This is a genomic window from Microcoleus sp. A006_D1, assembly GCF_036702805.1.
GTDB lineage: Bacteria > Cyanobacteriota > Cyanobacteriia > Cyanobacteriales > Microcoleaceae > Microcoleus.
The window spans coordinates 173,015-229,360 of the sequence record NZ_JAUBVZ010000009.1; the positions used below are offsets into that span (position 1 = coordinate 173,015).

Sequence of the window (56,346 nt, forward strand, 5' to 3'; positions counted from 1 at the left end):
AAAGGAGCAGGTCGCCGTCTAGTTGAATGGGCAGTAGAGTACGTTGCAGCGGAGATTTCACCTACAGTTGGTGTGCGCTTTATGACCGTTGACGCACTTTACGACCCGGATACTACTCCTCCCTATGACGCATCTGGCTTTTACGAGAAGTTTGGTTTTCAATTTGTCGCTCCTAATGAGTCTTTACCATCATCAGTGCCTTATCGTACAATGTATCTCGATCTCAAGCCATTGATCGATCTATTGAGTATCCAAGATAACGACTAACAACTCCCAAAAAAACTAAAGCCCTTTTCCGTCGTTGCGGGAAAAGAGCCTTAATTTATTATTAACCTGGCACTGAGCTATTTTACCGGGCAGTGACCCGCCGAGTATCTTCGCCATAGCAACGTTTAACAACCGAGTTCGGGATGGATCGGAGTGGTTCCATTACATCATAAGCACCAGGAAAGCTTTGAAAACTTTAAATCCTGTGTCTGCGTTAAGTTTGATGCGCTGCATCTCTTTCGCTCGACTTAATTACATTACCAAACTCCCCTAAGTTTGTCAACCCCTTTGTCAAAAGTTTTTTTTCGATGAAGTCATGGAGTCGCATGAGGGGCGAGAAACCGGGTTTTTATGAAAATATTTCGTTGCAGGCGACAGATTCCGAAAAAACCCGGTTTCTGGGAGTCTGAGCGCGTCAGCCCAATCACAAATCCAAAAAAGCAGCATCAGTTCCCTGCTCTCGGCGAATCTTCCCATCCTTTACAAACCACGCCACAACCTGCTTAACTGTTAATTGCTCGATCGCACTTTCAGATTCCACAGCAATTTGCCTCAACGGTCGCAAAGACGCCACCACCAAATTAGTAAAAAAGTTTTCAAAACTAGCATCAACTTGAATCGACTGTTGAATGCTCTGATCATTCTTAATCCAATCCATCACCTGCTGATTAGACACCTCAGTTATCGGCCTCCCAGTCTCCCCAGCAATTTGCTTGAGCACCCTCAAACCATAAATTGCCAATCGAGTCGAAAACTTTTCCTTCGACGACAGCAGCGCCATATCAACTTCCGCGCACTCTTCCGGCTTTAAAAAATCTGCTAGCGGTTCCATAGTTATTAGTTATTAGTTACTTGTTACTTGTTACTTGTTATTGCTAATCCGTGACATCCGTGACATCCGTTAAATCCGTTACAAAATCCGCTGCCAAATCTTCATCCGTGACATCCGTTAAATCCGCTACAAAATCCGTTGCCAAATCTTCATCCGTTAAATTCGCTACAAAATCCGTTGCCAAATCTTCATCCGTTAAATCCGCTACAAAATCCGCTGCCAAATCTTCATCCGTTAAATCCGTTACCAAATCCGCTACAAAATCCGTTGCCAAATCTTCATCCGTTAAATCCGTTACAAAATCCGCTGCCGAAGTTCCTTCCTAGCAATAGAATAACCGCAACGCTGTTCCCCATCAATAATCCAGTGAGTCCGCTCAACAGTACAATCCGGCAACACAGCCGCAAACATCTCCAACTCATTGCCGCAAACACTCGGAAAAGTTTCCGCCACATTAGAAATCGCGCAGTTGTGTTCCATCAACACAAATCGATCGCACATTTCCACATCTACAGATTCTACAGGATAACACTCAGCCATATAACCTTCAGCCCTGCGGAGCTCCACCAAGTTAGTCACCCGCTCTTGCAACGAACCAGAACCCACCAACCTGCGATAGTCCGTCGCCTTGCGCTGCCACTGTTTTCGCAGGATACTAATAACTTGCTCGCGGCCGACGGTTTCCGCCAACGTATCCAGGAAAGACAATGCAAAATCGCCATAACGATTCGGGAAGCGATCGCGCCCCAGACTGGTAAGCTCATAAATGTGTTGTGGTCGCCCCATCCCAGCCTGAACCGACCGATACTGAATTACGCCCTCCGCCTCCAAATCCTTCAAATGACGGCGAATCGCCTGGGCGCTAATATCCAAAGACTCCGCCAACTCAAGAGCCGTCCCTTGACCTCCCTTGAGCAAAAACTGCAAGATGTCTTGTTTAGTGGAAGTCTGCTGAGTCTGCATCATCTTCACAAAAAAATATTAATTTGACTTTGACAAGATCGCTATTGTTAATGTAGCTTAAAATAATAGTAAAGCAACAGACTTGTTGTTTAACTTAACCGAGCAGTCCAGCAGAACTCGCTCAAGCCCAGACAGGGATTGCCCCGTCTGCCATCTTTGAGAGAATTATCTAGAACACTGAACACACAAAATAATGAGTTCTACCACAGCCCAAACCCTAGTCAACCAGCCCTACAAATACGGTTTCGTCACCGACATCGAGTCAGACACCATCCCCCGCGGCTTGAGCGAAGATGTAGTGCGACTGATTTCCTCCAAGAAAAACGAACCAGAATTCCTGCTGCAATTTCGCCTCAAAGCATACCGCAAATGGCTGACCATGACCGAGCCAACCTGGCCTCATGTCAACTATCCCGCGATCAACTACCAAAACATTATCTACTACTCCGCCCCAAAACAAAAGCCCAAAAAGCTCAACAGTTTGGACGAAGTTGATCCGACACTATTAGAAACCTTCGAGAAATTGGGAATTCCCCTATCCGAACAAAGACGACTGGGAAATGTCGCCGTCGATGTTGTTTTCGACAGCGTTTCAATTGCCACAACCTTTAGAGAAAAGCTAGCCAAAGACGGCGTTATATTCTGTTCCATCACAGAAGCCGTCAAAGATTATCCCGAACTAATCGAAAAATATCTTGGCACAGTTGTACCAGTAGGCGACAACTTTTTCGCAGCCCTCAACTCCGCCGTATTTACCGATGGTTCCTTCGTTTTCATTCCCAAAGGCGTCAAATGCCCAATGGAATTGTCAACCTATTTCCGCATCAACAACGAAGATTCCGGCCAGTTCGAGCGCACCCTAATTATCGCAGAAGAAAATAGCTCTGTGTCTTACTTAGAAGGCTGCACTGCGCCGATGTTTGACACCAACCAACTGCACGCCGCCGTCGTGGAATTGGTAACAATGGATAATGCTGATATCAAATACTCGACTGTGCAGAACTGGTACGCCGGCGATGCTAATGGTAAAGGCGGCATTTACAACTTTGTGACTAAGCGCGGCTTGTGTCAAGGAGTAAATTCCAAGATTTCTTGGACACAAGTAGAAACAGGTTCGGCGATTACTTGGAAATATCCCAGTTGCGTCTTAGTCGGCGACAACTCGGTGGGCGAATTCTACTCAGTAGCGCTGACAAACCACAAACAGCAAGCTGACACCGGAACTAAAATGATCCACGTCGGCAAAAATACTCGCAGCACGATTATTTCCAAGGGAATTTCGGCGGGAAATTCTTCTAACAGCTATCGCGGCTTAGTAAAAATGGGGCCTAGTGCTAAAGGTTCTCGGAATTATTCTCAGTGCGATTCGATGCTGATTGGGGATAATGCTCAAGCAAATACTTTTCCCTACATTCAAGTGCAGAACCATACTGCTAAAGTGGAACACGAAGCCTCTACTTCTAAGATTGGGGAAGAGCAATTGTTCTTCTTCGCCCAGCGGGGGATTTCCGCAGAAAATGCGATTTCAATGATGATTAGCGGTTTCTGCAAAGATGTTTTTAATCAGTTACCGATGGAATTTGCTGCGGAAGCTGATAAGTTGTTGAGTTTGAAGTTGGAAGGAAGTGTCGGATAGAAGGTTCGGCAGCGGATTTTGTAACGGATGTAACGGATGAATAATCGTTACCAGGCTGTGTCTGGTAACGCATACCCAGAGGCTCTGCTTCGCCTTTAGACCTCTTGCACTCAGTCCCAGATTATCTGGAAATTATCTGCGTTTATCTGTGTTTATCTGCCTTAAATCTGCGGTTGACTTATCAATCTCTAGGAACGAGACAAGGACCAAAAAATCAAAGGAGTTAGGAAAAAAAAGAAATGATTGTTGAAAATAGTCAAGTGATTCTATCCGTCCGCAATTTAACGGCGAATGTCGAAGATACTCAAATCCTCAAGGGTTTGAACCTAGAAATTAAATCCGGTGAAATCCATGCCATCATGGGCCCGAACGGTTCAGGAAAAAGCACCTTATCCAAAATACTAGCCGGCCATCCTGCTTATACGGTAACAGGTGGGGAAGTTACATTTTTGGGGCAGAATCTACTAGAATTACCGCCAGAAGAACGCTCTCTGGCTGGAGTATTTTTAGCATTCCAATATCCTTTAGAAATTCCCGGCGTTAGCAATGTCGATTTCCTGCGCGTAGCTTACAATGCTCACCGTAAACATCGCGGGTTGGAAGAGTTGGATGCTTTTGATTTCCAAGATTTAATCGAGGATAAGCTGGATGTTGTCAAGATGAATCCGACTTTCTTGGGGCGCAGTGTTAATGAGGGTTTTTCCGGCGGCGAAAAGAAGCGGAATGAGATTTTGCAAATGGCGCTTTTAGAACCGAAGTTAGCTATTTTGGATGAGACTGATTCCGGTTTGGATATCGATGCTCTCAAGATTGTAGCCGGCGGTGTGAATCAGTTGTCAACTGCTGAAAATTGTATGTTGGTGATTACTCACTATCAGCGGTTATTGAATTACATCATTCCTGATTTCATTCACGTCATGGAAGCTGGTAGAATTATCTTGACTGGCCCGAAAGAGTTGGCGCTGGAATTGGAAGAACGCGGTTATGACTGGGTTGTGGAAGAAGAAGCAGCAGGAGTTGGCGCGCGATGATAAATACTCAGGTTGCTACTAGAGAAATGTTTTTGGCTGGTTTGGTGAATCAGTGCGAAAAGTTGGGTGAAGCTAATCCCAAAAGTTCTGCTTACGGGTTGGATGATTTGCGCGATATTGCGACTCAATACGTGCTTGCTGCGAGTTTTCCAACTGTAAAGGATGAGGAATGGCGGTTTACAGATTTGTCGTCGCTGTTGCAAATTCAGTTTAATGTGCCCCTGAGCAATCAGTCAGCAATTAAACTGTCTGATATCATTATGCCCGTGAAAAACAAGGACGATTTACCATTAAGATTGGTATTTGTCAATGGTGTTTATGCGCCGGATTTGTCAACGGTGAAGTCGTCGGAATTTTATGCAGGTAATCTATCCAATGTACCGGAAAAATATCAGGCGCGCATCACCGATGTTTTAAGCAAGCACAAACAGCAAACAGAAGTGTTTACCGCGCTGAATCTGGCGGGTTTAGTGGATGCTGCGGTGGTGTTCGTACCGGCCAATATGTCGATCGCACTTCCGATTCACTTGCTGTTCCTGACCGCACCAGGTGCATCTCCGACCATGTGTCAGCCGCACTGCTTGGTCATAGCTGAGGCTGGAAGCAAAGTTACGCTGATTGAGGATTACACCACAATCGGCAATCTACCCGCATTTACGAATGCTGTAACGGATGTTGTTGTCGGTGAAAACGCCACGGTGAATCATGTTCGGCTTCAGCGCGAAGGTTTGAATGTTGTTCATATTGGCAAAAGTGCGATCGCCCAATCTCGCAATAGCCGTTATACTTGTCATGCTATCAGCTTGGGCGGGAAAATATCGCGGCACAATTTAGAAGTATTTCAGCGCGGCGAAGGTACTGAAACAACTTTAAACGGATTAACCGTAGCCTTTGGCGAACAGTTAGCCGACACTCACAGTTTAATCGATTTCAATCATCCCCACGGCACAACTCGCCAACTGCACAAGTGCATTGTCGGTAACAAAGCCCGCGCCGTATTTAACGGCAAAGTTTTTGTTCGGAAAGCCGCACAATTGACAGACGCCGGACAGTTGAGCCGGAATTTGTTGCTGTCATCAAGAGCTCGCGTAGACACTAAACCGCAGTTAGAAATTGTCGCCGACAACGTTAAATGTTCCCACGGTGCAACTGTCAGTCAGTTAGAAGATGATGAACTTTTCTACTTACAAAGTCGCGGTTTAGATTTAGAGAGAAGTCGCTATTTGCTGATTGATGCTTTTGCGGCGGAAATTCTGGATAAATTACCAATTGTTGGAGTGGCGAAAATGCTTTCTACCTGCATGGCTATCCAAGGATAAAGGAATTAGCCACAGACTGGGGGGTGTTTTCTTGCCTTTGCAATCAAACCCGGAGATCCCCCTAAATCCCCCTTAAGAAGGGGGACTTTGAGAATATTCTTGTCCCCCCCTTAAGAAGGGGGGCTAGGGGGGATCTCCGGGTTCAACAATACGCCCTAGAAGCAAGTTTCACAACAATACTAACTTCTGAAAATTATGACACTTATTCAAGAAAGAACCCTCGCCTCAAAATTTCGCGCCGACTTCCCAATTTTGACACAAACAGTCAACGGTAAACCGCTAATTTATCTCGACAATGCAGCGACATCTCAAAAACCCTTAGCTGTGCTCAACGCTTGGCGCGATTACTACGAACAATACAATGCCAACGTGCACCGCGGCGCTCACACTCTCAGCGCCAAAGCCACTGATGCTTACGAAGGTGCGAGAGATAAAGTTGCGGCGTTTATCAATGCAGCATCGCGGCAAGAAATTGTTTACACTCGCAACGCCACTGAAGCAATTAATTTAGTTGCTTATTCTTGGGGTTTGAGCAATCTGCAAGCGGGAGATGAAATCATCTTATCAGTCATGGAACACCACAGCAATCTCGTTCCCTGGCAAATGATTGCTCAAAAAACTGGTGCGGTGCTAAAGTTTGTTGAGTTGACAGAGACTCAGGAGTTTGATTTAGAGCAGTTCAAAACGCTGATTTCCCCTAAAACTAAGTTGGTTTCAATCGTTCACGTTTCCAATACTTTAGGCTGCATCAATCCAGTTAAAGAAATCTGCGAAATCGCCCACAGTTTCGGCGCAAAAGTTTTAATTGATGCTTGCCAAAGTGTGCCGCACATGGTAATAGATGTGCAAGCAATGGATTGCGATTGGCTGGTTGCTTCCGGTCATAAAATGTGCGCTCCGACTGGTATCGGTTTTCTGTACGGTAAACTGGACTTGCTCAGAGAAATGCCTCCGTTTTTTGGCGGTGGCGAGATGATTGCTGATGTGTTTCTCGAATATTCCACCTATGCCGATTTGCCGCACAAGTTTGAGGCGGGGACTCCGGCAATCGGTGAGGCGATCGCCCTTGGTGCAGCAATCGACTATCTTAGTAACATAGGCATGGCTCAGATTCACGCCTGCGAAGCCGATTTGACGGCTTATCTGTTCCAACAATTGCGACAAATTCCAGCCATCAAAATTTACGGGCCACAACCAGACAGCAACGGCGAAGGTAGGGCCGCGCTAGCATCATTTACTGCGGGAGAACTTCACCCTCAAGACTTGTCTACGATGTTAGATCAAGATGGGGTCGCGATTCGTTCCGGGCATCACTGCACGCAACCTTTGCACCGCTATTTGAACATTTCATCTACTGCACGGGCGAGTTTGTATTTTTACAATACTTATGAGGAGATTGATGTGTTTGTGAAAGCGTTGAAAGAGACGATCGACTTTTTCAGTTAAATTATACAGTAAGCCACAGTTCCGGTAAGGACACGGCATTGCCGTGTCCCTACATCCGCGTCCATCCGCGTGCATCTGCGGTTAAAAAAGATGGCTCTTTCGGAAGTAGCTTTGCCCGTGGTACAATAAAATCAGAGTTGTCTCAGCTCAGGAGATTTTGAGATGATTGCTACTAATTCAAGTTTAGCGGAACAGAGAACACTGCTAGAAAATATTAGCTGGTCAACCTTTGAAACCTTGCTCAAAGAAATAGGCGATAATCGAGGTTATCGAATAGCTTACGATGAGGGTATGTTAGAGATTATGACTCCTTCATACCAACATGAAAATTATAAACTTCAGTTTCATCGCTGCATTTTCATTTTAGCCGAAGAACTCGACAGTGAGATTAAAAGTGCTGGCTCAACGACTCTCAAGCTCAAAAATGCCAGAAAAGGCATAGAACCAGATAACTGCTATTATATCCAAAGTGAACGAGCAGTCAGAGGCAGACAAGAACTGGATTTAGAAACTGCCCCGCCGCCCGATTTAGCAATTGAAATAGATATTACCAGCAGTTCAATTAATAAATTGGCAATTTACTCAGCACTGGGTGTCCCGGAACTCTGGATATATAACGGGCGAGATTTGAAATTTTATCAGTTGGCAGAAAGAGAATATATTGAACGCGAATTTAGCATTGCTTTTCTCTTTGTGTCGGTAGCGGAAATGGCTGGGTTTTTCACTCGCACTCAAACGATAGGGGAAATGGCTTTGCTGAAATCCTTTAGGACTTGGGTTAAGGAGAAAATATAAAATTTTCAATGTCGCAAAATAAAAATTTCCGCAGAGAGTCAAAGATGCGAGATTTTTGGTAGTATGTTGAGCTAGACGTTATGCTACCTACAGACGATCGCTATGACAGCTTCAGACCCCAAATCAGTACCGTCCAGTTTCTTCGATGAAACCTACCGAGGGAGTTCCGATCCTTGGGGATACACCTCCAGCTTTTACGAAATTAGTAAATTCCGAGCAACTATCAGAGCTTTACCAAAAGTCCAGTTTAAAAATGCTTTTGAAATCGGATGTGCCATCGGTGTAATTACGCAGAAGCTCGCCGAAAAGTGCGACAGACTGCTGTCAGTAGATTATTCAGAACTCGGATTAGAAGAAGCGCGGAAACGCTGCGCAAATCTGCCACAGGTGCGCTTCGAGCAAATGCAGATACCCCAGCAGTTCCCAACTGAGAAGTTTGATTTAATTTTATTCTCAGAAGTCGGCTATTATTTGACAACTGAAGACCTCCTGGAAACCAAGCAAAAAATTATTGACAGCTTACTTCCGGGAGGTTATCTTTTGATGGTTCACTATCGGTTACCCGTGGAAAGTTTTATCTTGAACGGCGAGATTGTTCATGATAGCTTTCTCCACGAGTCTGCACAGTTTTTGAAACATCTTGGCGATCCGCGAAAAGGTTTTTTGATGCTAGATTTAGCTCGCCATCACAAACGCTATCGGATGGATTTGTTTCAGCGGTTGTAAAGGATGGTAGATAATTTTTAATAGGTGCATCTACTATTAGTTCTGGTCACGTTTGATTCGCATTCCTTCATCTGTCAGATCTAGTCCGCGTCAATAACTCTAATTTATTTTGTAGTAAGGACTTCAGTCATCTTAAAATTATGAGGACTAAAGTCCTGACTACAAACTATTTTTTTAGCGGCAATAATCTCTGTCGAGATTGATTAAAACTCTCTAATTTCAGGATGGATAAATTGATAACCAGCCGCCTTAATTTTTTGATTCGACACTCTCGCGTTATAAGGCCGCACGCTACTAACAGATTTATCCCAAGTAGCTTTAGGTAGATTGTTACTTTCAAAAATGCGATCGAGTAATTCACGACTAGACAGCGACACATCCCCGACTAAATTGTAAATTCCCTGTAATCGATTGTCCAATGCAAAGGTCAATCCCCCAACAATATCATCCCGATGTACCCAGTTTGTCGCATCTTCCCCCGCACCGGGACGAGTGCTCCCAGCCCAGCCTCTAAATATTTTAACTAATTCTCGCCCCGGCCCGTAAATGCCACCCAACCGGAGAATGCAGACTTGCAGATTTGGACTCGATGCTGCTAATAAAACTCGTTCGGTTTCGGCGAGAATTTCACCGTTGGGATTGGCTGGCGCGACGGGCGAATCTTCATTTACCAGTTTACCTTGACAGTCGCCGTACACTGAATAAGTACCCGTATAAATCACCTGCTTTACTGTCGGTATTTGCTGTAAAACCGATACCAAAGTTGTCGCAGTCTCTAAGTAACTTTCCCGATAAGCATGAGGATTTGGAGCACCGACGCACAGCATAACAGCATCTTGGTCTTGCAGTAAACTGGCGATCGCCCCTGCATCATTTCCCTTAACTACAGCCACCCGCTGGGCGACACCCTCCAATTCACCCACTCGGCTCGCCGTCGTAGTTGTCGCCGTCACGGTACAATCAGATTTACCTTGTAAATGTCGGGCTGTCGCAGTACCCACATAGCCGCAGCCGACGATCGCAACTTTCATGAAAAATTCTCCATTGTGTCATACCCTCTAAGATTATTGCCGATTTTTGCGATCGATTCGAGGTGAGTTTTGTGGTATGATCTAGATCGTTGCGATCGATCCCAGTTGCATCATGTCCGAAAAAGATATTTTTGCCACATCCTCAGAAACCGAACTTTTAGCTTTTTATGGATCTTTATTTGCGATCGCAGCCGCCGACGGTTCCGTTGATATTGACGAACTAAATTTGCTGTTTAAAACCATAAATTTAGACAAGTTTTCTGATGCAGCCAAGAGTCGAATTCAATCATACACAGCGACACCGCCATCACTGAGCGACTGTTTGCAAACACTGCGCCAGTCACCAAAAACACTGCGCTTGGGAGTCATGTATTTTTTAATCAGCATTGCTTGGGCAAATAATACGCTGCATCCCGGAGAAAGCGAGGCGATTCAATCCGCGAAAAAACTGCTAGCGGTTTCAGACTTGCAAGTCCAAACCATGCAGGAATTTATCGCAAATATCAAACAAATACGGGAAGCGGCGCCCCATAAAAATCAAGGAGCCCAATCCTTCAATTCCGCTGTTTCTAAAATCAAAAATGCTGGCATTCCTTTAGATTTAATCGATCCCAAAGGTACGACAACAAGTCTCAGCGATTCTAAGATAAAATACTCAGATGAAACTTTTTGGGCTAAACTTAAAAAGTTTGCTTTAACCGCTGGTAGAGAAGTAGTTGAAAAAGCTTTGACGCTTTATTATACAGCTCAAAATCCCAACGTGCCGGGTTGGGCTAAAACGGTTGTTGTGGGAGCTTTGACCTATTTTATCTCTCCTATCGATGCCATTCCCGATGTATTAGTCGGCATCGGATTTACCGACGATTTGGGAGTATTGCTGGCGGCGATGGCTACGGTTTCAGTCTATATTAATGCTGAAACTAAAGCACAAGCGCAGCAGAAAATGAATGATTGGTTTGGTAAATAAGATTATGCCAGTTATGAAAAATATTGCTACTACCGAAATTAGAGGTTCTCATCTTTAGGGAAACGGCATTGCCGTGTCCGGCGGGGAGTTATGCAAATAACAGATAATTTCTCTACAATTAATAATTGTAGAAAGACTTTTTTAAATTGGTATTATGTCAGGTCAACCGTATTTTTCCATTTGCACCAGAATAATATCGCTATTTTCAATTCTGTTAAATACAGGAGACGGCAGTGCCGTTTCCCTACCCGAGAAATACAGGAGACGGCAGTGCCGTTTCCCTACCCGAGAAATACAGGAGACGGCAGTGCCGTTTCCCTACGTGAAAACTTGATTATTGTGGATTTTCAGGATTAAATCGGCTGGCCATCTCGATTCACAACACGGCTTTCACCATCTTTCGCCGTGACATTTTCATAAACTCCTTCATCTCGCTTCACGTACTTGGTGAAACCAGAATTTTTGTAATCGGTGTCGGATGTTGGCTTCAGTAACCTCGGAGCGCTCAGCAAACGGCGTACCGGAGCATCTGCGGGAGTGTCCCCGGGTTCGCACTTAGCCACCTCGCACAGTTGACCCCAAGTCGCAACTTCCAGGTTCATGCTGTGCGAAACTTCTAGCTGCTGGTTGTTGCTGGAACAAAAATAATCGTATACAGGCATACTAAGAATCTCGTTGGCAACTACTAAAACTACTAATGGCACGGTTACTGTGAGCAGTATAACTCAATATTACTAACAATTCAAGCCAAAAAAGCAAATTTTCGGTTGTGAAAACAAGAAATTAGCTATATTATTAACCCAGTGCAGTTGCTCCCGGATGCGATCGAGACCAAGCCCAAAAGTACGCTACCCTGACATCTTCTCACTCGATCGCGCGATCGGCGGCCCGCAAATGCCCGCAAGACTTCCGTGAATGCCGTCAAAGGATTTATCGTCAATTTCAGACTGCACCCAAATCACAGATTCTAGGTTTCAAGTTTATTCATCTATTCACCAGCGAGGATTTACCGATGAGCGATTTCAAAGTTACGCCAGAAGTAGAGCTAAATACAGCTCAAATGTTGGAGCGATACCAACTGCAAGATGAGACTATTCTGCGGCGTTGGGCAAAACTGCACGCCATCAACAGCACTCGCGGTTTCTTCTATCCCACTGAAGTAGATTTGATCGATCACGCTCACCACCACCTTTACAATTTGGGAATGAGCATTGCTGAATACCAAAGTCTTTTAGACAGGCGCCGCAGCAATTCCCAGACATCAGGCGACCAAAATAAAACAGTAGCAAGTCAAGTTGCTGACGAAGCATACGATGCTATAGAAACGCTAACAGAACAGTATTCGGAAGCTGTAGATTTAATGGGAGAACGTATAGCAGACCATTTCATCGACGAACTAGATTTATCTGTGATGCGACACCTTTCTCAAAAAGTGAAAGACCGCCGCACACTCAACGGTCAAACTAAAAAGCCCAACCGTTTTCTCCAAGTGATTAAAGCCGTGTTGCAACCGAGCAGCGAAAATACGCTTTTAGTTCCCAGAAAAGATGATGACCCTAGTTTAGAATTAGAACACCATCACCGACTCGGATAGTCAGTTTCGTGACCAGACGGAGATAATTTCGATCGCATTTAGTGAGAGATATCCGCAACCCTCCCCCGGTCAAGGGGAGGAGCAAGAGCGGTATTTTTTTTATATTTTGCAGGGGAACTCAACAGAATAAATAGATGTTTTCCCGAATTGTAAATTACTTTTCAAAAGTTGAGTTTCGCTACTCAACCTCACCTAAATATAACTAGAGACAGATTGCGCGATCGCCCAAATCAGAGATAATATCTGCTTAATCGCACCAGTCAACCTCGCGCAAGGTAGGGAAATGATTAAATCCTGGATGGTAATTGGAGGTGTCGCCTTTGTAGTAGCACTCGCAGCTAACTTGCTCTCGCCCAGCGACATTAAGTGGTTCAACCGCTTGCAGCGTCCGAGATGGCTAGTATTTGAAAAAGCAATTCCCATAATTTGGACAGTAATTTTTATTTGTGCAGCTTGGTCAGCAGTGATTGTTTGGGAAAAAGAACCGGGCACTCAGGAAACTTGGCTGAGAATGGGTTTCTACCTGCTGTTAGAAATAGTAACCATGTCTTACACCTCGGTTATGTGTAAACTTAGGAGCCTAAAAGTCGGCACAATTATCGGCGGAACAGGCGCTATTTTAAGCGTGCTGCTAGCTTTAAGCGTCTTGCAAGTTTCGCAGCCTGCGACCATGTTATTGCTGCCTTACATACTCTGGAGTCCGATCGGCACTTACACCACTTGGGCGATGATGCACCTAAATCCGGCGGATGTTTAATTGAGCTAAAAATAAAGGGTAATAGGTAATTCGGAAAAAGGTAATTGCTAAGCAGCTCGCGAGCGTCCCGCTCGCACTCCTAAAAAACCCTGTTTACAAAATCGGGATGCTCCCCTTCTCTTCCCTTTCTTCCTTCGCGTTCTTAGCGTCTTCGCGGTTCGTTAAATAGATGATCTCCGAGTTTTATCGCGTGGTAGGGGCGAGTTTATTTAATCTTTTGGCACTGTCAGAAGACGATTGGTGAACCCGCCTACAGATTGATTTAGAATGATGCTCGATCTGAGTTAAAACGCAAATCAAGCACCTGTGCCAGCGGGTTTAAACCTCCAGCCCGTGTCCGGCAAGCAAGTTAACCTAGCGGCTCGAAGGCCTGCTCGGAGGCTCAGTTTCCGGGGGAACAGGAGGGAGAGACTCAGCAGCCGGAGGATTCAGCGACTGCTCCCAAATTTGAATTTGCGATCGCGCTTGCTCAAAAGCCCGATTTCCTGAGGGAATCTTCTTCAAAGTCGCGATCGCCCCAGCCAGATCCGACGACGACTGTTCCACACCCATCGCCAAAATTCGCTGGCTCCACTCATCAATCGCCTCACTCGCCTGCCAGCGGAGCGAACTCGAATCGGGTACCTGACTTGCCAGAGAAATCGCCGATTGCAAAGCCTCCGCAGTCCCGGCTCGGGCCGCTTGACGGGCGCTCTGCAAACCTTGCTCGCCCTGAAATTGAGCTTCCCAATGGCGAATGTTCGATCGAGCTTCCTCATACAGCACCCTTCCCGATCGAATCCGGCGCGCCATCTCAATCGCCTCCGCCAAATTACCCCTAGCCGCTAACTGCTGAGCTCTTTCCAAAAACGGCTGGTCTTGAAGCCGCTGTCTCCTCTCGATCCAAGCTTGAATTTTGCCCTGAGCTTCCCCGTACAGCGCCCTACCTTGACCGATCCGAGACGCTTGAGCAACAGCGGCCTCCAGAGAATTCGGATCGCCCGTACTCGCCAAATCGTTAGCTCTTTGCAGGTAGGGACTGTCTTCGAGCAACTCGATTTGACGGCTCAATCGACCAATTTGACTGCGAGCTTCCTCTGAGCGGGGATTGGATGGTGGGACTGTTTGCAATTGCGCGATCGCAGCCCTCAAATCCTTAACTCCTCCCGGCGCCGCCATCCTGCTTGCCAAATCCAAAACTTTGACATCAGCCATTTCTTGCTGCCAGCGGTCGACTAAATCTTGAGCTTGTTTGTGCAAAGGGCGACCGGAATTCAACTTTTGAGCAATCTCGACCGCCTTAGACAAACCCTCAACAGAGCCAGTCAAAGCCTGAGAAGTAGCCGCCGCCAACTCGTTAAAATCTTGAACTTGTTCCTTGAGATTTGCCGCCTCCGGAATCTTGTTAGCGATCGCGATCGCCTGCTGCCAATCCCCTGCCTGCAAGCGTTTTTGGGCTATTCCCATAATTTTCTTGCTAAATTCCGCGATCGCCTTGTTGGCAGCTTGATACAAATAACTGTTTTGACCAATTCCCTGAGCCAGTTTAATCCCCGTCACCAGATTATCCAGCCCTCCCTCCGAGGCTTTATTCCGGGCTTTTACCAACTTATTGCCCTCAGCCTTGGTCGCCTGAATTACCTTAGTCAATTCCTCATACTTAGTCGATTCCCAGAAAGTATTTCCCGAATCCAACAATAGAGTTGCTTGGCGGAAAGCTAGCCCCCACTCTTCCTGACGCAAATGGTCTTCGGCCGTGCGGTAAAGTTTCTCTGCATCGTTCCATGTAGACTGCCACTTTTCAATCTGCTTTGCCACAGTCGGGTAAGCGGGAACGTCTTGAGGAATCTTGCGGGCGATCGCAATTGCCTCATCCAGCTTTCCTTCTTGGAAGCTAGCATTTCCCAACCTGAGAATATCCTGCGACCATGCCTCGATTTGACCGTTAATTCTCGGTCGTAGGGGGTGGTCTGGCGGCAAAGCATTCACTAATTCGATAGCTGCCAGCAAATCATCCGCCGTCCGCTTGCTAGCGGCTTCCTGAGCGCAAAAAAAGCGATCGTTAGCAGAAGCCGTCGGCCAAAAAATCTTCGAGCAATTCGACTCCGAGGTCAGGTTGAGCAAAGACGAAATTGCCACAAAACCCATACCAACCAACAGCATCAAACTCACCGCCAGCCAAAACTGCCACTTATTCGACCAGCTCCGCCACAGCGGATTGCGTTCCCCCGGTGGCTGCAAGTTTTCCCCAGACTCTTTTGACGACTGTTCCAGATGCCCTCCCGGCAGTTTTCCCGAAGTAACTAATTCTCGGAGTTCTCTAAGTCGCTCAGCGCGGTTTTTCCTGGCTGGAAGTGGCACTAGCGATGAAATATCCTTTGTTTGCTCCAAGGATTCTGATGCAGACCAACGGCCTGGTGTTTTGCGATCTTGACTCATATACTGCTTACCACCAACAACAACCAGCCAGTCTTAGTTATTTCCCAACTGCGATCGCTGCTATTAACTGCTCTATAGAATAAATTCATCACTTTTAGTTGCTCCAGGAGGCGACAGACCGCCGATCGCCTATCGCCTAATCGCAAAATTCAAAATTTTGTGATTAGGTAATTGATAATGTGTAATTGGCAATTGGTCAAGGCCTCGATCCTCAACTCGCACTCCAGGATCGCCAATTACACATTATCCTCTCAAGAACCCGAGTTCGATCGCAAATCGCCGATCAGTTCCGCAAGTTGGTCGGTGTTAGCCTTGTAAACCTCGTTGCAGAAATGGCACGTAGCCTCAGCCCCGCCATCTTTTTCGATCATGTCTTGGAGTTCCGCTTCGCCCAACATTTTCAAAGCTCCCAAAACTCGATCGAACGAACAGCCGCAGTGAAAGCGCACCATCTGAGTTTCGGGGAAAATTTCCAGCCCCATATCACCCAGTAACTCTTCGAGAATCTGATGCAGCGTTTTGCCCGATCGTAACAGCGGCGTAAAGCCCGATAGTGCAGCCACCCTAGATTCTAGAGTTCGCACCAGTTCGTCGTCTGTGGCGGCCTTCGGCAGCACCTGCAACAGCACACCCCCAGAAGCTTGCACCCCGTCAGCACCCACAAACACCCCCAAAACTAGAGCCGAAGGAGTTTGCTCCGACGTTGCCAAATAGTGAGTCAGATCGTCGCCAATTTCGCCGGAGACCAATTCTACCGTACTTGAGTAAGGGAATCCGTATCCTGCGTCCCGCACCACGTACAAATAGCCGTCACCGATGGCTCCGCCGACATCAAGTTTGCCGATCGCATTGGGCGGCAACTCCACGCCTGGATTGTTCACATAACCTCGAACCGTGCCGTCAAGTCCCGCATCAACCAGAAGTCCGCCTAGGGGCCCGTCTCCTTTGATGCGAATATTGACCCTCGATTCCGGCCGCTTCATACTGGATGCGAGTAACAGCCCCGCTGACATCGTGCGGCCCAGGGCGGCTGTAGCGACGTAGGAGAGCTGATGTCGCTGTCTTGCTTCTTCGGCGAGGCGAGTGGTAATGACGGCTACAGCGCGAATTCCGCCGTCTGCCGCTGTAGCGCGAATTAATTGATCGGCCATGAAAACCTTACTTTTGTCTTTTGATACTTCCTTAAACTATTTTAGAAGGTTGTCGCAGGAGATAGCAGTAGTTGACTCGACGGGGGTGGAGTGCGATCGAGCTTCACGACTCCCCTATTTTTTCGCTCAAACCTCGATCGATCGAGGTTTTGTGAATAAATAGTGCGATCGATTATTTAAAATACATTCCTGGACGTATAATCTCTATACAGCAGGTTTGCACTGTGCACCGAGAGCCATATAACTAGCGTATAAAACTACTTTTTTGTCTGAGTCATAAAATAAATCTTTATTTGAAAAACCCAGAATAAGGCTTGAATTTATTTGCCCCAATACAGCCTTTTTTTCAGTCAGGTTATAACTACTAACAATTAACTCCAAACTACCAATACCAATTAAAAAAAATGGCTCCATTTCTCAAGCTTATACCATTTTTTAGATCGCACTTACGGAGCCGAAAACGGCACTGCCGTTTCCCTACTACACAGATAGCGCTAAATCTACATTTAGTTAGCAATTTTTTCAAGTTTGGCATAACAACTAACAACTAACAACTAATGACTAAGGACTAATGACTAACAACTAATGACTAAGGACTAATGACTAACAACTAACAACTAATGACTAAGGACTAATGACTAACAACTAATGACTAATGACTAAAGCTTATCTTGCCGCTAACCTGAAGATCACCAAACCTTTACCTTGGTAGGCTAGAGTGTGAGCCGTAGGTCTCAGACCAATGTTTTTTAGCTGGAAATAACGGATATGCCACCAACATCCAAAGCACTTTTAGCGGAAGTCCAGCATAACACCGGAGCGACTCGAAATTTGCATTTTTATGCCAAGGGCGAAACCATTCCTTTGATGCCACAAGGCCTTTGGCGCGTCTGTCAAGGTTTAGCACAACTGAGTACACTTTATCCCACCGGGGAAGAAGGACTTTTGGGTTGGGTAGGGCCTTCGATGTGTTTCGGTTTGTGGTTGACAAGCTTGCAGACTTACCGAGCTACCGCGACATCTGATGTTTATTTGATGTGGTATTCTATGGTGGAAATCGAAGCTTCTCCTCAATTGGCTCACGAGTTGCTGCCTCAAATGGTACGGCGGCTGCGGCAAATGGAATCAATTTTGGCGATCGCCGGACAGCGCCGAGTAGAAGACCGTTTGTATCAGCTTCTGCTATTATTGCAACAGGACTTCGGTCAGCCTGTGGTTGAGGGAACTCGTTTGAGCATCCGATTGACACATCAAGATATTGCTAACGCGATTTGCACGACGCGGGTAACAGTAACGCGAATGTTGGGAAAATTGCAGCAGCAAGGGTTAATTAGTCGAGATGGCGATCGGCATTTAATTCTTAACAAAGGTGTTTTTGCGTCCACCTCCGATTTGTTTGGTTGCAACCCTCAAGCAGTATAGAACCGACAGCAATTTGCATCTACATAAACCTGTCTAATATTAAAGCTCAAATTCGATCGCATAAAAACTATTTGTGTTGCTCTTCCTCCCGCTATCTACAGCAATACATTTGCAGCCAGAGAAGATATAATTAAACGGTGCATCTACTTAAAAAATAAACCAATGGCTAACTCAACTCCAGAAACACCAAAACCCGACAAAAAAGAATTAACTGACATCACACCTAAACCTCAAGAACAACAAGAAGAACCGCCGAATAAGGGTGATGGACGGAAATAGTCGATCGCCCGCCACGACACCCCAGCAGAAGCTAAAGAAACCGGGTTTTTCACCGAAATTGCAGTTTTAAGCAAATATTTTGGTAAAAAAACCCGGTTTCTAGCTGGGCCTCAAGGACATATTTTGACAAATTACTCGGTTTGTGCATTGCCATTGGTCGATCGCAACTTCTGTTTTCCCGGCTTTCCCCTGCGTCCATCCAGAGAAACCACCTCAGCCTCAGAACTCTCCCTAGCCACGCGAATCAGCAACCCCGACAACAACAAACTCGCCACCATCGAAGAACCGCCGTAACTAAAAAACGGCAGCGGTAAACCCGTAGTCGGCAAAACCCCCGTCGCCACCCCAATATTCAGCAGCGACTGTCCCACCATCACCACCATCACCCCAATCGCCACCAACTGAGACTCAACATTCCGCGCCCGCATCGCCACCCTCAAAGCCACCGTACCGTAAGCTGCCAACATCAGCAACAGTGAGAAACCTCCCACCAAACCAAACTCCTCAGCAAACACAGCAAAAATAAAATCGCTGTACTGAATCGGCAAATAAAATAACTTTTGCTGCGACATCCCCAAACCAACGCCCCAAATCCCGCCAGAGCCCACAGCCAGCAGACTTTGAATCAACTGATAGCCATCCTGCATCGGATCAGCCCAAGGATTGAGAAAAGACATAATCCGGCGACGCTGATATTCCTTAAAACTAATACTTAAAACCGCCAACAGCATTCCCCCCATAGCCGTGGCGCCCAACTGCAAGTAAGGTAAGCCCGCCGCCAAAGCCACTAACCACAAAGTCATCCCGCACAAAGCCGTGGTACTCAAATTCGGCTGTAACAAAATTCCCAACAGCATCGCACCGAAAATTGACAGCCAAGTCAGGCGAACTTTATTCGTCAACCGGGGCCAGTTGCCAAAAATGCGGGCGCTTTGGAGAACGAAAAACGGCTTGATCAATTCCGAAGGTTGAATAATCGGCACCGGGCCCAGAGATATCCAGCGAGTCGCCCCGTTGATGGTGGTTCCAACTCCCGGAACTAAGGTCAACCAGAGTAATCCCAGCAGCACCAGAATGCCCAACTGAGCTGTTTTCATCAGGTAACGCAGGGGGGAGTAGACCATCAAGTTAAAACCTGCCAGCCCGATCGCCACTGCGATGAGTTGTCGTTTAAAATAGTAAAGGCCGTCTCCAAATTCAGAATTTGCAATGGGATAGGAAGCCGAAAACAAAGCTGTCAGCCCTACAAACAGCCACAGAAAAGTCAGCCACCTGAGCCACCGTGCCTCAGCGGCCCATTGCGACACGCTGGGGTCAAAAAATGGAATGAAGCGTCGGATGTCATTAGTCATTAGTCAGTTGTCAGTTGTTGGTTGTCAGTTGTTGGTTGTCAGTTGTTGGTTGTTGGTTGTCAGTTGTTGGTTGTCAGTTGTCAGTTGTCAGTTGTCAGTTGTCAGTTGTCATTAGTTTAAGAATTACAGACATCCGTGACATCCGTGACATCCGTGGAGTGAATCCGTTGCCGAACTTGCCTTAATCCGTGACATCCGTGACATCCGTTAAATCCGTTAAAAAATCCGTTGCCGAACTTCCTTCTGCTATAAAATCATAACAAACAAAAAAGAGGTCGCGATCGACCTCTTACCCCTCTATCAATCCATCCTTGGATTTTAAAGTAGGCCAGTATTAGCTCCGGGCTTACCGGTAGCCAGTTGCACTTTAATAATTCTGCCGCCCATTTTCATAATTCTCTGCTGTTCCCGGAACCAGTTGTCATAGGGAACCAGCTTAGTAAAATAGGTATTTTGCAATTCGCGCTGAGTACGGATGCGAGTTTGGCTGGGGACACAAGCAGTCACTTTAAACATTCTCATGGGAAACAAACTCCTGAGTAGGTTTACAGATATTTAGATGGATTTTTTAAACATTGAAGTCAGGGAGTTAGGAGTCAAAACTAGCTCGTTAAAACTCGTCGGGCTTTCTCGACTGGCCTTTGACGGTCTAGCAATCACTCTCAACTTCCCTGACTTCTTTGAAAGTTAAAGGTAACAAGTCCAAAGTTAAAAGTTAAAAGTTAAAAGAGGCAAAAAATAAATTTTCTTCCTTCTTCCTTCTTCCTTCTTCCTTCTTCCTTCTTCCTTTTTCCTTCGATTTAGCTCAAGCCAGAGCAGATGTAGTCGAAATAGACGCCCATTTCTTTACCAGCGTCAGAACCGACCAAACCGGCGGTGACTTCTTTCATTGCTTGGATTGCTTGTACGGTAGAACCGATGGGCACGCCCAAGGAATTGTAGGTTTCTTTCAAACCGTTGAGCACGCGCTCATCGAGGATGGAAGGGTCGCCAGCTAGCATGGCGTAGGTGGCGTAGCGCAGGTAGTAGTCCAAGTCGCGAATGCAAGCTGCATAACGACGAGTGGTGTACATATTGCCGCCGGGACGAGTTACGTCAGAGTACAACAGAGACTTAGCAACTGCTTCTTTGACGATTGTGGCTGCATTGGCGCTGATGGCGGTAGCGGCGCGGACGCGCAGTTCACCAGAAGCGAAGTAGTTCTTGAGCTTGTCTAATGCGCTGATGTCCAGGTACTTACCTTGAACGTCAGAGGAATTGATTACGGCGGTAATTGCGTCTTGCATGGTTGTCTTGTTTCCTAGAAAGTGGCTGAGTCAGTCCAATTTTGGAGCGAGAATTTGAGATTTGCGATTGGGGATTTGAGATTTTCAAGTAGCTGGTTATCTGCAAAAGCTTTTAGCTTATTGTCAGCAACCCCCAATTATTCAATCTATAATCAAAAATCAAAAACCTAAATTCCTTACTGCATCGCACCGATAACGTAGTCGAAGTAAGAGGAAGCTTCGGAAGCATCTTCTCCAGACAGCAGCGAAGAAGCTGCATTCTTCATAGCGCGGATACCTTCGGCGACAGCTTCAATCGGGGTTCCGAGAGATTTGTACATTTCGCGCACGCCGACAATACCGATTTCTTCGATCGGAGTAATGTCGCCAGCTACGATTCCGTAGGTGATCAAACGCAGGTAGTAATCCAAGTCGCGCAAGCAAGTTGCGGTCATTTCTTCGCCGTAAGCGTTGCCGCCGGGAGAAACAACATCAGGGCGCTTTTGGAAAAGTTGGTCGCCTGCTGTCTTGACGATACGTTCGCGGGATTCGCTCAAAATTTGGGCGATGCGGACGCGGCGTTCACCAGAGGTGACGAAGCTCTTGATCCGATCTAATTCGCCTGGGCTCAGGTAACGAGCTTCAGCGTCTGCGTTGACGATTGATTTGGTGACGATACTCATCTTGTGTGTACCCGCTGGATATTTTGCTATACGAACTGCTTTGCGCGCTTGCTAGCGATGGCGGGCGCTTTCATCCCGTACCTTTCGCTTCGCTGGTGGCAGGAGCTTTGACGGGGAAGGGTGGACTTTCCACATCCTGCAACTGTTGAAGTTGTTAGCGGGTGTCTGCCTTCGCTGTTTGACGGCGCTTGTTCTTCACGCCGGTGCGGTTGTGAGTGCTCGCACTGAGCCTGTCGCCTAGAATACCACAAATGATTGATGCGATCTTTAATCTACGATCGAGATTGCAGCAGATCCGTAAGTGGCGATCGAGTGACTGTTGGGCAGTTAGTCAGGATATTGCTTCTGTGACACAACTACCTCTCGCAAGTATTTTGAGGCATTATGTTCACATTCTGAGTGTTACTGTAATAGTTTGTAACATTCCTTTTCATATTCGGGCCCAAGCTGGGGTCTGAGCGGTGCAAATTTTTAAGTAAAAAAAATCGCTAAAACTATCTGGCAGCAAAGGTTACAGGCCAGCGCACTTTGAGGCATTTGTGGTGGGGGACGAGGCGAGGCTCAAAGACTTGTCCCTGAGACGAAGACAGGCGGGAGACAGAGGAGAGACAGAGCCGCGACAGGTGCGGATCGGAAATGGTGGCTTTGGAGCTTGTAGCCTAAAGTTGACTCTGACTTTCAATTAGGTGCGCCGTGAACAGAAATCTATCAGCCCTTAAAAAAGCTTTGCAGTTTGGAATTAGCGGTGCTGTCGGCGGTTTGGCCGGCAATGCGATCACCGAACCTTTCATGCAGCGGCTCAATGATTCACAATCTGTTTTTGATAGTGTATTGTCCACAAGTCGCTGGTTTGGATTAGTAGGCGGTGGCATTGCTACTGCGATCATGTTCGGCTACTATTACTACATCAAAGGTAAGCCTCAAATTAAACAGGCTTTGAAAAATGGCGGATTGTTTGGTTTAATTGCCGGGGCAATTTCTGGGGGAATCGCCGAAGGGATTTTTAGCGGCATTGGCGACGGCGAAAACGAAATATTGCGAGTGATTTGCTGGGGAATAGCTGGCAGTTTGTTAGGACTTGGACTTTCCAAACGAATTCCCAATTTAGGAGCGCTTCGTGGCTTGGGTGGTGGCGGTGTAGGTGGTGTTTTGGGTGGTTGTTTGTTTATTCTGTTTGCTTATACTTTATCGGGGACGGCGGGCCGTTCAGTTGGCTGTGCTGCGATCGGCTTTTGGATTGGAATTATGCTAGTTGTCGCCGAAACTTTGTTTAACAAAGCTTGGCTGGTAATTAGTTACGATACCGGAGCAAATCGCACTCTGACTATTGGTGCGGAACCAGTGACTTTTGGTAGTGATGAAAATTTGTCTATTATCTGCATTCCTGATGTTGCGCCCTTGGCGATGCGGTTTGAATTGGCAGCAGGTCAAATTGTTTGCGAGAATATGGATAGTGGGGCGGTGAGTTATTTGCGATCGGGCGACCAAAAGAGAATCGGCAACTGTACAATTACAGTCGGAAACTCTGATTTGCCTGCTGCAACTTCTGCTCAGGTTTCGCCTACTATTCTATCCGAAAAAATACCAGTAAATTCTTTTACTAGCGGTCAATTTTTGCTGAAATTGGGAAGCCGAGTTATTCCTTTGAGTGCGGGGACTCAGCTATTCACATCGGACATCCCGAGTTTAACAGCTACGGCGTCTAACGGTGTGGTAGCGGTGGTGAATTCTCGATCGCGAAACGAGCTTTCGTTGGGATTGACCAATTTGGGCGATCGCTCTTGGTGGGCCACAGACAGTCAAGGTGACATAAAAATGGTTGAACCTGAAAATACCCTGACTTTAGCCTTGGGAACTAAAATCGAATTCGGTGAAATTGACGGCGAGATTGTCGGAAGCTAAATAATATTAAATTCGGTTAAATGAACGCGCTGCTATTTTGGGCGATCGACCGAATTTGATCTTATACCAAATCCGGCTTTAATACTTCTTTTATTCTCTTAGCCCGCGGAGGCGGGCTTCGTTTGTGTAGTTGCGGTTTCAACCGCCGAGGACTGCTTATCATACCAGATAATTAATTCAAGCAGAACTGCCGCTAACACCAGTAATCACAGCCGCACCAATCAAATGAGCCAAACGCAAAGCTTCAGGAACTTTACCAGTATCAGTCAAACGCTGAAGTACCAGCGCAATTACTTCCGGTTGTTCGCCGCAGACTTGAAAAAAGAAAGGCTCAAAAGCGTGAATTGTACCAGCGCGGCGCAACAATTCTAAACGGTATTCCGAGTCTGGTAAATGGCGCAGAGCTTTTTCGACAGCAGCTAAATCTGGTTGGCGGCGCATGACAGCAACACAAGGAATTTGCAGCCGCGATGCTAACTCCCGAAGGTCAATAATATTGAAGCCGCCGAAAGCAATTCCGTCTAGCAAAACGAGATGCAATTGCGGCATAAATTTGCCTCCGAGCAGTAGCCCAGAAATAGCATCCGTGGCATCTAATCCGTCTGGGAGGACTTGTCCCCAGACCATTCCTTCAAATCGAGTGTTCCCGCAGACTATGCCCGCGATCGACACGAGACTGCCGCTGGTACGAGAAAAGGGTGCGTCATCAAAGCCGATAACCTTAATTGTGCGATCGAGTCTGAGCAATTCTGCTAATTTCAAAGTAGGGAATTCCCTAAACTAAAGTTTTTCATAGAAATTGAACTTTTACATATTATCATAGACGTTAAATACATCATTACTAAAAAGGTTTGAAACACTTGTCAAAAAAATACGTAGCAGCGATCGACCAAGGAACCACCAGCACCCGATTTATCATATTCGATCGCCTGGGACAGATAATTTGCAGCAACCAACAAGAACACCAGCAGATTTACCCGCAACCGGGATGGGTTGAACACAATCCAGAGGAAATTTGGCAACGCACCCAAAGCGTGATCAAAAATACCCTAGAAATTGGCAATATCGACCCGAAAGATATTGCAGCCCTCGGCATTACGAACCAGCGCGAAACAACAATTGTTTGGGACAAAAACACAGGGAAATCCTACGGCAATGCGATTGTGTGGCAAGATACCCGCACTCATCAAATTTGTACTAGCTTAGCAGAAGTTGACGGCAAAGATCGATTTCGCGATCGCTGCGGTTTGCCGCTAGCAACTTATTTTAGCGGGCCGAAAATTAAGTGGATGCTGGACAATATTGCTGGATTGCGGGAAGCGGCAAATCGAGGGGATGCGATTTTTGGCAATGTCGATGCTTTTCTGATTTGGCACCTGACTGGTGGCGCGCACGTTACCGATGTTACCAACGCCAGCCGCACGATGCTGATGGATTTGCAAACCCTCGATTGGGATGCGGAAACTTTGGAAATCATGGGAATTCCCCGCCGAATGCTGCCAGAAATTTGTCCTTCGAGTGACGTTTTTGGCACTGCAAAAGGATTGTTAGATGGTGTTCCGATTGCTGCTGCTTTGGGCGATCAGCAGGCCGCTTTGGTGGGGCAAACTTGTTTCAGTGTTGGGGAGGCGAAGAATACTTACGGTACGGGCTGTTTTATGCTGCTGAATACTGGTGAGGCGATCGTCCCTTCAAACAACGGGTTGCTGACAACGGTCGCCTACAAGATGGGAGAATCGCCCGCTGTGTATGCTCTCGAAGGCAGTATTGCGATCGCCGGAGCATTAGTGCAGTGGCTGCGAGATAATTTGGGCATCATCAACACATCTGCGGAAGTAGAAACATTAGCAAATACCGTCGAAGACAGCGGCGGAGTTTACGTTGTTCCGGCTTTTTCTGGACTCTACGCACCCTATTGGAAAGACAGTGCCCGGGGAGTAATTGCAGGTTTAACTCGCTACGTGACTAAGGCACACATTGCGCGCGCAGTATTGGAAGCTACAGCGTGGCAAACGCGGGAAGTATTGGATGCGATGAATCAGGATTCGGGCGTGCAGCTTTTGTCTTTAAAAGTAGACGGGGGCATGGTGGGAAATCACACGCTGATGCAGTTTCAGAGCGATGTTTTGGGAGTGCCTGTGGTGCGGCCTGTGGTAGCAGAAACTACTGCACTCGGCGCGGCTTATGCGGCTGGTTTGGCGGTAGGTTTTTGGAGTCGGCTAGCCGAATTGCGGGAGAATTGGGCGATGGATTGTACTTGGGAAGCGCAAATGTCGATCGCACTTCGGGAGCAAAAATACCGCTTTTGGAAAAAAGCAGTTACCCGCACCTTCGATTGGGAAGAATGAATATAAAACATTCAGGGGCGGGCTAGGAGCAACGCCCCACAAGTAGAATAAAAATTCACTCTTTGTGGAACAGGCATCTTGCCTGTTCCAGTATTGTAAAGCATTCAGGGGCGGGCTAGGAGCAACGCCCCACAAGTAGAATAAAAATTCACTTGTGGAACAGGCATCTTGCCTGTTCCAATATTGTATTTAGTGCTATCATCAAATGCAGCACTATTTTTCAATCTGCAAATAAATGATTTCGCTAAATAAATTAAAAAAAATCCTCACCGTCACTTTATTAATACTGACACTGGCATTTGCACAAGTTATCACTAATGCCCAAAGTGCGATCGCAGATACAGCTACAACTCCCGCAACCGCAACCGCCGCCGAAGTATTCAGCGCCAACTGTGCCGGCTGTCACATCAACGGTAGCAACATCATCAGGCGCGGCAAAAACTTGAAACAAAAAGCCTTGAAAAAATACGGCATGGATTCCATCGCCAATATCTCCAACTTAGTAACCAACGGTAAAGGAATTATGCCCGCTTACAAAGATCGTTTGTCAGAAAAACAAATCATCGATGTTTCAGCCTACGTACTGTCGCAAGCCGAAATTGATTGGAAATAGAGTTGCTGCCGCAAATAAACCTAAAATTTTCGAGAGGTTGTAAAGTTGAAAAAACAGTTGAAAAAAAATCGGTTGCCTAAAATATTGGCTGTGGTAGTTTTAGGCTTTTTCCTAACACTCTCAGCAGGGATTGCCCCGGCTTTCGCCTCGATTCACAAATATCCAGAAACCGCCGACAGAGTAATGTTTCGCTCCGTACAAAGCCTGCGCGATACTGATGACAAGGCGTGGCAAGTGGTTTTGTATAAGCGAGTCAAGTCGGGAGTAGTAAACTCTTTAAACCTGAGATTGGTGGGATTTCCCGGAACCCAATTGCAGCACCCTGTGCCGCTGCAAGTTGCTGCGGGAAGTCGCGAAATTGGTAAAGCCAAGGATATTTGGAGCGATTCAGATTTGCCGATTAATGTCGGAGAATATGATTTTAAATCAATAATTACACAATTGGAAAGTAATCGACCTTTGCGGTTGAGTTTGCCCGTGAAAGGTGAACCAGAAACTGCTTTGCTGGTTCCTCCTTTTTCTGTGAGGGAATGGCGGGTGTTGTTAGACACAAACTAAATATACCTATTTAATCGCACTCTACAGTTAAAGTCGATACAGTTTCGAGTATCAAAAATAACTAGGCTTAAGTAAGCCTTAAGTTAGATTTAACCTATTTGAAGGTAATTATGAAACAAACTAAAAGCGGAGTTAGTCTGGTGATACAACTCCATTGTTTTAACGTGCGTTCCTTCAGGGTGAATTGACTATGACTTTAATCAGTACAATTGTCGGAAAAGCTTTGGTAAGCGGTTATTTGACTGTTGAGGCAGAAGAACAGTTGCGACAGCAGTTGCAGATGACTAAGTACGGTTTAGAAGATTTTGAGGCTTTTATTACTTTGCAAACAGAGGTGATGGAAGGTAGGGTAAAACAGCAGGCTTTGGAATTGTTGCGAAGTAGTAGATGTTCTGTAACTGCTTGAAGGAAGTTCGTAGGCGCAAGCCGGGCGTAGCCATCGCCCTTTTGGATACAAAAGTCACAGCCTCTTATATTTTATCCCCAATCAGAAAATTGGGGCGTGCCACACCTTGACAAAAATACCCAAATCAGCAATAATTGTGGATTGTCTGTCTAAATCCTGCTCGGATCAGGTCGAGACATTCCAAAAGCTGGAGAGCAGTCAGCAGTCAAAAGTCCCGAACGACCGATGACCAGTGACTAACCAGCTACCTGTACGGCAATCTCAACAACCATCCCATGACTTACGCAATTATTGAAACCGGCGGCAAACAATTTCGAGTAGAACCGGGCCGCTTCTACGATATCGAACTGCTTCACGTTGAAGCTGAATCACAAGTCATCATTGACAAAGTATTTCTGGTACAGCACGAAGACGACGTTCACATCGGCCAGCCTTTACTGGAAAATGCCACTGTGGAAGGAACCGTGCTCCGGCATTTCCGGGGCCGCAAAGTCCTCGTCTACAAGATGAAGCCGAAAAAGAAAACTCGGAAGAAAAAAGGGCACCGTCAAGAAACAACTCGGTTTATGATTGACTCTATTACCGTCAATGGTGTTGTTTTGGCAGCGAGAGATTTGACTCAAGAAGTTGTTGAGACTCCCCAAACTGGCGAAATTGAATCAGAATAAACAGTAGTAAATACAGTAGAGGATACTATGGCCCACAAGAAAGGTACAGGCAGTACGCGCAACGGTCGCGATTCTAATTCCCAGCGTTTGGGTGTCAAAAAGTACGGCGGTCAAGTTGTCAAAGCTGGCAACATTTTGATTCGTCAACGCGGCACGAAGGTTCACCCCGGTAATAATGTTGGTATCGGCAGAGATGATACTTTGTTTGCCATGATTGACGGTGTTGTGACTTTTGAAAGAAAGGGCAAAACTCGCAAGAAACTCAGCGTTTATCCTGCGGTTGCAACTGTGGTTGCACCTGTGGCTGAAGCTGTCGCAGTTTAATTATATGCGTTCCTGGGTTTTGCCTGGGAATTCATCTGATTGAGGCTCTGTTTCCTGATTTTATCTGTGATTGGAGAGTTACAGGAAACAGAGTTTTTTGCAATCTATATTAAATCCTCTAATTCTGTTAATAAAATTGGTTCGTAGTGAGGACTTTAGTCCTAGGAAAAAGAAGGACTGAAGTCCTCACTACGAACCTCTCATAACATTGGTTCGTAGTGAGGACTTTAGTCCTAGGATTTGGAAGGACTGAAGTCCTCACTACGAACCTGTTAACCTCCTCCGACAATTGTGACAACTTCTAGGATGTCGCCCTGTTGGATATTTGTGGTTTCCCAAAATTGTTTGTGCAGGATTTCGCCGTTGTACTCCACAGCTACTAAGCGCGGGTTTAATCCTAATTGTTCTAGTAATTCTGGTAACGGTGTGTCGATCGCACAGTTGCGTTTTTCTCCGTTAACTTGCAGCGCAATTTGATCGATCATCATTCAAATATTATCAGTTTTCAGGGCGGGTTTGGTAACAAAATTATATTTGATCTGCACACTCCCTGCGCAAAACCCGCCCCACAAATCGCCAATCAACCTAGCCTTTCCCGTACAGAGCTTTCTGAGCTTTCAGATTCTGCATCCGAATCAACTGCGAGATGAAAAACTGCGTGACTAAAGTCGGCTGTTCTGCTTCCATAATCGATCGCACTGTAGCAACCCTTTGAGCTCCAGCATTCAATACTTGATCGAGGTTGTTGATATCAATTCCGCCGATCGCAAACCAAGGAATCGGAGACTTATCAGCAGCATACCGCACATAATCCAAACCTGCCGCCTGTTTATCAGGTTTAGTCGGAGTAGAGTAAACCGGCCCAACTCCAATATAATCGGCTCCCGCATCAATGGCTCGCTGCATTTCCTCGCCATTCGTCGTCGAACTACCGATGATCCGTCCAGGGCCGAGCAACTTGCGCGCTTCGGCTACAGGCAAATCTTGCTGTCCTAAGTGTACGCCGTCGGCATCCGCGGCGATCGCCAAATCTACGCGATCGTTCACAATCAGCAAAGCATCGTAGCGGTGACAAAGTTCGCAAAGTAGTCGCACATTCGCCAACTTTACGCCGTCGTCCGAGGTTTTGTCGCGGTACTGCACCAAAGTCAGCCCGCCTTGCAAAGCAGCTTCCACGACTGGTAATAAGTTGTCTCTGGGCGAAGTTACAAGATATAACTGCGATCGAAGTAACTGCTGATAGCGCCGGTAAGCCAGTAAATTGCTTTCTAGAGTATAAACCCGATAGCGCATCTGTTTAAAAGCCTTGCCCATATTCGGATCGTAAACTTTGCCGTACTCTTCCAGTACCCGCAGAGCTTCTTCCACCCGACAGAAATTCGCCTCCAGTAGCTGCTGGATGCTCGAACGCTGCTCTTCCTGGGGGTGAGTCAAGTCCGTACCCGGATCGGCGGGCGTATCCCTAGCACTGCGTAATTCTGCGGTGTGCCAAACAGCCAATTCCTGGCGCAGTTGCTTGCACTTGTTAGCCAAATCGGCGCTGTTGAGACCAAACCTACACCATTCTTCAATAATTCTCAACCCTTCGCGCGATCGATCTAGATTTGCATCTAAAATCCGGCAGAGGGCTGGCTGTGCCGGTAAAGTTCTGTTTTGTTTCTCGGTCATTCAGAACCACCCTTATTAAACTAATCCGACCAGTCTACCCGCTACATTCTCCCACGCCGTCAAGATTGTGGCAAAGGCGATCGACCTAATTTTGGCATCAACGGATCTAAATTTGACAAATTTTTAAGTTTTATTGAATTTGAAGAAAACAAAGCATAATGGATCAAACTTGATCAAAGTGGAATCGTTAAGCTGCATACCACACTTCGGAGGAGAGCCGTGAGGTTAGCAGAACACAAAAGATTAACAGCAGAAAACCCCAGCAGGCGGGTGAAATTAAACTGCGATCGCGAAAACCCGACACGAAACAGGGGATGCGAAACTCGGCTCAAAGATAAATTGTGTTTTTTTATGATCCTAAATTCCAAACAGAGCAAGTGCCCAAAAAATCGTAGCTTGCGGGGCGGAACGCCATCGCCCACCCAGAGTTTAAGTTCTTGCCTGCTGCTCGTCTTTGCCAGCACCGCCTTTTGCAACCCTCAAGCCTCAGTTATCGCTGCCGAGACGGGCTCCGTGCAGCTACTTTCTCAAGCGCCAGACAGCGACATTAACATACTCTACGTGAGTTCTAGCGGTGGCAGCGATACGGGAGGTAATGGGAGCGATCGAGCGCCGTTCAAAACCCTCACCTACGCCCTCAGCGTCGCCCCGCCCAAAACAGCGATTTTGCTAGCACCCGGTACTTACAGCGCTCAAAGCGGCGAAAAATTTCCGTTAATGCTCAGGCCCAGCGTGACTGTTCAGGGAAATCCCAGCACTCGCGGGCAAAATATTGTGATTAAAGGCGGAGGAGAGTTTATCAGTCCGACTTCGGCGGGTCAAAACATCGCGATTTTAGGCGCAGACGGGGCGGGACTCAGCGGGGTGACGGTGACGAATACTAACTATCGCGGTTACGCTTTGTGGATCGAATCTAGTTCTCCGACGGTTGTCAACAATACTTTTTCCGGGAGCACTCACGACGGAATTTCGGTAGTCGGGACTGGAAGGCCGACGATTGGCGGGAATTTTTTCTCGAAAAATGGAGCTAACGGGATTACGATTTTTGGCACTTCCCGCCCGGAAGTTCGAGACAATGTGTTTGAAAACACGGGATTTGGGATAAATGTAGCGCAGAACGCTTCGCCTTTGTTAATCGGCAACAAAATTACTCGGAATAAGGACGGCGTGGTGGTGCAAGCCGAAGCAAGACCGGTGCTGCGTAACAATTATATCGAGAGTAACCGGCGGGATGGAATTGTGGCGATCGCCAGAGCTCTGCCGGATTTGGGCACTTCGGCGGAACCGGGCGGCAACGTGATTCGCAATAACGGGCAGTACGACATCAACAATGCGGCGAAAGGTCAAGTCATCCCAGCTTACGGGAATCAATTGTTGAGCAACCGGACGACTGGATCGATCGATGTGGCGGGAACTTTTAGCCCGCCGCAGCCCATTGTCGGAAGTGCTTTGCAGCTAACTGTCGATCGACCTTCGAGTATCGGCGGCCCAGAAACTTCTCTCCCTGCTTACATTCCCGGGCGACTAACTCCCCGAGTTGAAAGAGCGCCAATTGCGCCGCCGTCGCCGGTTTCCAGGCGACCGGCACCCGCGAGCACTCAGTTGCGGCAAGAGCTTGCTCCGAGAAATGCCGCTCCTGCACCGGTAGTCCCAGGGGCGATCGCAATTCCCGTACCAGATCCGGATTCTCGCTCGGTTCGGGAAAGTTCGGTACAGCAACCCATAATTCCTCCGAATTTTGATAGTTCGAGTTCGGTTGTTTCCGAGGGTAAATTGCCGGTTCCGGGCCGCAACATTCCTCTAGGAAGGGGCGGCTACGTACCTGCTGTTTTAGGGGGTAATTCTTTGTCAGATGTCCGGGAGAATTCTGTGTCCGATTCTGAGAATTCGCCGAGGATCGATCGAGCTTCCGCTTTGGGTTTCCGCTATCGAGTTGTAGTGGATGCTGAGAGTTCGGGCGATCGCCAAAAAATGCTATCCTTAGTTCCCGATGCTTTTCGGAATTTTACCAACGGGCGATCGGTGATGCAAGCGGGTGCTTTTCGCGATCGCGAACAAGCTGAGGAATTGCTACAAATTCTCACCACTAATGGTTTGAATGCTCGCATTGAAGATATCAAATGACAGTTGACAGTTGACAGTTGACAGTTGACAGTTGACAGTTGTCATTTGTCATCAGTCATTTGTCATTTGTCATTTGTCATTAGTCATTATATCTCTTCCAAAAATAACTAGGACGGGCAAGATGCCCGTTCCACAAAAAACATTTTTTCCTGTGGAACGGGCATCTTGCCCGTTGCAAAATTTTATTAAAAGGACTTTTGCAAGAGGTCTATTAGTCTGTCAACTATCAACTGTCAACTATCAACTGTCAACTGTCAACTGTCAACTATCAAAAATTTTAGGGCCTAGCATATCGGATGCCAGACCCTAAAACATTGGTAATTTAATCTGATTCAAGTGGGTTTTTAGCTTTGCTGAGATTCAGCAAACAGCTACTACTAAGGTGGACTTTTTGACAACTACTCTGCGAGCGAGCTAGCTATTAGCGGAGCCTATTCAGACTTCTGTGTTTGATTGTGCGATCGCAATTCTAACTTGATAACTTTCGATTTCTCAAATCGCCTCAAGCTATTTCACAAATCCCGAGCGCAATGTCAACCTTTCTTTGCTAATAAACTACCACGATTCAGGCGTTGCCTGCGAACTAGAGTCGAGCGGGACAAATACTCTAATTCAAAATTTTTATCCAAGTTTTTTCTGCTGCTTGGTTTCTGCCCCTCATGTATTTAGACTAACACCAACTGCGCGCCTGACACTACTTTGTTTACCAAACTTTACACTTTTTGACGCGCCGAAATACTTCAGAAAGCGATTATTAACAATTTGTACGATCGCTTGTGAAGCCAATGTGCATATCCGGCAATATTAGCCTGCTGTCACCGCAGCAGGGCTTCCCAAGTAGCGCGGCCGACAATGCCGTCTGCTGGTAGCTGATATTGTCGCTGAGCAGCCTTGACAGCAGCTTCAGTTTCGCGCCCGAACACGCCGTCAGCACTCGCGCGCAAAAATCCCTTGGCCCTAAGCCGCTCTTGCAAATCTCTGACTGTCGGCCCGCGCATTCTTCTTCTCAAAACCGGAAAATTGGTGGGCTGCGGTTGGGGGTTAATCTCTGGGTTTTCGCTCGTTGCGGGAGTGTTGGCGATCGGGCTTTCAACAGCGCTCGGAGCGGCCGGAAACAGCCGGTTCCAAGTATCTTGACCGACTATGCCGTCTGGGGCGATGCCTGCTGCTTCTTGGAACTTAGACACGGCTGTAGCGGTGCTTTGCGAGAAAATCCCGTCTACATTGTCAGTGTAAAATCCCAATAATTTAAGAGCGGCTTGGAGTTCGGTAACTTCTGAGCCGCGGCTGCCGACTTTGAGCGCCCGGCGGACGATCGCACCTGTTTGGGCGATCGGGCTGTTGTTATTACCTGGTTCGGAGGTAGGTAGCTGTGCCGCAGCAGGAGTAGAGGCGATCGCGCCCATTGCCAAAAAACCGCACAAACTCCAGCCCAGGAGCAAATTCGGAACCTCGCGGGCTTTATTCCAGCTTGCTGTCAGGTTTCGGGACATAGGAAATTCGACCTCTGCAAAACTTGGTAGCGATCGTACATCAAATCTGGCAAAAATTGGGCATTGGGCATCGGGCATCGGGCATGGGGCATGGGGCATGGGGCATGGGGCATTTTTGATTCTCAGCGCTTCCCTCTGATCAAAAAATTTATCTTCTCAAATAGCTGCAATTGGCAAAAAAACTGCTAGATTGCCGTAGAGCAAAGATTAAACCGCGTTCATTGGGCCCCAGCAACACCATGACCGAATCCAGCAACCCTACCAGAACCGCCAGCCAAATAGACATCGGCAATGTCAACATCGGCAACTTCCAAGTCGGCAGCATCAGCGGCAACAAATACAACGACTTCAACGCCAACGGGCGGCCCGACGGCCCAGATGTGCCAATTCCCAACTGGCAAATCTACCTCGACCTCAACAACAACAGCAGGCTTGACGGCGGTGAACCTTCCACTCTCACCAACGCCCAAGGGAACTACATCTTCGCCAATCTGCCGCCTGGGACTTACCAAGTTAGGGAAGTCCAGCAGCCGAACTTTCGCCAAACTACGCCAAATCCCGCACCGATCGCAATTACCAGCGGGACAAATGCTGGCAATATTAATTTTGGCAATAACTTCAACGCCGGGACGATCGCGGGTACAAAATTCAACGATATCAACAGCAACGCCCGCCAAGATCCCGGGGAACAACCCCTAGCTAACTGGCAAATTTACCTCGATCTCAACCGCAACAACAGGCTAGACGGCGGCGAACCTTCTACTTTGACAAACCTTCAAGGTAATTACGCTTTTGTCAATATTCCCGCAGATACATATTTGGTGAGAGAAGTCCAGCAACCGGGTTTTCGCCAAACCACGCCCGACCCAGACCCGGTTAACGTTACTTCCAACGCCACTGTCAACAACGTCAATTTTGGCAATGTGTTTTTTGTCGGCAGCATCAGCGGTATCAAGTACAATGACCTGAATGCAAACAGCATCCGAGACGCGACCGACCCGCCTCTGGCTAACTGGCAAATTTATCTCGACCTCAACGGCAACAACAGCCTCGATCCGGGCGAACCGAATACCATCACTAACCCGCAAGGTAACTACACTTTTGGCAATGTTTCCCCGGGCCGCTATTTGGTCAGGGAAGTCCAGCAACCAGGTTGGATACAGACTACGCCAAATCCAGGGCCGATCGACATTACGGGCAATACCAACGCTGTCGGCATCAATTTCGGCAACAATTTTCCCACCGGTAGCATCAGCGGCTTCAAGTTCAACGACCTCAACGCTAACGGTGTCAACGAACCGACGGAACCGAGAGTCGCCAACTGGCCGATTTACATCGACCTCAATAACAACGGCACCCGAGATGCCAACGAACCTTCGACTTTAACAAACGCCCAAGGTAATTTCTCTTTTATCAACTTGCCCCAAGGCACCTATACGGTGAGGGAAGTCCCGCAGCCCGGTTTCCGACAAACCACGCCAAATCCGACTTCGATCGCAGTTGGTAACGGCACAAATGCTACTAATCTCAGCTTTGGCAACGTGTTGGTGACGGGTACGATCAGCGGTGTTAAATTTAACGATTTTAATGCCAACGGCCGCCTAGATGCCGGGGAACCGCCGATCGCCAATACCCAAATTTACATTGACCTGAATAACAACAGCCGTTTAGATCCGGGCGAAGCGAACACCTTTAGCGACAGTCAGGGCAATTACAGTTTCCGCAATGTTCCGGTAGGTAGTTACGTCATTAGGGAGGTTCCGCCGCCCGGTTTCATTCAAACGACTCCGCCTGCGGTGGTGGTTGTCTCGCCAGATATTCGGGCTAGCAGCATCGATTTGCTGACTGGAGATGCTGAAACTCGATCGGCTAAATCCTTGAGTGGCGACTCGCTGACGGATGCTAGCAGCTATCCTCGCCCGGAACCAGTCGCCAATCTTGGGGCTGATAGCTTGCTTTCCATCGCAGGTCGTGATATTTATCCAATTAGTGATTTTTTGACCGATCGACCAGCGGCGAATTTAGGCAATATTCCTAACTTTGGGCAACAGAATGTCGGTCTGGAGCCTAATGCAGAAATCACTCAATTTGTCAATAAAAATGAATTAGTTAATTGGGCGATCGCTTTGCCGCTGGGTGGGAGAGATTTGTCGCTGATGTAAGGGTGACAAAAAGCAGGCGCGGCGCAGCTATCGGCAGCAAGCATCGCCCGGAATTTCCAACTGATAAAAATCAGAAAGAGATTAAAGGGCGATCGCGTGATACCCTATTCTTGGCAACCTCCAACACTCAAGCGTAAGTTCCGGGAGCTCTGGAGCTGGCTTGTATATTGGGTGCAATATTCAGAGGCTGTGGCATCGAGCGTGAATGAGAAAGTATCGAGCAGTTCCCCAATCGCGATCGGCATATTTCCAGGCAAAACAAAGTGATATCTAGTCCGGTAGATCGATCGGTCACAGTTTGCTGTGACAAATAACCACGATACCACCAGACTAGATATCGCCCGGGAGCATTCAGTCAAGGTCTTTTTAAAGCTCGAACCAGCAAGTATGTAGGGACACAGAAGGCCTGCAAATCTTGAAGATGTTGCCCTCAAATTGCCAGGGTTCTTCAAAACCTGATATACTTGCCAGCGACAAAGCTTGAGGCATTGTTGTGTGAGATGGGGAACATTACCTCAAGCACAGACGTATGTAAAATCGAGTAGCGTTTGTCAGAGACTAGCAAAAGCTACTCAGCTATTGACAAACCAATACAGTAGTCTGTAATTTACGTGGATTTAGGTGTGAAGGAGAGAAATCATGGCAGATTTAACTAACGAAGAGCGGATTGCCCAGCAATTACAGGTTGGGAATACAGGCCCGGCAATTTTAGGTATCAAGTTCAATGACTTGAACGCGGATGGGATCAGACAGGCAAATGAACCAGGTCTGGCAAATATCCCCATTCTGCTCGAACCTGCGATCGGCAGCAACGGCCAATTAAATACAGGGGATGTCTCCGTCCTTACGGACGCTAACGGAGCGTTCTCATTCACAAATATTATCCCTGGTAACTACGTACTCACAGAAACCACAGTACCTGCTGGTTTCCGTACTACGACTCCCAATCCCCTCGCTGTCACCGTTGGAAACACCAACGCCAACGTTTTCTTTGGCAACACCGCAGTTGTGGGCAGCCGCATTGTTGGATGCAAATACCTCGACATCGATGCCGACGGTTTTCGCGACGGAAATGAACCGGGGATTAAAAATGTCAGGATATATATTGATTCAAATGGCAACGGTCAACGCGATGCAGGCGAACCGAACACCCTAACAGACAAAAATGGTGCGTGGTCGTTTAATGTAGCACCAGGCTCCTACAAGATTCGGGAAGAACGAGTCAACGGTGTCAACGGAGAACCCCTAGAAAGAGATTTCCCCCAAAGCACCCCACCCAACAACATTCCTGTACTGGACGTAACGGTAGCAGCAGGTCAAACCTTTGCCTGCGCTCAAGTTGGCGACACTCCGCTCTATCAAATTGAAATTAACAAATTTCGGGACAATGACCGCAGCGGCACCCGAAATGTGGTCAATGGAGTTTTGGAACCAGTCATTGCTAACGTACCCTTCATTTTAGATTTGAACGGCAACGGTCGCTGGGATCAAGCCTCAGAACCCATCGCCATCACCGATGTCAACGGAGTGGCTACCTTCCGCGATTTGCGAGCTGCCAATTACTCAGTCTTGGAAATTTTTCCCGCGACACTGCCCGGTGGCGGTGCTCCAGGCAACCTCGATGCTCCGGTCACAACCACTCCCAACCCCGCTCTGGTTTCGGCACCAGGCCCGCAAGCACGGTTCCAGGGTACGATCAGCAGAGAGCAACCGATCTTAGTAACAGATTCAACCTATACACTGAAACCAAACGACCCTAAATTTGTAGATACCAACCGCGACGGTATTCAACAAACAGGAGAAGTTTCTATTGCAACAACGGGTGTACGCCCGATTTTTGCAAACACGCCTTTGCCTTTCCCAGCGACTAACCCATCGCCAGCACTTACCTTTACTCCTGTGGGAGCTAATACTGGGGCTGGAGCGAATACTGCTGTGGGAAACACTCTACCTAACATCACTGTATTCAAATACAATGACCTGAACGGAAACGGTCGCTACGAGCCAACTCAAGGTGAAGCACCCCTGAGCGGTGTCTCTGTGTTCCTCGACACCAACAATAACGGGACTCCTGACGCCGGAGAACAACAAATACAGACTAATGCCCAAGGCAGAGGAGCCTTTACCAACCTGGCGACGGGCAATTACACGGTGCGGGAAGTCGTACCGGCTGGTTTCTCGGCTTCTACATCTGCTGCTGTTCCGGTGACTCTGAGCACTCAGGACGCTAACGTTACTTTTGCCAACACGCCGAACAGCAACATTACTGGTTGCAAATTCGAGGACTTTAACCTCAACGGCTATCGAGACGGAAACGAACCAGCGATTGCCAACGTTACGGTTTTTCTTGATAGCAATAACAACGGCGCCCTTGATGCAGGGGAAGCAACTACCACTACTAATCAGTTTGGTACCTTTGCGTTCAACAATTTGCGTCCGGGTACTTACAACCTGCGAGAAGTACCTCCTCCTGGTTTCTTCCAGACAACTCAAGCGCTCAATATCGTTTTGGGCCCCAATCAAACTTTTACTTGCGCTTTGATTGGCAACTCTCGTCGCTATGATTTGTTAGTTCCCAAATTCCGAGACGACAACCGCAACGGCGTACAAGATGGGGCGGAACCGCCTCTTGCCAATGTCCCATTTACTTTGGATTTGAACCGGAACGGTCGTTACGATGCCGCCACTGAGCCGCTGGTAAGAACGAACGCGCAGGGGATTGCTCTATTTCCCAATTTGTTCCCGGCCACTTACTCGGTTTTGGAAGTTTTCGACGATCCGAACGTTCCCAACGCGTTCCCCATTCGCACGGGCCCTAATCCTGTTAGCTTTAACGTGCCGGGCCCGAATACTACGCCTTCGGTGCCACTGCCGACTGCTACTCCTCCTCTTCCGGGAAGAGCTGCTTCTAGCCTCGATCCGTTGACTGGCGGCACGGAGATGGCTGCTACAGTTAGCATCGATCCTTTGACTAACGGCGGCAGTTCTGCTGCTGTGGTGACAGCCAGCAGTGTCGATAGCTTGCTCGCTCCTGAGACAGCAGGTGTGATGAATTTTGACTTCAACAAGTTGAAAGAAGCGGCTAATTCCCAGATTGCATTTTTTATGGCAGAGCAAGGTTTCGACAAACCTGACTTGCTGTTGGGTGCTCCAACTTCGACTCCGCTGTTTTAAGGTTAATTTGAGTTTCTAATTAGAGCCTCAGCAATTAGCAGCTAGGTTGTTTAAACTGCACCTCAAAATATCGTTTTGGGGTGCATTTTTGTGTTGTGCCGATCGCACAAACTGTCTTTAGTCGTAGAGTGTGGCAAAAAGCATGACTGGTCAAATTTTGCATCCCAACGGCGGCTCTGTGGTTAACGGAGAGAAAGAAAGGACTTGCATTCCTGACTACGAACTTAATGTTTGTAGTCAGGAATTCACTCCTCATATTGAACATTGGTGAGTTTAGACAAAACAGTAATCCCGCCACCTTGGTAGCGGGATTGATAGGTTGCAGTTTAGCTATGCTCTAGTTTTGCTAGAGTGGAAAGTAGCGGGCTGCTGAATTAGCTCATCTTAGCCATTTCTTGCTGAATCGTGCTCTTGGCTGCTTTGAACTGAGTAGCCATTTGTTCCATTTGTGCTTCGCTCAGGTTGCGGCGAATTTGAGGGAACATATCGTTTTCTTCTTCTTTGACGTGAGCCTGAACCGCTACTTTGAGCTGTTGGATTTGACCTTTGAAATCAGAAGAACTGGGGTTGAGAGCCTTAATTTGGGCGAGCATTTGCTTCATTGCTGCTTGCTCGTCGTACAGCGCTTGAGTATCGCTGAAGTAGCTGCGGACTGCGGGATACACAATTTGTTCTTCGGCTTCTGCATGAACGCTTAAGTCTTTGTAAAGTTGACCGAAGAATTCTTGCAGTTTTTGAGGATCTTCGGTTTTTTCGATTTCCATGAATATGGTATCGACTTTGCGGTGATCCATTGTGATGATTTCGGTGATGTTCATCTCATCTTTGGTGCGGGTAACTGCACCGCCGATGATGCCACTCATGGCTGCCATTGCATCTTGCACGCGGGCCCAAACGCCTTGATCGGGGTCTTTTCCGGTGAGTTCGCGCACTCCCAAGATTTCCATAACTCCTTTGAGTTGTTCTTGGTGGGCGCGGTTTTCAAAGTTGACTGTGTTGAGGGGTACAATGGCGGCTTCGATGTCTGCGCCTACTACTTGAGCGGCTTTGTGTACTAACAAGCCGGCCATTGTTTGTTTGTGTTTGAGCAGTTCGTGCTCGGTGACTTTTTCAAACAGGGTGAGTTCAGAACCTTCCATAAGTTTCTGAACTTCTTCGATCATTTTTGTGGTGGTTTCTTTGGGCTCGGATTGAATGCCGTATTGGATGATCGTGGTTTCTAATACGCCCAGGTTTTTGCGATCGTCCTCCAGCATATCCCGGAAGCGATCGCACAGTTCGGAGTCGTTGCAGGAATTGATGAACAATTGCTCGTTGGCGATCAGCAGGTTTTGCAGCGCTTTCATGTCTGCTAATTTCATCGCGATCGCTTGGCGCTTGGTATCTTCAAGGGTAGCTACCATCTGTCGTTTCTCCTCTGGATGTCTTTAGTGTTCTTACATCTCTTAATTTATTGAAATACTCAGATAACATCCTCTTTCTCCCGACTGATTCATTAATATTCCGCGCCAGCTATTGACTTTCGAGCAAAAAAATGGTATGTATTTGAGGCTGCTTGAAAAAAAGCAAAAAGCAAAAAATAACTGATGATTAAGGCAGTCCTGGACGCATCAGTACCAAAGAAACCGGGTTTTTTACCTAATCTGTGGGTGAGTGCGAAAAATTTTCGTAAAAAAACCCGGTTTCTGAGTCCCCGTGCGTCCAGGACTATAAGGTTCAATTGCAGATAGCAGTGATGATTTCTGTATCAATCAATCCCGATCGCACATCAGTAAAGCGCTACCATAGTTGCAGCCGAAGTTAACTAAAGTTTAAGAAGAACTAGCTTGTCTCAACTGCTCACTGCTTTAGAGTTCCCAGCCAACGTCTGGAAGCTGCACAATGGGTTAACCGTCATTCACCAGCGGATGGTGGCCACACCGGTGGTTGCGCTAGACGTGTGGGTGAGGGCTGGCGCTACGAAGGAGCCGGATTCTTGGTCGGGAATGGCTCATTTTTTAGAACACATGATATTTAAAGGGACGGAGGCGATCGCCCCTGGAGAATTTGACAAAGTAATCGAAAATCGCGGCGGTGTCGCCAACGCAGCTACAAGTCACGACTACGCCCATTTTTATGTCAACGCTGGCGCTGATTATTTAGCAGAAACGGCGCAACCACTGGCAGAATTGCTGTTGCGCGCTTCAATTCCCGATGCGGAATTCGATCGCGAACGAGATGTGGTGCTCGAAGAAATCCGCCAAGCTCAAGACGATCCCGATTGGGTGGGTTTCCAAGCCATGATGGAAACAGTTTACCAGCGACATCCCTACAGGCGATCGGTACTGGGCACGGAAGAATTGCTGATGTCGCGAACTCCTCACGAAATGCGCTGTTTTCATCGATCGCACTATCAGCCAGAAAATATGACTGTGGTGATAGTCGGAGGAATTGAGGAAGCACAAGCCAGAGATATTACAGGGAAAGCCTTCGACAACTTTTCAGACACGTGGGATTGTCCCAAGTTTACAGCAGAAGCCGAACCGCCGTTAGTAGAAATTCGCCGTCAGGAACTCCGTCTCCCCCGATTGGAACAAGCGCGGCTGATGATGGCGTGGACTGGGCCGGGAATTGAACACTTGCAAAGTGCTTGCGGCTTGGATTTGCTGTCGGTGTTGCTCGCAGACGGGCGGACTTCGCGTTTAGTTCGGGAACTGCGGGAAGAATTACAATTGGTACAGGCGATCGAAAGCTCTTTTTCGCTACAGCGGGAATCGAGTTTGTTTACGATTTGTGCAGTCTTGGAAGCCGAGGATGTCGAACAGGTGGAAGCTCGGATTTGCGATCGGCTTTGGGAATTGCAATCTGAGCCTGTTTCTGAGGCAGAACTGCTGCGCTGCAAGCGTTTGCTGTGCAATGACTTCGCTTTCTCCCTCGAAACGCCGGGACAGTTAGCCGGTCTTTACGGATATTACAGTACGATCGCCACTGCCGAATTAGCGCTCAGCTATCCTACCAGAATTCAGGCATTTAAACCATTAGACCTCCAGCGCCTAGCTCAACAATATCTTTCTCCCCGGCGCTACGCCGCCGTGGTGCTCAAACCCGTCTGATTGTTAAGCTGGTCAATATCAATATCTTTGATACCGGATAAATCTTCGTTTGTCCGGGGTTTTCTGCGCTTACGGCGCAGCCGGAGCGAGTAAATTTTGTTACATTTAGATATTGTGCGTCAAACCCTAGTCGGTCTGACAGTATCAGTCTTGAACTCACCACTATCAAAGAAACCGGGTTTTTTACTTAGGAATGAGGATAAAATAACTTCCACAAGTTTGTGGGGTGGGCGTCTCGCCCGCCCTTGTGGGACGGGCGAGACGCCCATCCCACATAACAATTAAAATTGTAAGTTATTGAATTCGCGATCCTTAATCTGTGAACTACAGCGCGTCTTTTCGTGAAAAACCCGGTTTCTGACCACCCGTGCGTCCAGGACTGATCGTCACAAGATGCAAATGGAAAATAGAAAAATGGCGATCGAGTAATTACCAATTAGCAATTACCAATTACCCATTCCCAATTCCCAATTACTAACTAAATTAATCATGAAAAATGAAATTCAGCGCACGGTTTTAGACAACGGTATTGTTGTCTTAGCATCAGAAAATCCAGCAGCAGATATTATTGCAGCTAGGATATTTCTGCGCGCCGGTAGCCGCTGCGTACAGCCGGAACAAGCAGGATTGTGTCACTTGCTGTCGGCGGTAATGACTAAGGGAACCGATCGCCTGTCTTCGCTGGAAATTGCCGAACGTGTAGAATCGGTGGGGGCGAGGTTGAGTACCGACTCGACTACAGACTATTTTTTAGTGAGTTTAAAGACGGTTGTTGCCGATTTTCAGGACATTTTGGAGTTGGCGGCCGAATTGATGCGATCGCCCACTTTCCCAGAAGCCGAAGTCGAACTCGAACGCCGCATCGCTATATCGGCAATTCGATCGCAACAAGAACAGCCATTTGCGATCGCCTTCGAGCAATTGCGACACGCCATGTACAAGGAACATCCCTATGCTTTCTCTACCTTGGGCACGGAAGCTACGATGTCAAAGCTCACCAGAAACGAGCTCGAACAGTTCCACAAAACCTATTTCCGTCCCGATAATGTAGTTATTTCTGTAGCCGGCAGAATATCTACCGAAGATGCGATCGCCCTGATCGATCGAACTTTTGGCGACTGGAAAGCGCCTTTAACACCCCTCCCAACTTTAACCGTTCCCCCTCTCACACCCTCCCCTCAATCCGTCGTTAAGGCACAAGATACCCAGCAATCAGTGATTATGCTGGGCTACCTCGCACCCTCTGTCAAAAATCCCGATTACGCAGCGATCAAATTGCTGAATACCTATTTGGGTAACGGTTTGTCGAGCCGGTTGTTTGTGGAATTGCGGGAAAAGCGGGGCTTGGCTTACGATGTTTCCGCGCTCTATGCGACGCGCCTGGACACGGCTCAGTTTGTCGCGTACATGGGTACAGCGCCGGAAAATACGGTGACTGCTTTTGAAGGATTGCGCGCTGAGGTCGATCGGCTCGCCAACATCGAACTAAGCGAGGAGGAATTGCAAGCTTGCAAGAATAAAATGCTCGGTCAATATGCTTTAGGAAAACAAACTAATTCACAAATTGCCCAAGTTTTAGGCTGGTACGAAATTTTGGAATTGGGAATTAAATTTGACGAGCAATTTCAAGCAGAACTTGCGGCGGTAACAACTGCTGAAGCTCAGGAAGCTGCTCAGAAATACTTCATCCAACCGTATGTTTCTTTGGTGGGCCCGGAGGCCGCGATTAAGGAATTGGGTTTGGTTGCTGTTTGTTGAGGAATTGGGCTAGTTGATTCGGGTGCGTCAGATTGGGTGATTTGGGCGATCGACCAAAATTCACGATCTGACGCACTCTCAAACTAAACTGCACCAGCTTGAAAAATCTGGTTTGCGGTGAGGTTCAAATCCGGGAAGGTTTGGGAGAGAATTCGTTCATTGTCTCGAAACCTGACTATTTGATATTCGCCATCAACCAAATTACAGACAGAAATTGTCGGGTGTTTGGGATTGCCAATAAAATTGCGTCCGCCCAACGCAGCATAATCTACAATCCAATATTCCGGGATACCCATCTCCTCATAATCGGCATATTTCAAATAGTAATCATCGCGCCAATTGGTTGACACAACCTCAATCGCCAAAGGTATCGATGCACCTAAACTAAGGATAGACTGTTTTTGCCATAAAGTTTCGTTCACCAGATTTGCACGATTCAGCACCAACACATCAGGAACATAACCAGAATCTTTTTCAGGAGGTCTAACTATCACTTGATTGGGGATACTGTATGGCAATCCCAGACGTTCTATTTGAAAGGAAATTTTGATTGTAAGAAAGCCTTTAACTTCCTCGTGTTCGCCTACTGGTTGTGCCATCTCAACAATATCTCCATTATGCAGTTCGTAGCGTACCGCCGAATTTTCAGGCAGCGACTCCACAAATTCCTCGAAGTTTACGAGTCTGGGTAAAGCTTGAGTCATAGGTTTTGAGAATTACCGATCATATAAATTATATCTCTATCCATCCGCGTTCATCTGCGTGCATCTGTGGTTAAATATTCCAAATCTGCCAGCAGAGTTAGATTGAGACAATTTAAGATGCTGGATTTGATCGGACGCTTTTCATCCCAAAATACCATCGATGAATAAAAGCTAATTGCAGCAGGTGAATTCAAAAGCTCAAAACTTTTACGTGCGACTCCCTCATTTTCAAAGCTGAGAAAATAAACAGTATCATCGAAAATTACAGGTTTATTAGCAATTGCACCGATTAATCTGAAGTCCAATTTTTTATAAAGTCCGCAAATTGCAATTTTCCACAATTTAAAACTATAATCGCCAACTCCAAAAACTGAAAAACGAGGATTTTGCTGATAAATTTTGCTTTTGCGATTATCTAGATATTGTCCGTGATCTTCTAGATAGCGCCAGGTTTTAGGAGCTATATGTCTGATAGGTTCGGTTGACTCGCCAATAAATTTTTGAGTTACTAAAATATAGCGACTTGTGGCATTAATGCGATTTTGAGCGACATCCGAGCCTTTAAGTAGCGGAAATAGATAAGTTTCCTCAAGTTCGACAGCTTCCCCAAAGCCATTGACAAAAAGATTATCAATTTTCCGAAACTCCATCACATTCGAGCAGTCATGTTTTACGCCAGATCGCCATTTCGTGCCTGACTTGACAGCATATAAATTACTCAATTTATTGAAAGAATCTATATCTTTAATTAGAAGATTATTTTGATAGCCTATGCGGTGGAATTCTGAACTTTCTAAACTGCTAAATACATCGCAGAAGTAGTTCTGCGAGCTTGAGTCAAACTGGCAGAATAACAAACAGGCATCCACATTTGCATCAAAATACTTTTTAGCATCTATTTTGTAAGTTGCACAGTTAGCGAGATTAAGTTTTTTTGAATGAATGTAACTCAATAACTTTCTGGCAACGGAAGTCTTGCGAAGCATTGCCAGAGTTGCGTCACGATTTTGCAACCATTGTATCGCCTGAATCAGCATCCATTCTGAGATATCGAAGTTACTTTTACCTGTGAGTGCATCTAAGCCACTGTGCTTTTGAAAATTGCTCTTTTTAGGCAAGTTTTCACTGCCAATAGTTCCTTGTTGTGAATTTGTCACCCAAGGAAAGTTGCCAAGTACCAGCACCCGATGATTAAATTGATTGATTAATGATGTCCAGTCAAAATCAAAAAAATCTCCGTGCTTAACCTCACATCTTTCATCCTGTAAGAATTGATGCTTTGACCTGAATTCTGTTAAGTAACTTTGATTTATTTCAACTCCAATAATCTGGCTGGCGGATGGAAAGTAATTTGCAGCAGCTTCAATGAAATTACCTACGCCGCAAGTTGGCTCAATAATGAATTTGGGGTTAACCTCAAGTTCTATCAATTTCCGACACACCATCTGTGCTAATTCCAGCGGTGTCTGAAAATCCCCGTATTCTAGTTTTGTTTTGCGATCGTTGGAACTCATCGGTTAGATTGATAAACTCTTAATTACAACTTAACTATTGAAGAAATAACTTAGTTGCCACCACAGTTCGCCATAACTCCAAAACAAGAATTTACCGGGATAGCAAAACCTAATATCTAAAGCTTCAGCAATATCTTTGTGAGCAAATAAATCTAATTCACATTCCCCGGCTCTAATTTTAGCTACGAGTATCATATCGATAAAACAAAGCCTACTGATAAGTTCTACGTAAAACTCTTCCGTTTTACCCCAATCATTTAATTCCTCTATACCTGAAGCTCCTAAAGATGTTTGAACGAAATAAACTAAATCATTATACTCTTCTAATAAATTTATTTCATCATCATGACCATCTCGTAGTCTTCTTATGATCTCCTCTAGTTGAGCTATTTTTGCAAGCAGCCAATTAATTTCTTGATCCGAACTTATTATAATTCTCAAACGCTCAATTTCTTCTCGTAGCTTTTTTGTGATCTCCTCTTGTTGAGCTATTTTTGCACGCAGCCGATTAATTTCCTCATCCGGAGTTATTATTATAATTCTCAAACTCTCAATTTCTTCTAGTAGCTCTTTTATGATCTCCTCTAGTGGAGCTATTTTTGCACGCAGCCGATTAATTTCCTGATCCAGATTTTTATTTTCATTTTTCAAACTTTCAATTTCTTTCTGAAGAAGTGCAACTCTCTTTTTCTCCTCATTAAGCTGTAGCTCTAAACTTCTTTTGGATTCTTCTAGCTCTAAAGGTTGAATTCGGTCTAGTGCTCGTCTTAGTTCTGACTCTAAAGAGTTTTTGCTAGCTCGGAGTTGTAGATTATCTTGCGTCAATCTAGTATTATTATCCTTAACTTGATTTAACTCTCTTCTCAGAACGTCTCTTTCTTGCTGTAAATCCGTATTTGTTTTAATGAGTGATTGATTTAGGGCTATGACTTCATTAAGCTGGCTAGTAACCTCTTTAACTTTCTCGATTAAAAATTCCCACGTTATAAACTCTATATCTTGACTACTGAGAGAACCACCCAATTCTTGAATAAGAACTTTTTTATGAGCTTCTAGTTCTTCAACTTTTTGTTCAAAGTAAACATTTTCAATACGAAGATTTGTTGAAATTTTCCTTACTTCATCTCTTTCGCTCTCAACGCTTGCTAACTGTTGTTGTAGCCTTTGAGCCGTCTGCTTCAAAGAATTGTTCTCAGTAGTAGCGGCCTTGAGTTCTGCCTCTGTTTGCTTAAATCTTGCAAGGATTTGAACTATAAAGGCGGTAAATAGGTTATTTCCTTGTTGTAACTGCTTGTTTATTTGCCTAAGCTCAACTGTCTGTGCTTCGATCCTGTTATCATCCGGTTTATTCTTACCCCTGCGAAGTTGCAGGTAAATTATTACGATACTTAGTAAAGCTATTAAACCAGCAGTTTCGTAAACCATACTAATACTTTTTTGAAAATAGCGTTTTTGGACATCGGTTCCCAGGCAGAGCCTAGGAACCAGTTAATTAAAAAACAAAGGGCGAGTTTCGCCTAAAACTTAACCCCAAAAGTCAAATTTTATGCTCAAACCCGCCCTCGTAAAACACCCTTAATAAGCGTCTTGCAATTCGTAGAAATCAGGGGAAATGTAATCTTTCCGCAGTGGCCAGCCTACCCAATCTTCGTTCATCAAAATCCGTTTCAGATTCGGATGTCCTTCGTAGACAATGCCGTACATATCGTAGGATTCCCGTTCTTGGAAATCTGCTGCTTTCCAAATCCAGTAAACTGATGGTACTCTCGGATCTTCGCGGGGGATGAAGACTTTGACGCGGACTTCTTCGGGATGGGAAGCATTATCTGTCAGCTTAGCCAAGTGGTAGACGCTGACTAAATCTTCTCCAGGGCCTTGGTCGTAGGCGCACTGGTACTGCATATAATTGAACCCGTAGGCATACAATGCTGTTGACATCGGAATTAGGAATTCGCGATCGACCTTTAAGATCTCCACACCCAAATTATCAGCCGCTAAAGCTTCATGTTCAAAGCCATTCTGAGTCAACCACTGAGAAACCTTGCCGGCTTCAACAATTGAAGTTTCTGTCTCAGCCACGTTGTACCTCCTGTTTTTGTCCTGCAAGCAGGGCGGGCGGTACGGGCATTCCCATGGCTTCCGTCAATTCCTTCGGCGGGGCGATGCGGCCGGGAATTGACAAATATTTACCGTCCAAAATGTCGTCTACTACCTTCATTTTGTGGGGTCTGGTGTAGTAGCGGTGAGTTGGCAGCAAATTTGCCCGTTCTTGCATCGAGTCGTTGGCGATTTTTTTCCGCAGTTTGATAATTGCGTCAATAATCGCTTCTGGACGAGGAGGACAGCCGGGGATGTACACATCTACGGGAATCAGTTTGTCAACGCCTCTGACTGCTGTCGGGGAGTCTACGCTGAACATTCCGCCGGTGATGGTGCAAGCGCCCATCGCGATCACGTATTTGGGTTCGGGCATTTGTTCGTACAGCCGCACCAAGATGGGGGCGTACTTCATAGTAATCGTACCGGCGGTGATCAACAAGTCGGCTTGCCGGGGGCTCGATCGCGGTACTAGACCAAATCTGTCGAAGTCGAAGCGCGATCCAATTAAAGCTGCAAATTCGATGAAGCAGCAAGCCGTACCGTAAAGCAGTGGCCACAGGCTGGAAAGTCTCGCCCAATTATAGATGTCATCAACCGTGGTTAGGATGACGTTTTCTGATAATTCGGATGTGACTTGCGGACGCTCTGCGGGATTGACAATTAACGATTTTTGTGTTTCAGAACTTAAGACCATTCCAAGGCTCCTTTGCGCCATGCGTAAACTAGAGCAATAACGAGAATTGTGATAAAAAACAAGGCTTCGATGAAAGCCAAGAGTCCTAGCTGGTTGAAAGCTACCGCCCAAGGGTAGAGGAAAACGGTCTCTACGTCGAAGATGACGAAGACCAGGGCGAACATATAATATCTGATGTTGAACTGAATCCAGGCTCCGCCGATCGGCTCGACGCCAGATTCGTAGGTAGTGCGTCGGTCGTAGGGACGACTTTTGGGCCGCAGTACCTTAGACGCCGTGAGGGCGAGGATAGGTACTAGGCTGGAAATTAGCAGGAAGCCTAAAAAATACTCGTAGCCGCTAAGTGCAAACACGGTGAATGATTACTGCCTCTGTGAAAGGGTTCTTTGACATACTCCCCAACCTAAAGGCATGGGGATTGTGGATTTAAACAGCAAAAGCAAGCACGGCTTGTCTGATATTGCCTAGCCCGATAGTTGATGCCCCAACTTATTTGAGATTTTTTTGATTTATACAGTTGAGACCGGATTTTTACATCTCGCGAATCAACAATACATAACTTATCATAAAAGCCGTCCGATCAGGACACGGGGCTTTAGGCCCAATTTTTCGGTAACAGAAATTACTGGTCGATCGAGATTAACGGTACATCTTCTGCAATAATTTTTAATGTATATTTTTAAGATTAGCTTACCTACTCTTTTTGGAGCTATGAGCGATCCAGCCACTGAGACTAAAACCCTCGATCGGCACGAGTGCCGCGCCTGCGGCTACGTCTACAATCCGAAAAAGGGCGATCCTAAAATTGACATTGCCCCGGGCACGGCTTTTGAAGATTTGCCTATGACTTGGGTCTGTCCTGTTTGCGCGGCGCGCAAGCCGATGTTTCAAAACCTCGGTCAGATGGAAGGGGTATCGGGATTTAAGGCAAATCAGCGCTACGGTGTCGGTGTGAACGGCATGACTGAAGGTCAGAAAAGTTTGCTGATTTTTGGCGGCTTGGTCGTTGGTTTCTTGTTTTTACTTAGTATGTATGGTTTGCAGTAAAACGATTGTGAGATTTTGGCAACGAATTGTAATGTTATTGGCGGCTGCGCTCATTTGTACGAGTTGCAGCACCGTCGGTTCTGTGAGTTACAACCCCTGGCAGGTGATTTCCTTGCCAACTTCGGCTAATTTGCAGGATATTGCCTTTACTGGCAATTCTGAGCACGGCTGGGTTGTGGGTTCGGAGGCGACTCTGTTTGAAACCTCTGACGGCGGCACCAACTGGAAGCCGATCGCACTGGATATCGATGATACTAGGTCGCGTTTCTCCTCAGTGAGTTTTGCGGGCTCCGAAGGTTGGATTGTAGGTCAGCCTTCGGTTCTGCTCCACACAGAGGATGAGGGTAAGTCGTGGACGCGGATTGCTTTGAGCTCTCAATTACCAGGTTCTCCGAGTACGATCGCAGCTATCGGCCCAAATACGGCTGACATGACGACGGATGTCGGAGCAATTTACCGGACTTCTGACGGTGGCAAAAATTGGAAAGCGATCGTCCAGGATTCTTTTGGGGTAGTTCGCAATATCAACCGTTCTGAAGACGGACAGTATGTTGCAGTTTCCTCGAAAGGCAATTTCTATTCGGTGTGGAAACCCGGACAAGAAGCTTGGGAACCTCACAACCGCAACAGTTCTCGTCGCCTACAAAATATGGGCTTTACCAAGGACGGGCGTTTGTGGATGCTCGCCCGCGGCGGTCAAATTCAGTTTAGCGACGCCGAAAGTGCTGAAGGTTGGGGAAAACCATTTTTTCCCGATCGCCAAGCGAGTTGGGGTTTGCTAGACATGGCTTACCGGACTAACAGTGAAGTTTGGGTAGCCGGCGGCGGCGGCAATTTGCTGTGCAGTTTGGACGGCGGGAAAACTTGGCAAAAAGACCGCGAAGTTGAGGATGTTCCTGCTAATTTTTACAGGATTGTCTTTATGGGCCCCGATCGCGGATTTGTGATCGGCGCAAGCGGCACTCTACTTAAATATCAAGGTTCAGCGCAAGCTGCTTGATAGTAGAATAGTAGTATAGATTGTCTGTCGATTTGTTGTTGAAAGGAGGATTCTACATGGCCGGTACAACTGGAGAACGTCCGTTTGGGGACATTATTACAAGTATCCGTTATTGGGTAATTCACAGTCTCACCATTCCGGCTTTGTTTATTGCTGGATGGCTGTTTGTGCAAACGGGTTTGGCTTACGATGCTTTCGGAACTCCTCGCCCCAACCAGTATTTCACAGAGCAGCGGGAAGAAGTGCCGATTATCTCGGATCGCTTTGAAGCTAAGAAACAAGTAGATCAGTTCATTGGCAAGTAATTTTACAAGGATTTGGAAAAATGACGAGCAGAACGCCAAACAATGAGCCAATTTCGTATCCGATTTTTACGGTGCGCTGGTTGGCCGTTCATACTTTAGGTGTCCCAACAATTTTCTTTTTGGGCGCGATCGCAGCAATGCAATTTATTCAACGATAGGAGTTTACAATGCCTGAGCGCGTTCCTAATCCCAACGAACAGCCTGTTGAGTTAAACCGGACTTCTCTTTATTTGGGTCTGTTGCTGATTTTTACTCTGGGTATTTTGTTTTCCAGTTATTTCTTTAACTAACTGGTGACGCGAGTTTAATTTCTGTGGTTCAGTCGAATTTGTTTAGCTGTGAATTAGTGAGGTGATCGCTATGTTTAGTGAAAGTGGCAGAATTCCTTTGTGGCTGGTAGCTACTGTCGCAGGCCTCGGTGCTCTGAGCATTTTGAGCCTTTTCTTCTACGGTGCTTATGCCGGTTTGGGTTCTTCGATGTAAGTAGAATCTGGCATATTTTATGCCTTTAACCCCCCTTTTTTAAGGGGGGTTTTGATTATAAAAGAAGGAAGTTCGGCAACGGATGATGTAACGGATTTAACGGATTTAATGGATTTAATAGATGGATGTTGAAGGAAGAGGGAAGAGGGAAGTCACCCTCTCACAGCACAAACAGGCTAAATAAACTCCCACCCCATGAGAAAATCTCAGAGAAACCGGGTTTCTTTCCAGATATTTCGCCACCCAACCGAGATTTTCCCAGATACCCGGTTTCTGAGCCACTGGTACAATCTCAGAGAAACCGGGTTTCTTTCCAGATATCTCCATAAAAACTCGATTTTTCCCCGATCGGGCTTGCTTTGGAAATTAGGTAAAAGTTGCGAGTAGAATAGTGCAAGAGCCGATCGCTCGATCGTAGTCCATAGCGAAATATGACCCCACCGCAGCCGCCCCGCAAACCTCAAACCGTCTTGGGTGCGATTACCCAAGCAGTCCAGACAATTGCCAAGGTTAATTTTAACCAGCTAGCGCTGAAACCGAATGCCAAAGTACCCGAATTGTGGGTGCAGGATGCGGGTGCAGCTAAAGCTGAGGTTTATCCGCTATTGGGCGATCGATATTTGTTAGGTCGATCGTCCAAATCATCAGATATTGTAGTTCGCAATCCCGTTGTCAGTCACCTGCACCTATCCCTGTCGCGGGACACTCGGCGACGAACACCTTTTGTAATTAAAGACGAAGACTCTACCAACGGCATTTACAGCGGAAAAAGGCGAGTTAAAAGTATGTCCCTGCGTCACGGAGACGTATTCACATTAGGGCCGCCGGAACTCGCCGCCGCCGTCAGAATTCAGTACGTAGATCCGCCGCCTTGGTATTTTGAACTTGTGCGCTACAGCTTTTACGGCGTCAGCGGAATCACCGCTTTGATTGCGGTATTGGTAGGTGTTGAATCGACCAAGTTTCAAGTGCGGCCTCTGCCGAGAAGCATCAACGGCCCCGTAATTGTTTACGCCCGCGACGGCCAAACTCCGCTGCGCCCTCCTCAGAATAACGCTCACTTAGAATTAAAGAAATTGCAGGATTTTTCGCCTTATTTATCCAAGGCGGTACTTGCTTCGGAAGACAGCCGCTACAATTGGCACGTGGGGGTAGATCCGCTGGGGGTTTTGCGCGCGCTATTGACGAATGTTCGCGGGGGAGGAATTCGCGAAGGCGGCAGCACTTTGACGCAGCAGTTAGCGAGAAGTTTGTTTCGAGATTATGTAGGTACTCAAGATTCGGGCGGACGCAAGTTGCGGGAAGCCGTAGTAGCCTTAAAACTGGAGAGTTATTACAGCAAAGATGAGCTGTTGCTGACTTATTTAAATCGCGTGTTTTTGGGAATTGACCTTTACGGTTTTGAGGATGCGGCTCGATTTTATTTTGCCAAGTCGGCGAAGGATTTGAGTTTGTCGGAGGCGGCGACTTTGGCGGGGATTTTGCCGGGGCCAAACAGTTTCAATCCGATTCAAAATTATCAGTTGGCGGTGCAGTACCGCGATCGCGTGATCGAACGGATGCGCGCAATGGGGACGATTTCTCAGGAAGAAGCCGATCGCGCGAGGCGATCGCGAATTGAGATCAATCCCAAAGCTCGCCAATATCTGCAAAGTACGATCGCGCCTTATTTCTACAATTATGTATTTGACGAATTGGAGTTTTTGCTGGGGGAGCAGTTAGCCAGAGAAGGCAATTTTATTGTAGAAACAGGCTTGAATCCCGGCCTGCAAAAAGTAGCTGAAGCTTCCCTGAGAAATGCTGTAGAAAATAGCGGAGCCAGTGCAGGTTTTTCTCAAGGAGCCGTGGTAACTCTCAATACTGCAACCGGGGAAGTCTTAGCTTTAGTTGGGGGCGTAGATTATTTGCAAAGTCAGTTTAATCGAGCCACCCAAGCATTGAGACAGCCCGGTTCTACATTTAAGATTTTCGCCTATACAGCCGCCTTAGAAAGCGGAATATCACCAAATAAGACCTATTCTTGCGAACCGCTTTCCTGGGGCGGACAAAGTTACAGCGGCTGCGAAAGAACCAGCGGCAGTGCTGATATGTATCGGGGTTTAGCACAGTCGGAAAATGCAATTGCTTTGAGAGTAGCACAAGATGTCGGTTTAGACAATGTATTGGGAATGGCGAGACGTTTGGGGATTACATCTCCGCTGCGTTCTTCCCCTGGTTTGGTGTTAGGTGATAGTGAAGTTAATGTATTGCAATTAACGGGTGCGTTCGGGGTTTTGGCGAACCGGGGTTTGGGCAATCGCCCCCACGTAATTAAGCGAATTATTGACAGCAGCGATTGCAAAGATCGAAATGATTTTAACAGTTGCCGGGTGATTTATGACTATCAAAAAGATGCGGTTGCCAACCGGCAGTTAGTTTCTGAAGGCGTAGCGGATACGATGACTGATATGCTGCAAGGTGTGGTGCGGGGAGGTACGGGCAGCAGCGCTGCTTTGGGGTTGGGAGAAGCTGGAAAAACAGGCACGACTAATGATAATAGAGATTTGTGGTTTGTGGGTTATATTCCGAGTCAGCAACTGGTGACAGGAGTTTGGTTAGGAAATGATGATAATTCTCCGACTGGGGGAGGTAGTGCAAATGCTGCTCAGTTATGGGGGGAGTATATGCGGCAGGTAGCTCGTTGAAATTGCTGAAATTATTGTTTTTACTTCTTTTAAATCCCCGACTTCTTCAAGAAGTTGGGGATTTGCGTATTGGTGGACTTATTTATAGCAGTCACCAAGGTGGTTAAGACTGTTATTGGTAGGGGTAATGTGCAACCTAAGCACCCTACAGATAGAGTGTGTACGTAAGTCTTGAGTCCTTTGACTAATTACGATCGCCCTCTCTATAAAACAATACGGTTCACTTAACACTATTTATGCCCCGGAGATCCCCCTAAATCCCCCTTAAGAAGGGGGACTTTGAGAGCTTTGTTGTCCCCCCCCTTTTTAAGGGGTGTGCCAGGGATATCTGTCTTAAGTGAACCGTATTGCTCTATAAAACGAGTGACACTCAAATAAGTTACCACAAACAAGTGTCACTAGAAAAAGTGACTGGCAAGGCATTTCCGTTAGCGGTTATACCTAAGAAATAGATGCAAATAAAGGGTCACTTAATAAACAATGCAACACGAATTCGCGATCGAATTTGAGGGTGAAATAAGTTACAAAGCTGAAACCCGGATTCTGTCCTCGGTGATCTAAAACTATCCTGAGTATTGATTTAAGTTGAGTATTTATTTAAGTCTAGATAAACCCACTTTAGGAGTTTCTCATGAAATTTAGTTTGCTGTCGATCGCGATCGGCTGTTCGAGTCTAGTTGCTCTGGGGCTATCGCAATCCCCCTCAATCGCTGCACCTGTAACCGTGCACTTTCCTCAGTTGCCTAAGAGCGGCCAAGATTTCAATTACACCTACAAGGTAAATCGTTCTACGAGCAATCCTCTGCGGGATGTGGGTGCTCTCCAACAGTTATTTCAGGGGCCAACCAGTAGCGAAATTGCTAGTGCACCGGGTCTACAGGCGATCGTACCGCTGCTTTCTGCCAATGGCTGCAACGGTCAAACCCTACCTGCTGGAGCCATCAATGCAGGTCGCTTTATGATCAAACGCCAGATCACAGGCAATAAAATTGCCTACAAAATTCGCTTCTGCCAAGCCTTCAACACCACCGGAATTGGGGCTGATGCCCTTCGCGACACCGCTATTATAAAGACTCTCCGGGAAAATCTCAAATACGTCTCTGGTGTCAAAAGTATTACCCAAATCAGTATTGCTCGATCGACTAATGCGTGCTTTGGCGGCAGTGGAAATACCTGCTGGCCCTAATATCTGCGATCGAACTAAATTCATTTATCTTACTTCCAAGGACATACTATGAAACCCATAATTTCTATTTTAGGCGCGATCGCTGCGATCGCCCTTTGCCCCCACATTGCCCAAGCCAGCGCCTACAAAACCAGCGGTGGCAGCACTTTTATTCATATTACAGAACTTCCTGGTGGCACAGGCTACTACTTTACATCCGTAGGCGGCAGACAGTGGGAAGGTAATTTCGCGGCGACTACCGTCACCGTCAGTGGTGGCATCAGAACCTATACTGGAACCTTCACCGACTCTCGCTTGGGGCCTGGTGCAACGCAACAATGTAAGGGCAACCTGAAACTACAACGTCCGGTTTCTAACTCGGGCCCTGCGCCCCTGACAGCCACTTGGACGATTACTGGTGGGGTC

At 46.8% G+C, this 56,346-nt stretch carries 59 protein-coding genes and 1 rRNA gene (2 of these 60 only partly in view); 35 read left to right on the forward strand and 25 right to left on the reverse strand.

Annotated features, from left to right (window positions below):
• Positions 1-267, forward strand: partial view of a GNAT family N-acetyltransferase gene (locus QUB68_RS17990; protein ID WP_332995000.1) — the end only. Its footprint begins 327 nt before the window's first position; the window shows 267 of its 594 coding nt (coding positions 328-594); the start codon falls outside the window, past its left edge; its stop codon occupies positions 265-267.
• A gap of 64 nt (positions 268-331) precedes the next feature.
• On the opposite strand, the gene rrf is transcribed toward QUB68_RS17990, so the two are convergent.
• The 4 genes from rrf to sufR all read right to left on the reverse strand — a co-directional run bounded on the left by rrf (position 332) and on the right by sufR (position 2,065).
• Positions 332-448 (reverse strand): 5S ribosomal RNA (rrf, locus tag QUB68_RS17995).
• A gap of 243 nt (positions 449-691) precedes the next feature.
• Positions 692-1,099, reverse strand: a complete 408-nt coding sequence (locus tag QUB68_RS18000) for a hypothetical protein (protein WP_332995001.1) — start codon at positions 1,097-1,099, stop codon at positions 692-694.
• Between the two features lie 43 nt (positions 1,100-1,142).
• Complete coding sequence (locus tag QUB68_RS18005; protein WP_332995004.1) at positions 1,143-1,373, reverse strand: hypothetical protein; 231 nt, start codon at positions 1,371-1,373, stop codon at positions 1,143-1,145.
• 20 nt (positions 1,374-1,393) lie between these two features.
• Positions 1,394-2,065, reverse strand: coding sequence for an iron-sulfur cluster biosynthesis transcriptional regulator SufR (sufR, locus tag QUB68_RS18010; protein ID WP_332995006.1), 672 nt, complete (start codon positions 2,063-2,065; stop codon positions 1,394-1,396).
• A 190-nt stretch (positions 2,066-2,255) separates the two neighbouring features.
• Here sufR and sufB point away from each other — a divergent pair, with 190 nt between their 5' ends.
• From sufB to QUB68_RS18040, 6 genes are all read left to right on the forward strand, one after another.
• Positions 2,256-3,698: a Fe-S cluster assembly protein SufB gene (gene sufB, locus QUB68_RS18015; RefSeq protein ID WP_332995009.1), complete on the forward strand. Its 1,443-nt coding sequence runs from the start codon at positions 2,256-2,258 to the stop codon at positions 3,696-3,698.
• 239 nt (positions 3,699-3,937) lie between these two features.
• Entirely contained in the window at positions 3,938-4,729 is a 792-nt protein-coding gene (gene sufC / locus QUB68_RS18020) for a Fe-S cluster assembly ATPase SufC (protein ID WP_332995012.1), read from the forward strand.
• Positions 4,726-6,048, forward strand: a complete 1,323-nt coding sequence (gene sufD, locus QUB68_RS18025; RefSeq protein ID WP_332995015.1) for a Fe-S cluster assembly protein SufD — start codon at positions 4,726-4,728, stop codon at positions 6,046-6,048. Before sufC ends, sufD begins: the two co-directional genes overlap by 4 nt.
• A gap of 195 nt (positions 6,049-6,243) precedes the next feature.
• Entirely contained in the window at positions 6,244-7,494 is a 1,251-nt protein-coding gene (locus QUB68_RS18030; protein ID WP_332995017.1) for a SufS family cysteine desulfurase, read from the forward strand.
• Between the two features lie 162 nt (positions 7,495-7,656).
• On the forward strand, positions 7,657-8,289 hold the full coding sequence (locus QUB68_RS18035; protein ID WP_332995019.1) for a Uma2 family endonuclease: 633 nt from the start codon (positions 7,657-7,659) through the stop codon (positions 8,287-8,289).
• A 102-nt stretch (positions 8,290-8,391) separates the two neighbouring features.
• Positions 8,392-9,015, forward strand: coding sequence for a class I SAM-dependent methyltransferase (locus tag QUB68_RS18040; RefSeq protein WP_332995021.1), 624 nt, complete (start codon positions 8,392-8,394; stop codon positions 9,013-9,015).
• A gap of 203 nt (positions 9,016-9,218) precedes the next feature.
• Here the strand turns inward: QUB68_RS18040 and QUB68_RS18045 are convergent, their stop codons facing one another.
• Entirely contained in the window at positions 9,219-10,046 is an 828-nt protein-coding gene (locus tag QUB68_RS18045; protein ID WP_332995024.1) for an SDR family oxidoreductase, read from the reverse strand.
• A gap of 112 nt (positions 10,047-10,158) precedes the next feature.
• Between QUB68_RS18045 and QUB68_RS18050 the strand changes: the two genes are divergently transcribed.
• A complete protein-coding gene (locus QUB68_RS18050) occupies positions 10,159-11,013 on the forward strand; it encodes a DUF1232 domain-containing protein (protein ID WP_332995026.1) in 855 nt (284 codons plus the stop codon).
• 353 nt (positions 11,014-11,366) lie between these two features.
• Here QUB68_RS18050 and QUB68_RS18055 read toward each other — a convergent pair whose 3' ends face one another.
• Positions 11,367-11,717, reverse strand: a complete 351-nt coding sequence (locus QUB68_RS18055) for a zinc ribbon domain-containing protein (RefSeq protein ID WP_332995027.1) — start codon at positions 11,715-11,717, stop codon at positions 11,367-11,369.
• 308 nt (positions 11,718-12,025) lie between these two features.
• On the opposite strand from QUB68_RS18055, the gene QUB68_RS18060 reads away from it, so the two are divergent.
• Positions 12,026-12,607 (forward strand): hypothetical protein, encoded by a 582-nt coding sequence (locus QUB68_RS18060; RefSeq protein WP_332995030.1) that lies wholly within the window; start codon positions 12,026-12,028, stop codon positions 12,605-12,607.
• Positions 12,608-12,890: 283 nt separating this feature from the next.
• Positions 12,891-13,364: a TspO/MBR family protein gene (locus QUB68_RS18065; protein WP_332995032.1), complete on the forward strand. Its 474-nt coding sequence runs from the start codon at positions 12,891-12,893 to the stop codon at positions 13,362-13,364.
• Between the two features lie 354 nt (positions 13,365-13,718).
• Here QUB68_RS18065 and QUB68_RS18070 read toward each other — a convergent pair whose 3' ends face one another.
• Positions 13,719-15,782 carry a hypothetical protein gene (locus tag QUB68_RS18070; protein WP_332995034.1) on the reverse strand — a complete coding sequence of 688 codons (2,064 nt, stop codon included), beginning with the start codon at positions 15,780-15,782 and terminating at the stop codon, positions 13,719-13,721.
• Between the two features lie 251 nt (positions 15,783-16,033).
• Positions 16,034-16,933, reverse strand: a complete 900-nt coding sequence (gene hslO, locus QUB68_RS18075; RefSeq protein ID WP_332995036.1) for an Hsp33 family molecular chaperone HslO — start codon at positions 16,931-16,933, stop codon at positions 16,034-16,036.
• Between hslO and QUB68_RS18080 the strand changes: the two genes are divergently transcribed.
• Positions 16,932-17,096: a hypothetical protein gene (locus tag QUB68_RS18080; RefSeq protein ID WP_332995037.1), complete on the forward strand. Its 165-nt coding sequence runs from the start codon at positions 16,932-16,934 to the stop codon at positions 17,094-17,096. The genes hslO and QUB68_RS18080 overlap by 2 nt on opposite strands.
• A gap of 41 nt (positions 17,097-17,137) precedes the next feature.
• Here QUB68_RS18080 and QUB68_RS18085 read toward each other — a convergent pair whose 3' ends face one another.
• On the reverse strand, positions 17,138-17,347 hold the full coding sequence (locus tag QUB68_RS18085) for a hypothetical protein (RefSeq protein ID WP_332995039.1): 210 nt from the start codon (positions 17,345-17,347) through the stop codon (positions 17,138-17,140).
• 354 nt (positions 17,348-17,701) lie between these two features.
• Here QUB68_RS18085 and QUB68_RS18090 point away from each other — a divergent pair, with 354 nt between their 5' ends.
• Positions 17,702-18,355: a Crp/Fnr family transcriptional regulator gene (locus QUB68_RS18090; RefSeq protein WP_332995041.1), complete on the forward strand. Its 654-nt coding sequence runs from the start codon at positions 17,702-17,704 to the stop codon at positions 18,353-18,355.
• Between the two features lie 410 nt (positions 18,356-18,765).
• On the opposite strand, the gene QUB68_RS18095 is transcribed toward QUB68_RS18090, so the two are convergent.
• Both QUB68_RS18095 and QUB68_RS18100 read right to left on the reverse strand, forming a co-directional pair.
• Positions 18,766-19,986, reverse strand: coding sequence for an FtsW/RodA/SpoVE family cell cycle protein (locus QUB68_RS18095; protein ID WP_332995043.1), 1,221 nt, complete (start codon positions 19,984-19,986; stop codon positions 18,766-18,768).
• Positions 19,987-20,304: 318 nt separating this feature from the next.
• Positions 20,305-20,508 (reverse strand): phycobilisome linker polypeptide, encoded by a 204-nt coding sequence (locus tag QUB68_RS18100; RefSeq protein WP_006634929.1) that lies wholly within the window; start codon positions 20,506-20,508, stop codon positions 20,305-20,307.
• A 37-nt stretch (positions 20,509-20,545) separates the two neighbouring features.
• Between QUB68_RS18100 and QUB68_RS18105 the strand changes: the two genes are divergently transcribed.
• Positions 20,546-20,677: a hypothetical protein gene (locus QUB68_RS18105; protein ID WP_332995045.1), complete on the forward strand. Its 132-nt coding sequence runs from the start codon at positions 20,546-20,548 to the stop codon at positions 20,675-20,677.
• Positions 20,678-20,786: 109 nt separating this feature from the next.
• On the opposite strand, the gene apcB is transcribed toward QUB68_RS18105, so the two are convergent.
• Both apcB and apcA read right to left on the reverse strand, forming a co-directional pair.
• A complete protein-coding gene (gene apcB, locus QUB68_RS18110) occupies positions 20,787-21,272 on the reverse strand; it encodes an allophycocyanin subunit beta (protein ID WP_006634930.1) in 486 nt (161 codons plus the stop codon).
• Between the two features lie 176 nt (positions 21,273-21,448).
• Positions 21,449-21,934 (reverse strand): allophycocyanin subunit alpha, encoded by a 486-nt coding sequence (gene apcA / locus QUB68_RS18115; RefSeq protein WP_332995046.1) that lies wholly within the window; start codon positions 21,932-21,934, stop codon positions 21,449-21,451.
• 693 nt (positions 21,935-22,627) lie between these two features.
• Between apcA and QUB68_RS18120 the strand changes: the two genes are divergently transcribed.
• Entirely contained in the window at positions 22,628-23,836 is a 1,209-nt protein-coding gene (locus QUB68_RS18120; protein WP_332995048.1) for a hypothetical protein, read from the forward strand.
• Between the two features lie 177 nt (positions 23,837-24,013).
• Here the strand turns inward: QUB68_RS18120 and QUB68_RS18125 are convergent, their stop codons facing one another.
• Positions 24,014-24,598, reverse strand: coding sequence for an endonuclease dU (locus QUB68_RS18125; RefSeq protein WP_332995050.1), 585 nt, complete (start codon positions 24,596-24,598; stop codon positions 24,014-24,016).
• 98 nt (positions 24,599-24,696) lie between these two features.
• Here QUB68_RS18125 and glpK point away from each other — a divergent pair, with 98 nt between their 5' ends.
• The 6 genes from glpK (at position 24,697) to rpmA (ending at position 28,753) form a co-directional block, all read left to right on the forward strand.
• Positions 24,697-26,184: a glycerol kinase GlpK gene (gene glpK / locus QUB68_RS18130; protein ID WP_332995051.1), complete on the forward strand. Its 1,488-nt coding sequence runs from the start codon at positions 24,697-24,699 to the stop codon at positions 26,182-26,184.
• A gap of 235 nt (positions 26,185-26,419) precedes the next feature.
• On the forward strand, positions 26,420-26,797 hold the full coding sequence (locus QUB68_RS18135; RefSeq protein WP_332995052.1) for a c-type cytochrome: 378 nt from the start codon (positions 26,420-26,422) through the stop codon (positions 26,795-26,797).
• A gap of 45 nt (positions 26,798-26,842) precedes the next feature.
• Positions 26,843-27,355 carry a DUF3122 domain-containing protein gene (locus QUB68_RS18140; protein WP_332995054.1) on the forward strand — a complete coding sequence of 171 codons (513 nt, stop codon included), beginning with the start codon at positions 26,843-26,845 and terminating at the stop codon, positions 27,353-27,355.
• A gap of 190 nt (positions 27,356-27,545) precedes the next feature.
• On the forward strand, positions 27,546-27,761 hold the full coding sequence (locus QUB68_RS18145; RefSeq protein ID WP_332995056.1) for a hypothetical protein: 216 nt from the start codon (positions 27,546-27,548) through the stop codon (positions 27,759-27,761).
• Between the two features lie 275 nt (positions 27,762-28,036).
• Entirely contained in the window at positions 28,037-28,429 is a 393-nt protein-coding gene (gene rplU, locus QUB68_RS18150; RefSeq protein ID WP_332995058.1) for a 50S ribosomal protein L21, read from the forward strand.
• 27 nt (positions 28,430-28,456) lie between these two features.
• Entirely contained in the window at positions 28,457-28,753 is a 297-nt protein-coding gene (gene rpmA / locus QUB68_RS18155) for a 50S ribosomal protein L27 (RefSeq protein ID WP_332995060.1), read from the forward strand.
• Positions 28,754-29,025: 272 nt separating this feature from the next.
• Here rpmA and thiS read toward each other — a convergent pair whose 3' ends face one another.
• Together thiS and QUB68_RS18165 are read right to left on the reverse strand one after the other, a co-directional pair.
• Complete coding sequence (thiS, locus tag QUB68_RS18160) at positions 29,026-29,238, reverse strand: sulfur carrier protein ThiS (RefSeq protein ID WP_332995193.1); 213 nt, start codon at positions 29,236-29,238, stop codon at positions 29,026-29,028.
• A 100-nt stretch (positions 29,239-29,338) separates the two neighbouring features.
• Positions 29,339-30,421, reverse strand: coding sequence for a thiamine phosphate synthase (locus QUB68_RS18165; RefSeq protein WP_332995062.1), 1,083 nt, complete (start codon positions 30,419-30,421; stop codon positions 29,339-29,341).
• Positions 30,422-30,640: 219 nt separating this feature from the next.
• On the opposite strand from QUB68_RS18165, the gene QUB68_RS18170 reads away from it, so the two are divergent.
• Positions 30,641-32,545 carry a DUF1565 domain-containing protein gene (locus QUB68_RS18170; protein ID WP_332995065.1) on the forward strand — a complete coding sequence of 635 codons (1,905 nt, stop codon included), beginning with the start codon at positions 30,641-30,643 and terminating at the stop codon, positions 32,543-32,545.
• Positions 32,546-33,360: 815 nt separating this feature from the next.
• Here QUB68_RS18170 and QUB68_RS18175 read toward each other — a convergent pair.
• Entirely contained in the window at positions 33,361-34,038 is a 678-nt protein-coding gene (locus QUB68_RS18175) for a peptidoglycan-binding domain-containing protein (protein WP_332995067.1), read from the reverse strand.
• A gap of 239 nt (positions 34,039-34,277) precedes the next feature.
• On the opposite strand from QUB68_RS18175, the gene QUB68_RS18180 reads away from it, so the two are divergent.
• The 3 genes from QUB68_RS18180 (at position 34,278) to QUB68_RS18190 (ending at position 39,645) form a co-directional block, all read left to right on the forward strand.
• Complete coding sequence (locus QUB68_RS18180; protein ID WP_332995068.1) at positions 34,278-36,200, forward strand: MSCRAMM family protein; 1,923 nt, start codon at positions 34,278-34,280, stop codon at positions 36,198-36,200.
• A 639-nt stretch (positions 36,201-36,839) separates the two neighbouring features.
• Entirely contained in the window at positions 36,840-39,374 is a 2,535-nt protein-coding gene (locus tag QUB68_RS18185; protein ID WP_332995069.1) for an MSCRAMM family protein, read from the forward strand.
• Between the two features lie 142 nt (positions 39,375-39,516).
• The gene (locus QUB68_RS18190; RefSeq protein ID WP_332995072.1) at positions 39,517-39,645 is read left to right on the forward strand and encodes a hypothetical protein; all 129 of its coding nucleotides are present in this window, start codon (positions 39,517-39,519) and stop codon (positions 39,643-39,645) included.
• 103 nt (positions 39,646-39,748) lie between these two features.
• On the opposite strand, the gene QUB68_RS18195 is transcribed toward QUB68_RS18190, so the two are convergent.
• Positions 39,749-40,777 (reverse strand): hemerythrin domain-containing protein, encoded by a 1,029-nt coding sequence (locus tag QUB68_RS18195; RefSeq protein WP_332995075.1) that lies wholly within the window; start codon positions 40,775-40,777, stop codon positions 39,749-39,751.
• A 423-nt stretch (positions 40,778-41,200) separates the two neighbouring features.
• On the opposite strand from QUB68_RS18195, the gene QUB68_RS18200 reads away from it, so the two are divergent.
• Together QUB68_RS18200 and QUB68_RS18205 are read left to right on the forward strand one after the other, a co-directional pair.
• Positions 41,201-42,466: a M16 family metallopeptidase gene (locus QUB68_RS18200; protein ID WP_332995076.1), complete on the forward strand. Its 1,266-nt coding sequence runs from the start codon at positions 41,201-41,203 to the stop codon at positions 42,464-42,466.
• Between the two features lie 489 nt (positions 42,467-42,955).
• A complete protein-coding gene (locus tag QUB68_RS18205) occupies positions 42,956-44,224 on the forward strand; it encodes a M16 family metallopeptidase (protein ID WP_332995078.1) in 1,269 nt (422 codons plus the stop codon).
• A gap of 83 nt (positions 44,225-44,307) precedes the next feature.
• Here QUB68_RS18205 and QUB68_RS18210 read toward each other — a convergent pair whose 3' ends face one another.
• From QUB68_RS18210 to ndhC, 6 genes are all read right to left on the reverse strand, one after another.
• Positions 44,308-44,928, reverse strand: coding sequence for a Uma2 family endonuclease (locus tag QUB68_RS18210; RefSeq protein ID WP_332995080.1), 621 nt, complete (start codon positions 44,926-44,928; stop codon positions 44,308-44,310).
• 50 nt (positions 44,929-44,978) lie between these two features.
• Complete coding sequence (locus QUB68_RS18215) at positions 44,979-46,358, reverse strand: class I SAM-dependent methyltransferase (RefSeq protein ID WP_332995082.1); 1,380 nt, start codon at positions 46,356-46,358, stop codon at positions 44,979-44,981.
• Between the two features lie 114 nt (positions 46,359-46,472).
• A complete protein-coding gene (locus QUB68_RS18220) occupies positions 46,473-47,867 on the reverse strand; it encodes a hypothetical protein (protein WP_332995084.1) in 1,395 nt (464 codons plus the stop codon).
• 150 nt (positions 47,868-48,017) lie between these two features.
• On the reverse strand, positions 48,018-48,521 hold the full coding sequence (locus QUB68_RS18225; protein WP_265233756.1) for an NAD(P)H-quinone oxidoreductase subunit J: 504 nt from the start codon (positions 48,519-48,521) through the stop codon (positions 48,018-48,020).
• Positions 48,514-49,236, reverse strand: coding sequence for a photosynthetic/respiratory NAD(P)H-quinone oxidoreductase subunit K (gene ndhK, locus QUB68_RS18230; protein ID WP_332995086.1), 723 nt, complete (start codon positions 49,234-49,236; stop codon positions 48,514-48,516). Before ndhK ends, QUB68_RS18225 begins: the two co-directional genes overlap by 8 nt.
• The gene (gene ndhC, locus QUB68_RS18235; RefSeq protein ID WP_006635500.1) at positions 49,227-49,589 is read right to left on the reverse strand and encodes a photosynthetic/respiratory NAD(P)H-quinone oxidoreductase subunit C; all 363 of its coding nucleotides are present in this window, start codon (positions 49,587-49,589) and stop codon (positions 49,227-49,229) included. The genes ndhK and ndhC overlap by 10 nt, the downstream gene beginning before the upstream one ends.
• A gap of 358 nt (positions 49,590-49,947) precedes the next feature.
• Here ndhC and QUB68_RS18240 point away from each other — a divergent pair, with 358 nt between their 5' ends.
• The 6 genes from QUB68_RS18240 (at position 49,948) to QUB68_RS18265 (ending at position 52,071) form a co-directional block, all read left to right on the forward strand.
• Positions 49,948-50,283 (forward strand): rubredoxin, encoded by a 336-nt coding sequence (locus QUB68_RS18240; protein WP_332995088.1) that lies wholly within the window; start codon positions 49,948-49,950, stop codon positions 50,281-50,283.
• Positions 50,270-51,283 (forward strand): photosynthesis system II assembly factor Ycf48, encoded by a 1,014-nt coding sequence (locus QUB68_RS18245; RefSeq protein ID WP_332995090.1) that lies wholly within the window; start codon positions 50,270-50,272, stop codon positions 51,281-51,283. The genes QUB68_RS18240 and QUB68_RS18245 overlap by 14 nt, the downstream gene beginning before the upstream one ends.
• Before the next feature lie 56 nt (positions 51,284-51,339).
• Complete coding sequence (gene psbE / locus QUB68_RS18250; RefSeq protein WP_293144446.1) at positions 51,340-51,588, forward strand: cytochrome b559 subunit alpha; 249 nt, start codon at positions 51,340-51,342, stop codon at positions 51,586-51,588.
• Positions 51,589-51,608: 20 nt separating this feature from the next.
• The gene (gene psbF / locus QUB68_RS18255) at positions 51,609-51,746 is read left to right on the forward strand and encodes a cytochrome b559 subunit beta (RefSeq protein ID WP_006635504.1); all 138 of its coding nucleotides are present in this window, start codon (positions 51,609-51,611) and stop codon (positions 51,744-51,746) included.
• Between the two features lie 9 nt (positions 51,747-51,755).
• Positions 51,756-51,878, forward strand: a complete 123-nt coding sequence (locus QUB68_RS18260) for a photosystem II reaction center protein L (protein ID WP_172190234.1) — start codon at positions 51,756-51,758, stop codon at positions 51,876-51,878.
• A gap of 70 nt (positions 51,879-51,948) precedes the next feature.
• Positions 51,949-52,071 (forward strand): photosystem II reaction center protein J, encoded by a 123-nt coding sequence (locus tag QUB68_RS18265; RefSeq protein ID WP_293175784.1) that lies wholly within the window; start codon positions 51,949-51,951, stop codon positions 52,069-52,071.
• Between the two features lie 114 nt (positions 52,072-52,185).
• Here the strand turns inward: QUB68_RS18265 and QUB68_RS18270 are convergent, their stop codons facing one another.
• On the reverse strand, positions 52,186-52,398 hold the full coding sequence (locus tag QUB68_RS18270; protein WP_332995097.1) for a hypothetical protein: 213 nt from the start codon (positions 52,396-52,398) through the stop codon (positions 52,186-52,188).
• 104 nt (positions 52,399-52,502) lie between these two features.
• Here QUB68_RS18270 and QUB68_RS18275 point away from each other — a divergent pair, with 104 nt between their 5' ends.
• The 3 genes from QUB68_RS18275 to QUB68_RS18285 form a co-directional block, all read left to right on the forward strand.
• Positions 52,503-54,755, forward strand: a complete 2,253-nt coding sequence (locus QUB68_RS18275; protein ID WP_332995100.1) for a transglycosylase domain-containing protein — start codon at positions 52,503-52,505, stop codon at positions 54,753-54,755.
• Positions 54,756-55,386: 631 nt separating this feature from the next.
• The gene (locus tag QUB68_RS18280; protein WP_332995102.1) at positions 55,387-55,941 is read left to right on the forward strand and encodes a hypothetical protein; all 555 of its coding nucleotides are present in this window, start codon (positions 55,387-55,389) and stop codon (positions 55,939-55,941) included.
• A 48-nt stretch (positions 55,942-55,989) separates the two neighbouring features.
• Positions 55,990-56,346 carry the beginning of a hypothetical protein gene (locus QUB68_RS18285; RefSeq protein ID WP_332995104.1) on the forward strand. 360 nt of this gene lie beyond the right edge of the window, so 357 of the gene's 717 nt are visible here — the first part of the coding sequence; its start codon is at positions 55,990-55,992; its stop codon lies beyond the right edge, outside the window.

What these genes read in the sequence shown, in the direction of transcription:
- QUB68_RS18000 (WP_332995001.1), bottom strand. Translation starts at nt 1,099, where the DNA reads ATGGAACCGCTAGCAGATTTTTTAAAGCCGGAAGAGTGCGCGGAAGTT.
- sufR (WP_332995006.1), bottom strand. Translation starts at nt 2,065, where the DNA reads ATGATGCAGACTCAGCAGACTTCCACTAAACAAGACATCTTGCAGTTT.
- sufB (WP_332995009.1), top strand. Translation starts at nt 2,256, where the DNA reads ATGAGTTCTACCACAGCCCAAACCCTAGTCAACCAGCCCTACAAATAC.
- sufC (WP_332995012.1), top strand. Translation starts at nt 3,938, where the DNA reads ATGATTGTTGAAAATAGTCAAGTGATTCTATCCGTCCGCAATTTAACG.
- sufD (WP_332995015.1), top strand. Translation starts at nt 4,726, where the DNA reads ATGATAAATACTCAGGTTGCTACTAGAGAAATGTTTTTGGCTGGTTTG.
- QUB68_RS18030 (WP_332995017.1), top strand. Translation starts at nt 6,244, where the DNA reads ATGACACTTATTCAAGAAAGAACCCTCGCCTCAAAATTTCGCGCCGAC.
- QUB68_RS18035 (WP_332995019.1), top strand. Translation starts at nt 7,657, where the DNA reads ATGATTGCTACTAATTCAAGTTTAGCGGAACAGAGAACACTGCTAGAA.
- QUB68_RS18040 (WP_332995021.1), top strand. Translation starts at nt 8,392, where the DNA reads ATGACAGCTTCAGACCCCAAATCAGTACCGTCCAGTTTCTTCGATGAA.
- QUB68_RS18045 (WP_332995024.1), bottom strand. Translation starts at nt 10,046, where the DNA reads ATGAAAGTTGCGATCGTCGGCTGCGGCTATGTGGGTACTGCGACAGCC.
- QUB68_RS18050 (WP_332995026.1), top strand. Translation starts at nt 10,159, where the DNA reads ATGTCCGAAAAAGATATTTTTGCCACATCCTCAGAAACCGAACTTTTA.
- QUB68_RS18060 (WP_332995030.1), top strand. Translation starts at nt 12,026, where the DNA reads ATGAGCGATTTCAAAGTTACGCCAGAAGTAGAGCTAAATACAGCTCAA.
- QUB68_RS18065 (WP_332995032.1), top strand. Translation starts at nt 12,891, where the DNA reads ATGATTAAATCCTGGATGGTAATTGGAGGTGTCGCCTTTGTAGTAGCA.
- QUB68_RS18070 (WP_332995034.1), bottom strand. Translation starts at nt 15,782, where the DNA reads ATGAGTCAAGATCGCAAAACACCAGGCCGTTGGTCTGCATCAGAATCC.
- QUB68_RS18080 (WP_332995037.1), top strand. Translation starts at nt 16,932, where the DNA reads ATGAAAACCTTACTTTTGTCTTTTGATACTTCCTTAAACTATTTTAGA.
- hslO (WP_332995036.1), bottom strand. Translation starts at nt 16,933, where the DNA reads ATGGCCGATCAATTAATTCGCGCTACAGCGGCAGACGGCGGAATTCGC.
- QUB68_RS18085 (WP_332995039.1), bottom strand. Translation starts at nt 17,347, where the DNA reads ATGGAGCCATTTTTTTTAATTGGTATTGGTAGTTTGGAGTTAATTGTT.
- QUB68_RS18090 (WP_332995041.1), top strand. Translation starts at nt 17,702, where the DNA reads ATGCCACCAACATCCAAAGCACTTTTAGCGGAAGTCCAGCATAACACC.
- QUB68_RS18095 (WP_332995043.1), bottom strand. Translation starts at nt 19,986, where the DNA reads ATGACTAATGACATCCGACGCTTCATTCCATTTTTTGACCCCAGCGTG.
- QUB68_RS18100 (WP_006634929.1), bottom strand. Translation starts at nt 20,508, where the DNA reads ATGAGAATGTTTAAAGTGACTGCTTGTGTCCCCAGCCAAACTCGCATC.
- QUB68_RS18105 (WP_332995045.1), top strand. Translation starts at nt 20,546, where the DNA reads ATGGATTTTTTAAACATTGAAGTCAGGGAGTTAGGAGTCAAAACTAGC.
- apcB (WP_006634930.1), bottom strand. Translation starts at nt 21,272, where the DNA reads ATGCAAGACGCAATTACCGCCGTAATCAATTCCTCTGACGTTCAAGGT.
- apcA (WP_332995046.1), bottom strand. Translation starts at nt 21,934, where the DNA reads ATGAGTATCGTCACCAAATCAATCGTCAACGCAGACGCTGAAGCTCGT.
- QUB68_RS18135 (WP_332995052.1), top strand. Translation starts at nt 26,420, where the DNA reads ATGATTTCGCTAAATAAATTAAAAAAAATCCTCACCGTCACTTTATTA.
- QUB68_RS18145 (WP_332995056.1), top strand. Translation starts at nt 27,546, where the DNA reads ATGACTTTAATCAGTACAATTGTCGGAAAAGCTTTGGTAAGCGGTTAT.
- rplU (WP_332995058.1), top strand. Translation starts at nt 28,037, where the DNA reads ATGACTTACGCAATTATTGAAACCGGCGGCAAACAATTTCGAGTAGAA.
- rpmA (WP_332995060.1), top strand. Translation starts at nt 28,457, where the DNA reads ATGGCCCACAAGAAAGGTACAGGCAGTACGCGCAACGGTCGCGATTCT.
- thiS (WP_332995193.1), bottom strand. Translation starts at nt 29,238, where the DNA reads ATGATCGATCAAATTGCGCTGCAAGTTAACGGAGAAAAACGCAACTGT.
- QUB68_RS18165 (WP_332995062.1), bottom strand. Translation starts at nt 30,421, where the DNA reads ATGACCGAGAAACAAAACAGAACTTTACCGGCACAGCCAGCCCTCTGC.
- QUB68_RS18175 (WP_332995067.1), bottom strand. Translation starts at nt 34,038, where the DNA reads ATGTCCCGAAACCTGACAGCAAGCTGGAATAAAGCCCGCGAGGTTCCG.
- QUB68_RS18180 (WP_332995068.1), top strand. Translation starts at nt 34,278, where the DNA reads ATGACCGAATCCAGCAACCCTACCAGAACCGCCAGCCAAATAGACATC.
- QUB68_RS18185 (WP_332995069.1), top strand. Translation starts at nt 36,840, where the DNA reads ATGGCAGATTTAACTAACGAAGAGCGGATTGCCCAGCAATTACAGGTT.
- QUB68_RS18190 (WP_332995072.1), top strand. Translation starts at nt 39,517, where the DNA reads ATGACTGGTCAAATTTTGCATCCCAACGGCGGCTCTGTGGTTAACGGA.
- QUB68_RS18195 (WP_332995075.1), bottom strand. Translation starts at nt 40,777, where the DNA reads ATGGTAGCTACCCTTGAAGATACCAAGCGCCAAGCGATCGCGATGAAA.
- QUB68_RS18205 (WP_332995078.1), top strand. Translation starts at nt 42,956, where the DNA reads ATGAAAAATGAAATTCAGCGCACGGTTTTAGACAACGGTATTGTTGTC.
- QUB68_RS18210 (WP_332995080.1), bottom strand. Translation starts at nt 44,928, where the DNA reads ATGACTCAAGCTTTACCCAGACTCGTAAACTTCGAGGAATTTGTGGAG.
- QUB68_RS18220 (WP_332995084.1), bottom strand. Translation starts at nt 47,867, where the DNA reads ATGGTTTACGAAACTGCTGGTTTAATAGCTTTACTAAGTATCGTAATA.
- ndhK (WP_332995086.1), bottom strand. Translation starts at nt 49,236, where the DNA reads ATGGTCTTAAGTTCTGAAACACAAAAATCGTTAATTGTCAATCCCGCA.
- QUB68_RS18240 (WP_332995088.1), top strand. Translation starts at nt 49,948, where the DNA reads ATGAGCGATCCAGCCACTGAGACTAAAACCCTCGATCGGCACGAGTGC.
- QUB68_RS18245 (WP_332995090.1), top strand. Translation starts at nt 50,270, where the DNA reads ATGGTTTGCAGTAAAACGATTGTGAGATTTTGGCAACGAATTGTAATG.
- psbE (WP_293144446.1), top strand. Translation starts at nt 51,340, where the DNA reads ATGGCCGGTACAACTGGAGAACGTCCGTTTGGGGACATTATTACAAGT.
- psbF (WP_006635504.1), top strand. Translation starts at nt 51,609, where the DNA reads ATGACGAGCAGAACGCCAAACAATGAGCCAATTTCGTATCCGATTTTT.
- QUB68_RS18260 (WP_172190234.1), top strand. Translation starts at nt 51,756, where the DNA reads ATGCCTGAGCGCGTTCCTAATCCCAACGAACAGCCTGTTGAGTTAAAC.
- QUB68_RS18265 (WP_293175784.1), top strand. Translation starts at nt 51,949, where the DNA reads ATGTTTAGTGAAAGTGGCAGAATTCCTTTGTGGCTGGTAGCTACTGTC.
- QUB68_RS18270 (WP_332995097.1), bottom strand. Translation starts at nt 52,398, where the DNA reads ATGGAGATATCTGGAAAGAAACCCGGTTTCTCTGAGATTGTACCAGTG.
- QUB68_RS18275 (WP_332995100.1), top strand. Translation starts at nt 52,503, where the DNA reads ATGACCCCACCGCAGCCGCCCCGCAAACCTCAAACCGTCTTGGGTGCG.
- QUB68_RS18280 (WP_332995102.1), top strand. Translation starts at nt 55,387, where the DNA reads ATGAAATTTAGTTTGCTGTCGATCGCGATCGGCTGTTCGAGTCTAGTT.